Below are 53,509 nucleotides of genomic sequence, written 5' to 3'. Positions count from 1 at the left end.
ATGGCCTTGTTGGTATAGATGCCCTGGGGCGGCCAGGGGACGGCGAAGAGCAGGCGCAGCTGCTGTTCGGCGAGCTCTTCGGCGATGACATCGCGAGAGGCCTCCCACAGGGTCTCGGCATCCTCGTAGCTGGAGGCCAGGTAGGGCACCGAGTCAACCTCGAAGATCGCGTTCTCGTTGGCCAGGCGCGACATGATCAGCTCGCCGATGGGCACGATGCCGCGACGCACCGAGTTCTTGATCTCGGCATGGCCGATCAGCGAGCCGTTGGAGTGCACGGTGATGTCCAGTTCACCATCGGTGGCCTCGCGCACGTCGTCGGCGAACTCCCGGATGTTGACGGTATGGAAGGTCATGTCGCCGTAGGGCGTGGGCATGTCCCACTCGGTGGCGGCCTGGGCGGAGCTGCCCAGGGTGGCTAGGCTGAGACCAATGGCGGCGGCCGAGGTCAGATGAAAGAGGGGGAAACGGGCAGTCATGTGCGGTTCCTCGAATCGGGTTCTTGTTGTCGCTGCAGATCGTCGGACAGCGGGCTGTCAGGTTGGAGTCTAGCGAGTGTTCGCGAGGAAGGTTAGGCGGGCGACCGACGCCTGGTCAACGATGTGTAGACTAAAGGACGATGTCTTATCGATAAAACGTTGATAAATTCTTTGCAATGCCTAACCCGGAGGAGGTGAACGATGAAGACCCTGCTGCTCAATGCCGATATGGGCGAGAGCTTCGGTCCCTGGGTCATGGGGCTGGACCACGAGGTGATGCCCCACGTGGACCTGGCCAACGTGGCCTGCGGTTTCCACGCCTCCGACCCGGACGTGATCCGCATGACCGTGCGTCTGGCCAAGCGCCATGGGGTTACCGTGGGGGCGCATCCCGCCTATCCGGACATGGTCGGCTTCGGGCGCCGCTCGATGGCCTGTTCGGCCGAGGAGGTCGAGAACCTGGTGCTCTACCAGGTCGGTGCCCTGGCCGGGGTCTGCCGGGCCGAGGGCCTGGAGGTCGGTTACGTCAAGCCCCACGGGGCGCTCTACAATGACATGATGCGTGACCCGGAGATCCTCGATGCCGTGATGCGGGCGCTGGTGGCCTATGACGTCCAGCTGCCGCTGATGGTGATGGCCACCCGGGATACCCGCCCGCCCCGGGAGCTGGCCGAACGGCATGGCGTGACGCTGTGGTTCGAGGCCTTCGCCGATCGCGCCTACGATGCCGAGGGACGGCTGGTCTCCCGGCGAGAGCTGGGGGCCGTGCACCATGATCCCGAGGTGATCGTCGACCAGGCGCAGCGCATCGCCCGTGGCGAGCCGCTCACGGCCAGCGACGGCAGCGAGCTGGTGCTGGCCGCCGACACCCTCTGCGTGCATGGCGACAATCCCGAGTCGATTGCCGCCATCAAGGCGATCCGCGAGGCGCTCGACGGCCTGGCGAGCGCCTCATGAGCGATAGGTTTCCGCCAGGACTGCCGCGCCTCGAGTCCGCCGGGCTGGACGGCTGGATGGTGCGGCTGTTCGATGCCATCGACGAGGCCAACATGCCCTGGCTCACCGCCCTGGTGAGCGAGTGCGAGACGGCCTTCGGCGATCACCTGGTCGACCTGGTGCCGTCCTATACCACCTTGCTGGTGGTCTTCGACCCGCTGCGATGCTCGCCCGACGAGGCCAGACGACGCCTGGTCGAGATCCTGGAGCGGCTGCAGCCCGACGAGGAGGTGGCGGACGCACCGGTGAAGGAGCTGCCGGTCTGGTATGACGCCTCCGTGGGGCCCGAGCTGCCGCGCCTGGCCGAGCAGGCCGGCATGAGCCTCGAGGAGGTGGTGGCCTGCCACAGCGAGCGCAGCTACCGGGTCTTCGCCCTGGGCTTCGCGCCCGGTTTCGCCTTCATGGGTAGCCTCGATGCCAGGCTCGAGGCGCCACGGCTTCAGACGCCGCGGCGGCGTGTGCCGGCGGGCAGCGTGGCGGTGGCCGGGCGCCAGACCGCGGCCTATCCCGCGGTCACGCCGGGCGGCTGGAACCTCATCGGCCGGACCCCGGCAGTGCTCTTCGACCGTGACCGGGAGGGCTTCAGCCTGCTCCAGGTGGGCGACCGGGTGCGCTTCGTGCCCATCGACCGTGCCGAGTTCGAGCGCCTGGGGGGTGATACCCGACCGATGGAGGAGGGGAGATGACGCAGGCGATTGCCGGACTGAGCGTGACCCGTGCCGGCCCCCTGGCACTGCTCCAGGATGCCGGGCGTTTCGGCGTGCGGCGGCTGGGGGTGACCCAGGGCGGGCCGGTGGACCTGCATGGCTGGGCCTGGGCCAACCATCTGGTGGGCAACGCCTGGGGAACCCCGGCCCTGGAGGTGACATTCGGTGGCCTCGAACTCGTGGCCGAACGGGACCTGGTGGTGGCCGTGGCGGGGGCGGACCTGTCCGCGACCCTGGATGGCGAGCCGCTCGCCGGCTGGCGCTCGTTCCCTGTGACGGCGGGCCAGCGGCTCGCCTTCGCGGCCCCGGCCAATGGCCTGAGGGCCTACCTGGCGGTGGCCGGTGGCTTCGCGGCGGTGCCGGTACTGGGCAGCGTGGCCTGCGTGGTGCGTGAGGGGCTGGGTGGCCATGATGGCCAGGGGCACCGGCTGGCCGAGGGCGACACCCTGCAGGTCACGCCGCGGCGCGCCGCTGCCGGTCGCGAGGCCCCCCGGGAGGTGCAAGGCGACTACCGTCGGCCGGCGGAGCTCTCGCTGCTGCCGGGCGCCCAGGTAGGCGAGTTCAGCGGGGAGAGCCTCTTCCAGGCGTTCAATGCCCCCTGGCGGGTGGACGATCGGGCCGATCGCATGGGCGTTCGCCTGACGGGCCCGCGTCTCGATTGCCGGATGGCGAGCATGATCTCCGAGGGGATCGGCCTGGGCGCGGTGCAGGTGCCACCGGATGGCCAGCCCATTGCCCTGCTCAATGACCGCCAGACCATCGGTGGCTACCCCCGCCTCGGGGCGCTCACGCCGCTGGCCTGCTCACGGCTGGCCCAGTGCCTGCCGGGGCAGGAGGTGCGACTGAAGGCGGTCACGACCGAGCAGGCCCTGGCGGCCTACCGAGGCTTCCGCGCCGGTTTTGCCTGAGGCGCCGCGTCAGGCAACGCTATTCGGTGATCTGGTCAGGCACCCAGGCCGCTCTCGCGCAGCAGCTGGTCGATGCTGCGCTCGACGCGGGGCGCCGCGCCCTCGATGAGCAGCTGGGTCTCCAGGTCGGCCAGGCCGTCCTGCACCAGGCGCTCGATCAGTTCGGCCTTGGTGATGCCGGTGTGCTGGCTGGCACGCTCCAGGCGGGCTTCCAGGTCGCGGGGGAATCTCAGCAGGTGAGGCATGTCGTCGTCTCCAAATGGCCCGTTCCCGGGCGGCCTGATCGTTCTGATACCATAAGGTGCCGATTCGGCTCTGTCACGCCCTCGAGTCTGTCGCGCCAGGGTGACAGCGGCATGACATTGCCTTGACCCTCGTGTGGCAGCTCGCTGTGCCGCGCGCTCGTTTCTCGCCACCGGGACGGCCCGGTGCGTGTCTCGCCATGCGGGGACGGCCCCACCGGATCAGGAATCTCCCTCCATGAACATGGCCTGGATCATGCTGGTCGTTGCCGGCCTGCTGGAAGTTGCCTGGGCGCTGGGCCTCAAGGCCTCACAGGGGTTCAGCCGGCCGTTGCCGAGCGTGCTCACGGTGCTTGCCATGCTGGCGAGCTTCTACCTGCTGGCCCAGGCCATGAAGGTCCTGCCGGTGGGCACGGCCTATGCGATCTGGGTCGGGATCGGGGCCGTGGGCACGGTGCTGCTTGGCATCCTGATCTACGGCGACAGCGCAACGCCGCTGAGGCTGGCCAGCCTGGTGCTGGTGCTCGCGGGGCTGGTGGGGCTGAAGCTCGCCGGATGAGTGAGAGTGGCCGTCAGGCCAGCCCCCGCCGGCGCATGACTTCGGTGATGATGGGAACCGGCGTCATCAGGTGCTCGCGCATCATCTCGGCGGCGCGCGGGGCGTCGCGGGAGAGGATGACCTCCACCAGGGCGGCATGCTCGCGCCGCTTGCGCTCCAGGGCCTCGGCGGAGAAGACCGTCTCGCGCAGCCAGAGATGGCGATAGCGCTCCACCTGGTCGAACAGGCTCTCGCGGACCTTGAGCAGGTGGGGGGAGTTGCAGCCGGCGGCGATGGCGGTATGGAAGGCCTTGTGGCGAGTGTCCCAGACGTCGAGCAGTTCCTCGGAGCTGTTGACCTCCGTCACCTTGGCCAGCGTATGGGCCTTGGCCAGGATGTCGGCCTCCCAGTCGTCGCCCCCGCGCTGGATGGCAAGCTCCAGGACGAGCCCCTCGAGCTGGGCCCGGGCGTCATAGAGGTCGGCGAGTTCCGACAGCGACATGGGCGCCACCCGATAGCCACGCTGGCTGATGGCCACCACCAGGCTCTCGGCCACCAGCTGCGAGAGCGCCTCGCGCAGGGGGCCGATGCCGAGCCCATAGCGCTCCTTGAGGCCGCTCATCAGCAGCTTCTCGCCGGGCGTGAAGACGCCGCGGATGATGTCGCGTTTCAGCCAGTGGTAGGCACTGACGCCCAGGTTCTGTTTCGAGGTGGTGTCCATGGCGCGCTGTCGTTCCGGATGTGGTGCCATCATACCCAATCATCGCCACTGCGGTGAATCGTGTCGTGGCCCATCAAAAAATGGAAACAGTCAGGGATGATGGATATTCTGCGATCACATGCCTGTCTTCCCGAGGTGAGCCTTGTACGACTTCATCATCATCGGCGGCGGTATCCTCGGCATGTCCACCGCCATGCAACTGAGCGAGACCTTTCCCGACCGCCGCATCCTGATGCTCGAGAAGGAGTCGGGCGTGGCCCGTCACCAGAGCGGCCGCAACAGCGGCGTCATCCATGCCGGGATCTACTACGCCCCCGGCAGCCTGAAGGCGCGTTTCTGCCGCGAGGGCAACCGAGCCACCAAGGCGTTCTGTGAGGCCCACGGCATCGAGACCCGCACCTGCGGCAAGTTGCTGGTGGCCACCAGCGACCTCGAGCTTCAGCGCATGCGGGGGCTCTGGGAGCGCACCGGCGCCAATGGTCTCGAGCGCGAGTGGCTGTCCGCCGAGGCGCTTGGCGAGCGGGAGCCGTCGATCACCGGCGTCGGTGCGCTCTTCGTGCCCTCCAGCGGCATCGTCGACTATGCCCGGGTGACCCGGGCCATGGCCGTGGAGTTCGAGCAGCGTGGCGGGCAGGTCCGGTTCGATCAGGAGGTGACCGGCATCGACGAGCGTCCCGGCGAGGTGGTGGTCAGGACCCGTGGTGACGAGTTCTCCACCCGCTACCTGATCTCCTGCGCGGGACTGATGGCCGATCGCGTCGTGAGGATGCTGGGGCGCAATCCCGGCTTCATCATCTGCCCCTTTCGCGGCGAGTACTTTCGCCTGCCCGAGGCGCGTGACGGCATCGTCAACCACCTGGTCTACCCCATCCCGGATCCGGCCATGCCTTTCCTCGGCGTGCACCTGACGCCGCTGATCGACGGCGGCGTCACCCTGGGGCCCAATGCCGTGCTGGCGCTGGCCCGCGAGGGGTATCGCAAGTCGGACGTCTCCCTGCCGGACCTGGCAAGGCTCGTTGCCCATCCCGGGGTGTGGCGGATGCTGGCCGGCAACATCCGCCCGGGGCTCGAAGAGCTGCGCAACTCCTTCTCCCGTCGCCGCTATCTGTCCCTGGTGCGCCGCTACTGTCACGAGCTCACCCTCGATGACCTTAAGCCCTGGCCTGCCGGGGTGCGCGCCCAGGCGGTCTCCCGCGACGGCCGGCTGATCGATGATTTCCTGTTCGTCAACTCGCGGCGTACCGTCAACGTCTGCAATGCGCCGTCGCCGGCGGCCACCTCGGCACTGCCCATCGGGCGCTACATCGTCGACAAGGTGAGGGAGCAGGTGGCGGTCGGTTGACGGCGCGGCCATCAGCCCGACCCGGAGGGGCGTTTGAGCTCGACCCAGGCCGCGTAGGTGCTGAGGAAGACCCGTCCGGTGAGGTCGTCGAGGAAGTCGCTGTGCTTGAGGCGGTCCATCACCGGTCCCTTGACCTCGGCCAGGTGCAGGGTGACCCCGGAGTCCTCGAGCCGGGCGTTGATGGCATCGAGGCTCTCCAGCGCCGAGGCGTCGATCAGGTTGACCGCCGAGCAGATCAGCACCACGTGCTCGAGTTCCGGGCGGCTGGCCACCAGCGCATAGACGGTGTCCTCGAGGTAGCGGGCGTTGGCGAAGTAGAGGCTCTCGTCGACGCGCAGCATGGCCAGGTGGCTGACGGTCTCGGTCTCGTGGCGCTGGACGCTGCGGAAGTGCTCGGTGCCCTCGATGCGACCCACCAGGGCGCTGTGGGGACGGCTGGTGCGGTAGAGGAAGAGGGCGATGGAGAGCAGCACGCCCGAGATGATGCCCGCCTCGACCCCCTCGACCAGGGTCAACGCGATGGTCACTGCCATGGCCGAGAAGTCGCTGCGCGAGTAGCGCCAGGTCTGGCGCACCAGGGGGATATCCACCAGGGTCAGGATGGAGACGGTGATGGTGGCCGCCAGGGTGGCGATGGGCAGGTGCTGCAGCAGCGGGGTCAGCGCCAGGGTCGCCGCGCCGATCCCCAGCGCGGCGAAGAGACCGGCCATGGGCGTGCGGGCCCCGGACTCGAAGTTGATCACCGTGCGCGACAGCCCCCCGGTAACCGGCATCCCGCCGGAGAAGGCCGCGGCCAGGTTGGCGCCCCCCAGGCCCACCAGCTCCTGGTTGGGCGAGATCCGCTCGCGACGCTTGGCGGCCAGCATCTGGGCCATGGAGATCGACTCGACGAAGCCCACCACGCTGATCAGCAGGGCGGGAATCAGCAGGGCGCGCCACAGCGGCAGGTCCAGCGGAGGCAGGCTCAGGGGCGGCAGCCCCCCGGGAATGGCGCCGACCACGGCGACGCCGCGCTCCGCGAGCCCCAGCGACCAGCTGAGCAGTGTCGTGACGACCACCGCGATCACCGGGCCGGTACGGGCCAGCAGGACGGCGAGCCCCTTTGGCAGCCTCAGGGCCCGCAGCAGCCGCTCCCCGTAGTGTCGCATCCCGACCAGGAAGGCCAGGCAGCCGAGGCCGAGCAGCAGGGTCGGCCAGTGGGTCTGCCCCAGCTCGGCGCCGAGGCTCATCAGCAGGTCCAGCGCCGTGAAGCCGCTTGCCTGGATGCCCAGCAGATGGGCCGCCTGGCTGGCGGCGATCAGCACCGCCGAGGCGGAGAGGAACCCGGCGATCACCGGATGGCTCAGGAAGTTGGCGAAGAAGCCCAGGCGCAGCAGGCCCATGGCTGTGAGCATCAGCCCGGAGAGCAGCGAGAGCACCAGCGCCGCCTGCAGATAGGCCGGGCTGCCGGGAGCGGCTACCCCGGAGAGGGCCGCGCCGCTCATCAGCGCGATGATCGCCACCGGGCCGATGGCCAGGGTGCGGCTGGTGCCGAGCAGGGCGTAGGCGATGGCCGGCAGGATGCTGGCATAGAGGCCGACCACGGCTGGCAGGCCGGCGAGCAGGGCATAGGCCAGCGACTGGGGAATCACCATCACGGTGACGATCACCCCGGCCAGCAGGTCGGCGCCGGCCAGTCGGCGGGTGTAGTGGGGCAGCCAGGTGAGGATCGGCAGGTAGCGCTTGAGCATCCTTACTCGCCATATCGGTGGCAGGGGCGACGGGCGCGGCCCCGGGGCATGGCTACCAGACTAAACGATATTGGTCGCCGGTTTCAGGGTTGGTTAGCATCGGGTAAAACAGTGGATACCCCACGACTACGCAGAAGGATGCACCATGAAGCCCGAGACTCTTGCCCTGCACCACGGCTATGCCCCCGATGACCAGCACGCCGTGGCGGTGCCCATCCACCAGACCACCTCGTTCTCGTTCGACAGCGCCCAGCATGCGGCGGACCTCTTCGACCTCAAGGTCGAAGGCAATATCTACTCACGGATCATGAACCCCACCTGCGCGGTGCTCGAGCAGCGCGTGGCGGCCCTTGAGGGAGGTATCGCCGGGCTGGCCGTGGCGTCAGGCATGGCGGCCATCACCTACGCCATCCAGACCATCGCCGAGGCCGGGGACAACATCGTCTCCATCAGCGAGCTCTACGGCGGCACCTACAACCTCTTCGCCCATACCCTGCCGCGCCAGGGGATCGAGGTGCGCTTCGCCGACAAGGACGACATCGCCGGTCTCGAGTCGCTGATCGATGCCCGCACCAAGGCGGTGTTCTGCGAGAGCGTCGGCAACCCCTCCGGCAGCGTGGTGGACATGGTGGCCCTGGCCGAGGCCGCCCATCGCCACGGGGTGCCGGTGATCGTCGACAATACCGTGCCGACCCCCTTCCTGTGGCGGCCCATCGAGCACGGCGCCGACATCGTGATCCACTCGGCCACCAAGTATATCGGCGGCCACGGCACCACGGTGGGCGGGGTGATCGTCGATTCCGGCCGCTTCCCCTGGGCCGAGCACCCCGACCGTTTCCCGCTGCTCAACGAGCCGGACGTCTCCTACCACGGCGTCTGCTATACCCGCGACCTGGGCGAGGCCGCCTTCATCGGCCGTGCCCGGGTGGTGCCGCTGCGCAACATGGGGGCGGCGCTCTCCGCCCAGGCGGCATGGAACCTGCTGCAGGGGCTCGAGACCCTATCGCTGCGCATCGAGCGCGTCTGCGACAACGCCCTGAAGGTGGCCGAGTACCTCGAAGGGCACCCCGCGGTGACCTGGGTGCAGTATGCCGGCCTGCCGAGCCACAAGGATCACGGCCTGGCGCAGCGCTACATGGGCGGGCGTGCCTCGGGCATCCTCAGCTTCGGCATCCAGGGCGGTCGCGAGGCCGGGGCCCGCTTCTACGACGCGCTGGGCATGATCCTGCGGCTGGTCAACATCGGCGACGCCAAGACCTGTTCGTCGATCCCGGCCGCCACTACCCACCGCCAGCTCAACGACGAGGAGCTCAAGGCAGCCGGCGTGAGGCCGGACATGGTGCGCCTCTCCATCGGCATCGAGCATGTCGACGACATCCTCGCCGACCTGGACCAGGCTCTGGCCGCCAGTCAGGCCTGATTCGGCCTCTGACCGTCGCCTCTCCCTCGTCCCGCGCTGCCGGATCCGTCCATGGCCGTCGGGGTGAGGGGGATGTGGTTGGTTGACACGGGCTCAACCGTCCAGCACGTCCTTCACGGGGGTGTCGGGACCGTGGCGATCGATCAGCTCGTCCACTTCATTGGTCAGCCATTTCCTGTCCTGCTGGTACATGATCTCGCCGCCAGCGGAGACCATGAGGCCATCCCCCATCAGCAGCTCTCGTACCTTGGCCAGGGTCGCGCGCTCGGGATCCATGAAGTCACGTATCAGCGCCGCAAGCTCCGGACTCGCCTCTGATTGATCTCCCTCTGGCTGTTCGCTCATCAGGCTGCCTCCTGGTAATGGTGGGTGCGCTGTCCAGGCGTGTTACCCCGCCGGGTCACGTCACGGAGGGTGGCTCTCCCCGGCGTCTCTATACGATAGTTCAGGTCCTGCCAGTAGCGGTAGATGTCACCCAGAGCGTGGCCAGCACCACCAGCAGGATGGCCGGCAACATGGCCAGGTTGAGGAGCTCCCAGCCGAGGTGGTGCAGCAGTGCCCCCGACATCAGCGATCCCAGGGCCACCAGCGAGAAGATGATCAGGTCGTTGATGCCCTGCACCTTGCCGCGCTCGGCCTCGGAGTGGACGGAAGAGAGCAGGGCACTGCCGCCCACGAACAGGAAGTTCCAGCCGATGCCCAGCAGCACCAGGGCCGTCAAGAAGTGCGCCAGGCTGTCGCCCAGGTTGGTTACCAGTACCGTGCCGGTGAGCAGCAGCGTGCCGGTCAGCAGGATGGGTGGCACGCCGAAGCGGGCGATGAGGCTGCCGGTCACGAAGGAGGGCGCGAACATGCCCAGCACGTGCCACTGCATGATGACGGCGACCTGGCCCATCTCGAAGCCCTGAGCGCGCATGGCCAGTGGCGTGGCGGTCATCACCAGCGCCATGATGGCATAACCCACCGCCCCGGCCAGCACCGCCACCCGGAAGCTTGGCCGTGCCGCGATGTCCGCCATGGGGCGCGCACTGTCTCCGGGCTGCGCCTCGCCGCTGGCGGGGACTCGCAGCCGGCTCAGCAGGCCGATGGCCACCAGGGCGAGCAGCGCGATCACCAGGTAGGGCCCGCCGGAGGGCACGCCGATGATCAGGTCCGTGGCGGCACTGGCGTTCCAGGGGCCGAGGAAGGCCGCTACCACGCCACCCGCCAGGACGAAGGAGATCGCCCGGGTGCGAAAGGCGGGACTCGCCACATCCGCGGCGGCGAAGCGGTAGTACATGGCGAAGCCCTGGTAGAGCCCCAGCAGCAGGTTGCCGGCGCAGAACACCCCGAAGGAGCCCGTGGCGATGCCCACGAAACTGACCACCCCGCCCGCCATGCCGCCCAGGGCGGCCCCGGTGATGAAGCCGCGCCGTCTTCCCACCCGCTTCATGTAGAGCGAGGCCGGCAGGGTGGAGACCACCGTGCCGACCATCATCAGGGCGATGGGTAGCGTGGCGAGGCCCGGGTCGGGGCTCAGCTGCTGACCCACCACGCCGCTCAGCGTCATGACGGTGATCGAGGCCACCATGAACAGCACCTGGCTGGTGACCAGGATGGCCACGTTGCGTTTTTCCCGGGGTACCGGCGCCATGCAATCCTCTCTCCTGTGGTGCGTGAAACCTTGCGGCCTGGTTCAGGTTACCCGTGCCCCCTCGTCCTGCTCGCTGCCGGGGCCATGCCCCACCCTCAGGGCCGGAATTGACGAAGGAAGCGGCGATCCAGGCGCCGCTTCCAGGCCAGGGCCAGGCGTCCGCCCCACCAGCGTCGGCCGCGGATGGCGAGCCCCTGGCCGGCCCCCAGGTCGAGGATCGCCAGGGCCAGCCGCTGGGGAACATAGGGCGTCAGGGGGCCACCGGCGAGGCGCGCTGCCAGGTTGTCGAGCAGTACCGGGGCCTGGCGGATGCCGTGGATGCGCAGGCGCGGCAGCTCGTGGTGCAGCATCGCCGCACAGTCCCCGGCGGCGAAGATGTCGGGATGGCCGGGGCTCTGCAGGGTGGCCTCCACGGCCAGGCCGCGGCCGGGAATCAGTGGCAGCCCCAGGCGTTCGACTACCTCGGGCGGTGCCAGCCCAGTGGCATGCACGACATGGTCGGCCGGCAGCCATTGCAGGCTGTCCTCGCCCCAGGCGTTGGCCTCGGTGGCGAAGGTCACGCCGCCGGTGGCATGGCCGTTGACGTCGAGGCCGAAGCGGACCCGGATCTCGCGACGCTCGAGCTGGCGCATCAGCCAGCGCACGGCCCCCGCGGGGGCGCCTTCCAGCAGCCGCTCGCCACGGCTCACCAGCAGGATCTCGGGGTGGGCGCCATGGTGACGCGCCAGTTGGCGCAGCTGGCAGGCCACCTCCACGCCGCTCGGCCCCCCCCCGACGACGACCAGCCGGGGGCTGAGGCCACGGGAGAACTCCTTTTCGAGGCAGTGGCGCAGGGCGAGCAGGCGCGGGATCGGCTTGACCGCCCAGACCTGCGGGCCCGGCGAGCGCCGTGGAGGAGTGGGCGTACGCGACCCCAGGTTCAGCGAGAGCAGCGAGAAGTCGAACTCGCGACCGTCCTCCAGCCGGGCGATCCGTGCCTCCGGGTCGAGGTGTGCCAGGCGGCCCCTCAGGGCTCGCGCGCCGAAGTGGCTCGCCAGGCGGGTCGGATCCAGGCGGTCCTCGGCGGCCGTGAGGCCGGCCCCGAGCATGCCGGTGGCCCGCCCGGAATACCAGAAGCTGCCGGGGTCGACGAGGGTGACCTCGGCGCCCGGAAGGCGGTGGCGATGTCGGATCAGGTACAGGTGGGCATGCCCGGCGCCGACCAGCAGCAGGTGGGGTCGTCCGGCGCGAGGAGGTGTGGGTGTCATCCCGCGATGGTAGCGGAAAGGCGCGGGTCAGGCGACACGGGTGCCCGGCTTGACAGGCCGCGGCGCCCGGGTTGGATCAACGCGACGAGACCGCGGCCTTCGACTCCCGGGGACGTGACTGCCAGGCCGACCAGGAGTAGAGGGCCAGGCCGGTCCAGATCAGCACGAAGGTGGTCAGCTGCACCGGTGCCAGGGGTTCATGGAACACCAGCAGGGCGATGAGGAACTGGATGGTCGGGTTGAGGTACATCAGGAAGCCCAGCGTCGCCAGGCGCAGTCGGCGCGCGGCGCCGGCGAAGGCCAGCAGGGGCAGGGCGGTGATCACACCGCTGGCCACCAGCAGGGCGGTGGTGCGGCCATCGTCGAGGAAGTGGGAGAGCTCGGCCTGGGTGAGCCAGCCCAGCGCCATCAGGGCCAGGGGCAGCAGCAGCAGGGTCTCGACGAAGAGGCCCGAGAGGCCGTCCAGTGGCACCTGCTTGCGCAGCAGGCCGTAGGTGCCGAAGGAGAAGGCCAGGGCCAGGCTGATCCAGGGCAGCTCGCCCAGCATCACCAGCTGGATCGCGATGGCCAGTGCCGCAAGCCCCACCGCCACGCCCTGCAGGCGCGCCATGCGCTCGCGCAGCACCAGCATGCCCAGCCCAACGTTGACCAGCGGGGTCATGAAGTAGCCCAGGCTCGCCTGGAGCACGTGGCGGGTCTCCACCGAGTAGATATAGAGCCCCCAGTTCAGGGCGATGAGCAGGGCGCAACCCAGTACCCGGCCGAGGCGCCTGGGCTCGGCAAGGGCGCGGCGGATGGGCGCCCAGCGGCCGAGCAGGGTGACCAGCCCGACCAGGAAGAGGCAGGACCAGATCACCCGGTGCAGCAGGATCTCGAAGGCGGGCACGCCCTGGAAGAGGGCGAAGAACAGCGGGAAGCAACCCCAGGCCACATAGGCGGCCAGGCCGAAGGCGACGCCCTTGCCGGTTTCGTGCTGGGGGGCAGAGGTGGGATGGCTGGACATGGCGGCCTCTAATCGAAATGCGCTAGACATTAGCAGGCTATTGGCGTGCCCGCCATGGGTCCTGTGCGACGGCTGACGATGACGGGGCTCGTGGGGTAGGCTGTGACGGGCCCATTACCTCGACGGGAGTCCCCCTATGAGCGAACTCAGAACCACCCTGGTGCAGTGCGACCTGCGCTGGGAAGACCCCGATGCCAACTGCCGGATGCTCGAGGAGACCCTGGGCGGGCTCGGCGCCGATGACACCGACCTGATCGTGCTGCCGGAGATGTTCGCCACCGGCTTTACCATGAACTCCCGGGAGATGGCCGAGCCCATGGCCGAGAGCCGGACCGTGGCCTGGCTCAAGGACCAGGCGGCCCGCCGCGGCTGCGTGGTCACCGGCAGTGTCGCCGTGGTGGAGGACGGCGACTACTTCAACCGCCTGGTCTGGGCGCGCCCGGACGGCAGCCTGGTCACCTACGACAAGCGCCACCTGTTCCGCATGGCCGGGGAGCACGAGCGGTATGCCATGGGCCATGAGCGGGTGATCGTCGAGCTCAAGGGCTTCCGGATCCTGCTCAGCGTCTGCTACGACCTGCGCTTCCCCGTCTGGCTGCGCCAGCAGCCGGGGCCCGACGAGCACTTCGAGTATGACGCCCTGCTCTGCGTGGCCAACTGGCCGGCGCCGCGTCGCCACCCCTGGCGTGTGCTGCTGCAGGCCCGGGCCATCGAGAACCTCTGCCCGGTGATCGGCGTCAACCGGGTCGGCGAGGATGCCAAGGGACTCGCCTATGCCGGCGATTCCATGCTGGTCGATGCCAAGGGCGAGACGCTGATCGACGAGCCCCGTGATACCCCCTTCCTGAAGACCGGCCGCCTGTCGCTGGATGAGCTCCAGGCCTTCCGAGAGAAGTTTCCCGCCTGGCGCGATGCCGACCACTTCGGCCTCGCCGACGGGGTGGGCTACTGATGCGCCTGGACCGCTTCCTCTGCGAGACCACCGACCTGACGCGCAGCCTGGCCAAGAAGGCCCTGCACCGCGAGGAGGTCCAGGTGGACGGCGAGGTGATCAAGAACCCCGCCACCCAGGTCGACGAGCAGAGCCAGGTCACCTGGAACGGCGAGCGCCTGGCCCTGGTCGGGCTGCGCTACGTGATGCTGCACAAGCCCGAGGGGGTCGAATGCAGCGCCCGTCGCGGCCTCTACCCGCTGGTCCGCGAGCTGGTCGACCTCCCCCATGTGGAGCGGCTGCAGACGGTGGGCCGTCTGGACGTCGATACCACCGGCCTGGTGCTGCTTACCGATGACGGCCAGTGGTCCCATCGGGTCACCTCGCCGAAGCGCCGCTGTGGCAAGGTCTACGCGGTCACGCTCGCCGAGCCGCTGGAGGGTGCGGCGCGGGATGACGCCGTGGCCCGGTTCGCCGAGGGGGTGCTGCTCGACGGGGAGGAGAAGCCGACGCGTCCCGCGGAACTCACCATGCGCTCACCCCGCGTGGCCGAGCTGACCCTCTACGAAGGCAAGTACCATCAGGTCAAGCGGATGTTTGCCGCCATCGGTCACCATGTGGTGGCCCTGCACCGCGAATCGATCGGGCCGCTCTCCCTCGGCCAGCTGGGCCCCGGCGAGTGGCGGGAGCTCACCGAGGAGGAGGTGGCGCGCTTCTGAGGCCGGAAGGGCTCCTCGGGGCATCGCACGCTGCCGGCCAGGTGCTGCGGGGGCCTCAGGCGTAGGTCTCGATCCTCGCCCGCCCGCGGTGCTTGGCCGAGTAGAGCGCCTTGTCGGCGAGCCCGATCAGCGTCAGCGGGTCGCCGGCATGCTCGGGGTAGGTGGCGATACCACAGGAGATCGACAGCGGCCCGAGTACCCGGTCGCGGTGACGGAAACGCGTCCGGCTCAGCACCTCCAGCAGCTCGGCGAGGCGCGCCTCGGCGATGGCCGCGGTGGCCCCTGGCATGATGATGACGAACTCCTCGCCGCCCATCCGGCAGACCACGTCGGCGTCACGGAAGTGATGGGTCAGTACCCGTCCCACGCCGACCAGTACCGTATCGCCCGCCTCGTGCCCCTCGCGGTCGTTGAACTGCTTGAAGTGGTCGATATCGATCATGGCCAGGGTCAGCGGTGTGCCCTGGCGGCGTGAGACCGCCGCCTCGTGCTCGAGCAGCTCGTCGAAGTAGCGGCGGTTGTGCAACCCGGTCAGGGCGTCCTGGTAGGAGTAGGCCTGGAGCTTCTCGACCATCTGCTCCAGCGCTCGCGTGCGCTCGGCGACCTGTTTCTCGAGGGAGAGGTTGAGGCGGTGCAGCTCGCGCTGGGTATGCCGGTAGTGCCAGAGCGAGATCATCACGATGGCCAGCGCGAAGCCCAGTGCGGCGCCACTGACCGGTACACGGCGCCAGGGCAGCAGGCCGTGGGCCACGGCCATGTCGACCAGCAGCAGCAGGGCGAAGAGCCCATAGCTGGTGATGATCAGCTTCTGCTCGGCGTTGAGGGCGCCCAGGTGCACCACGATGGTCGTGAACATCATCAGCAGGGTGACCAGCAGCAGGGCATCGAAGGGCGGGAAGGTGCTGGAGAGGTCGATGACGCCGGCCAGGGCCAGCCCCGGTGCCATCACCAGATAGCCCAGGTGGAGCTGCCAGATGCGCCGCAGCAGTGTCGGGCGTTGCGCGGCGAACCAGTGCTCCAGCATCAGCCCCATGGCCACCGGCAGGGTGTAGTAGCCGATGGCGGCCAGGTAGTCCCACAGCAGCGGGATCTCCAGCAGCAGCTGGCTGGCCTGGGTCTCGGCCAGCAGCATGATGCCGGCGGCCAGGGCGAACAGCCCGATGCCGAGGAAGCTGCGTCGGTCGGCCTGCACGAGGGCGAAGATGAAGGCCAGCAGGGCCAGCAGCAGCAGGAAGGCGCTGACCACCAGATCCCAGGCGGAACGCTCGAGGATGAAGTGCAGCAGGTCGAGGCGGTCCATCAGCTTGACCTCGCCCCACAGGCCGATGTCGGTGTAGTCGGAGAAGACGCGGAAGTAGAGGGTCCTTCCCGCGAAGGTCTCGGGCAGGCTGATCATGTGCCAGGGCCACCCCGCGAAGCGGCCCTCCCCGCGGGCATCGAAGTGCCCGTACTGGTAGATGAGCTCGTTTTCCAGCCACGCCTGGGTGATCAGGTCGACGCTGTAGATGTAGAGCACCGGGTCGCGCCACTCGCCCTCCGGCAGGGTGATGCGGAACCAGGCGTGCTTGTTGCCGCCGCGACCGGGCGGGTTGGAGGGAAAGGCGATCGGCTTCCATTCGCCCGGCGAGGCCGGTTCGGCGACCCAGGCCGGGGTGCCGTCGGACCTGAAGGGCGAGTCCCCCCAGCGATATTCCCAGCCCTCGTCGAGGGCCAGCGGGGCGGGACCGGCCCAGGACGGGGCGGCCAGCAGCAATGCCAGGACCAGGGTCCCGAGCAGGGAGGGGAAGAGTGTGCGCATGGTGTCCCGTGCCTTGGATCAGATCGACAGTGTAACTCAACGTAACCCGTAGTGGATGCCTCCCTTGTCAACGCCCGCGGGCGGATCCCATGGCATTCCCGGAGGCACCCATATTTATACCGTTATCTATTTCCTGCCACACTTGGTAACTGCTCGGCCTCACGGAACTGGGCGCGTCCGGTAGGTCCGCTACACCATCGGAAGAGTTCTCTCTCAACGCCGGGTCGGTGATCGGCTCACTCGCGAGGGGCCAGCCCGGCGGCCGCCACCAGGGCCCGGGTGTAGTCGCTGGCGGGATTCTCGAGGACCTGCAGGCAGTCGCCCTGTTCCATGACCTCGCCGTCCTTGAGCACCAGCACCCGGTGCGCCATGGCCCGCACCACCGCCAGGTCATGGCTGATGAACAGGTAGCTGAGTCGGCGCCGTGACTGGAGGTCGCGCAGCAGCTCGACCAGCTGCTTCTGGACGCTGCGATCCAGCGCCGAGGTGGGCTCGTCGAGGACCACCAGCCGCGGTTCGAGGATGATTGCCCGGGCCACGGCGATGCGCTGGCGCTGGCCGCCGGAGAACTCATGGGGGTAGCGGGAGGCGCACTCCTCGGGCAGGCCCACCTCGCGCAGGGTGGCCCGCACGCGGCGGTCGACCTCGGCGGTGGTGAGTTCCGGTTGATGGAAGCGCAGTCCCTCGCTGACGATGTCGAAGACCGGCAGGCGCGGCGAGAGCGAGCCATAGGGGTCCTGGAATACCACCTGCAGGCTGCGTCGCTGGCGTCGCAGCGCATTGCCGGTCAGCTGGTCGAGGCGGGTGCCGTCGAAGTCGACCTCGCCGCTGCCCTGGCCCAGTCGCAGCAGCGCGAGGGCGAGAGTGGTCTTGCCCGAGCCGGATTCCCCGACGATGCCCAGGGTCTCGCCGGGCGCCACATGGAGGTCCAGCGGCTTGACCGCCTCGAAGGGGGGCGGGCGCCGCGCAAACAGCCGTTTCGGGCGCGGGAAGCTTACCCCGACCCCCCGGGCGCTCAGCAGCGGGGCGACACGTGCCACCGGCGCCGGGCGTCCCGCGGGTTCGGCCGCCAGCAACTGCCGGGTATAGTCGCTGCGAGGATGGCTGAAGACCTCCGCTACCGGCCCGGTCTCCTGCTCGCGGCCGACATGCAGCACGCAGATGCGGTCGGCATGGCGGCGCACCAGGTTGAGGTCGTGGGTGATGAAGAGCATGCCCATCCCGTGGGCATCGCGCAGCTCGGCGAGCAGGGCGAGGATCTCCTGCTGCACGGTGACGTCCAGCGCGGTAGTGGGCTCGTCGGCGATCAGCAGCTCGGGGCCGTTGGCAATCGCCATGGCGATCATCACCCGCTGGCGCTGGCCGCCGGAGATCTGGTGCGGCCAGGCATCCAGCAGTTCGTCGGCGCGGGGCAGCTTGACCTGTTCCAGCAGTTCGCGGGTGCGGGCCCGGGCGGCCTTGCCGGTGAGCCCCTGGTGCAGGCGCAGGGTCTCGCCGATCTGCTTGCCGATGGGGTGCAGCGGGTTCAGCGAGGTCATGGGTTCCTGGAATATGAAGCCCACCCGGCTTCCACGCAGCCCCCGCCAGCCCCGGTCGGGCAGGGTGGCGAGATCCGTATTCCCCAGCCGGCGCTCGCCCTCGATTCGCGCATTGGGGGGCAGCAGGTTCATGGCGCCGAGCGCCGAGACCGACTTGCCGGAGCCGGACTCGCCGACCAGGGCCAGGGTCTCGCCACGCTTGACGGTGAGCGACAGCCGGTCGACCACGCGGATCCCGTCGAAGGCGATGGTCAGGTCGTGCAGCTGAAAGAGGGGGGCAGGGGGCGCTTCACGCATCGTGGCCACTCCTCGGGGACTCACTCACTGCCGGGGACGGGCTCGCGGCATGCTGGATATGCCGGGGGTCGAAGGCATCGCGAAGCCCCTCGCCGATGAACACCAGCAGCGAGAGCATCACCGAGAGGGTGACGAAGGCGGTGATGCCGAGCCAGGGGGCCTGCAGGTTGTTCTTGCCCTGGGCGACGAGCTCGCCCAGGGACGGCGAGCCCGGGGGCAGGCCGAAACCGAGGAAGTCCAGGGCCGTGAGGGTGGTGATGGCGCCGGTGAACAGGAAGGGGATGAAGGTCAGGGTCGCCACCATGGCATTGGGCAGGACATGGCGCCACATGATCAGCCGCGACGGCAGGCCCATGGCGCGAGCGGCGCGCACGTACTCGAGGTTCCGGGCGCGCAGGAACTCGGCGCGCACCACGTCGACCAGGCCCAGCCAGGAGAACAGCAGCATGATGCCCAGCAGCCACCAGAGGTTGGGTTCTACCAGGCTCGCGAGGATGATCAGCAGGAAGAGCATCGGCAGCCCCGACCAGATCTCGGTGAAGCGCTGGCCGATCAGGTCTACCTTGCCGCCGAAGTAGCCCTGGATGCCTCCGGCCAGCACCCCCAGCACCAGCGAGCCCGCGGTGAGCACCAGGGCGAAGATCACCGAGAGGCGGAAGCCATAGATCACCCTGGCCAGGACATCGCGGCCCTGGTCGTCGGTGCCCAGCCAGTGCCGCGTGGTGGGCGGTGACGGGGCAGGGTGATTCAGTTTCATGTCCAGGGTCTCGTAGGAGAAGGGGATCGGCGGCCAGAGCATCCAGCCGTTGGCCATGATCTCGTCGTGCACGAAGGGATCGCGGTAGTCGGCGGGGCTGGGCAGGAAGCCGCCGAACTCGGTATCCGGATAGTCCACCAGCACCGGCACGTACCACGCGCCCTGGTACTGCATGACGATCGGCCGGTCGTTGGCGATCACCTCGGCCACCAGGCTGATCACGAAGAGGATCGCGAAGATCCACAGCGAGACCCGCGCCCGGCGGTTGTCGCGGAAGACCGCCAGGCGTCGCCGGGTGATGGGGGAGAGCTCGCGCGAGAGCAGTGCCATCGGATCAGGACTCCCGTGTCTCGAAGTCGATGCGCGGGTCCACCCACACATAGGTCAGGTCGGAGATCAGCTTCAGCACCAGCCCGATCAGCGTGTAGAGGTAGAGGGTGCCGAAGATCACCGGATAGTCGCGTTGCATCACCGCTTCGAAGCCCAAGAGGCCCAGGCCGTTGAGCGAGAAGATCACCTCGATGAGCAGCGAGCCGGTGAAGAAGATGCCGACCAGTGCCGCCGGCAGCCCGGCGATGATGATCAGCATGGCGTTGCGGAAGACGTGGCCGTAGAGCACCCGTCGGTCGCTGGCGCCCTTGGCACGCGCGGTGAGCACGTACTGCTTGTGCACCTCGTCGAGGAAGCTGTTCTTGGTCAGCATGGTCAGGGTCGCGAAGCTGCCGATCGCCGAGGCGATCACCGGCAGGGTGATGTGCCACAGGTAGTCCTTGACCTTGCCCCAGGCGGAGAGCTCGTCGAAGTCCGGCGAGGTGAGGCCGCGCAGCGGGAAGAGGTCCCAGTAGCTGCCGCCGGCGAACAGCACGATCAGCAGGATGGCGAACAGGAAGCCGGGGATGGCGTAGCCCACGATCACCAGCCCCGAACTCCAGACGTCGAAGCGTGAGCCGTGTCGCAGCGCCTTGCGGATGCCCAGCGGGATCGACACCAGATAGACCACCAGCGTGGTCCAGAGTCCCAGCGAGATCGACACTGGAAGTCGCTCGAGCATCAGGCGGGTGACCGGCTCGTCGCGGAAGAAGCTCTCGCCGAAATCGAAGGTGGCGTAGTCGACGATCATGCCGAGAAAGCGCTCATGCGCGGGCTGGTCGAACCCGAATTGGGCCTCGAGTTTCTCGATGAAGGCGGGGGGGATGCCCCGGGCGCCTCGCGACTCGCCACCCGACGCAACATCCCCGCCGCCACCCTCCATACGGGTGCTGGCCTGGCTCGAGAGCCCCTGGAAGCGCGCCAGTACCTGATCGATGGGGCCGCCCGGGGCGGCCTGGACGATGATGAAATTGAGCAACATGATCCCCAGCAGGGTGGGGATCATCAGCAGCAGGCGGCGCAGTACATAGCGGGCCACGGCGTATCCTTACTCCACGGATGATGGCGGCCGGTGAGGCGGCCGCCGGTCATGCACCTTCAGCGGTTGCGCTGGCGGGCCTCGATCTCGGCGCCGCGCTCGGGGTCCACCCACCAGGCGGCCAGGTCCAGGGTGTACTCGGGGAAGGGCTCCCGCCAGCCGAACTTGTCCCACAGGGCGATGCGCGTCTTCCCGAGGTGCCACTGGGGAATGACGTAGAAGCCCCAGCGCAGCACCCGGTCCAGGGCTCGGGCGGCGGTATCCAGTGCCTCCCGGGAGTCGGCAGTGATCAGGTCGTCGACCAGCTCGTCGACCACCGGGTTGCTGAGCCCGATCAGGTTGCGGCTCTGGGGAACCTCGGCATATTCGCTGGTCCAGAAGTCGCGCTGCTCGTTGCCGGGGTTGGCCGACTGGGGGAAGCTGCCGACGATGATGTCGAAGTCGAAGCCGCGCAGCCGGTTGAGGTACTGGTTGACGTCGACGATGCGGATATTGCCCTCGATGCCGATCTTGGCCAGGTTCTGCAGCAGCGGCTGCACGACCCGCTCGAACTGGGTGTCGAAGAGCAGGACTTCCACGGTGAGCGGCGCGCCGGAATCGAGGTGGGTCATGACGCCATCGCGAACCACATAGCCGGCCTCGTTGAGCAGCTCCAGGGCCCTGGCGAGCCGTGGACGCATCTCGTCGGGGTGCTCGACGGGCAGGGGTTTTTCGAAGACCCGCTCGGGCAATGCCTCGCGGTGCGGCTCGAGCAGGGCCAGTTCGGCCTCGCTCGGCAGGCCCTCGGCGGCCATCTCGGAATTGGCGAAGTAGCTCTCGGTGCGCTCGTAGGCCCCGTAGAAGAGGTTGCGATTGAGCCATTCGAAATCGAAGGCCAGGTTGAGGGCCTCGCGGACGCGCACGTCCTGGAACTTGTCGCGTCGCAGGTTCATCACGTAGGCCTGCATGCCGGCGGGCTGGCCGTCCGGCACCTCGAGCCGCTCGACGAATCCCTCTTCCAGGGCCGGGAAGTCGTAGGCGGTGGCCCAGTTGCGGGCGCTGGTCTCGATGCGCATGTCGAGGTTGCCGGCCTTGAAGGCCTCGAGGGCCACCGTCTGGTCGCGGTAGTAGTCGAAGACCAGCCGCTCCATGTTGTGGCGGCCCCGGTTCACCGGGAGCTCTCTTCCCCAGTAGTCGTCGGCGCGCTCAAAGACGATGCGCCGCCCCGGCGCCACTTCGCCGATGCGGTAGGGACCGGAACCCAGCAGGGCATCGCGGGTGGTGGCCTCGAAGTCACGGTCCTGCCAGAAGTGGGCCGGCAGGATCGGCAACTGCCCGATGATCAGCGGCAGCTCACGGGATTCGCTGTCGGCGAGGTCGAAGTGGACGGTATCCTCGTCCACGGCCCGGATGCCCACGACGTCGGCATAGTAGGCGCCATAGAAGGGCTGGCCCTTCTCCGTCAGGGTCTCGAAGCTGAACACCACGTCCTCGGCGGTCACCGGCTCGCCGTCATGGAAGCGCGCCTCGGGGTGCAGGTCGAACTCGATCCACTGCCGCTCGGGATCCAGCCGCACCCCTTTTGCGAGCAGGCCATACATCGAGAAGGGCTCGTCGGGGTTCTGGGTCAGCAGGGTGTCGTAGATCTCGGTCAGGCCGGTGGCCGGTGTGCCGCGGATGATGAAGGGGTTGGTGGAGTCGAAGCTGCCGATGGCCGAGCGCACCAGGCTGCCCCCCGTCGGGGCGTCGGGGTTCGCGTGGGGGAAGTGCGTGAAGTCCGCCGGCAACGCGGGATCGCCATAGAGGGCCAGGCCGTGGACGGTCGGCACCTCGGTCGGTTCGGCCGCCAGGGCCGGTCCACCGAGCAGCGTGCCCAGCAGCAGGCCCAGGCCAGGGGCAGCGTGTCGCATCGATCAGGTTCCTTGTAGCAGGTGGGGCCGTGGCCCCTGACATCAACTACCGGAAAGTGTCAGCTGTTGCCCCGGTTGTAAAGCGTCGGGCCGCTCGATGCCGTTCCAGCGGGCCAGATCGGCCAGCGCCACGGCATGGCGGGAGGCGATGGCCGAGAGGCTGTCCCCGCGGCGGACCACGTAGACGTCGTCGCCGTCGCCGGCGGCTGCGCGTCGCGTGGCGTTGCCGCTGAGCCTGGCCACCAGCCGCTCGGCGCTGTCGGCGGGGACCAGCAGCCGCTTGACGTGGCGGGGATCGGCCCGGTTACCGAGCAGTCCGGGATTGAGGTCGGCCAGGGCCGCGTGAGAGACCCCCGCCAGGCGAGCCGCCTCGCCGAGGTCCACCGGCCGGGTCACCGGCACCTCGGCGACGGCCGGCGCGGCCTCGATGCGGGGCAACTCGACGTCGTAGCGTTCCGGCTCGGCAATGATCGCCGAGATGGCGATCAGCTTGGGCACGTAGGCCATGGTCTCTCGCGGCAGCTTGAGGTCCCAGTAGCTGCCGCCCTTGCCGCGGGAGAGCGCGGCGCTGCGGGCACGGTTCACGGTGCCGGCACCGGCATTGTAGGCCGCCAGGGAGAGCTCGATGTCCCCCTCGTACCACTGCTCGGCCTGCATCTCGATGTAGTCCAGGGCCGCATGGGTCGAGCGCGCCACGTCCAGGCGGCCATCGTAGCCGCCGCCGCGGCGCAGCCCCAGGGCATGGCCGGTGCCTGGCATGAACTGCCAGAGGCCCGCCGCGCCGCGATGGCTGCGCGCGGTGGGATCGAAGGAGCTCTCGATGAAGGGGATCAGGGCGACCTCGCCGGGCAGGCCCCGCTCCTCCACCCGCGCGGTGATCCAGGCGAGCCAGGGTCTGGCGCGCTCGGTGATCTCGACGATGTTGTGGGGGCTCTGGCGGTAGTGGTCGATCCAGTGCTGCACGCGGGCCTGGTCGACGTCCTCCTGCCACTGGAAGCCCTCGGCGAGGCGCGACCAGGCATCCCTGGGCTCGAGGGCCAGGGCGTCCCAGAACGTCTGGTTGGCGGGGAGCGGGGCAGGCTGGGCCTTGTGGCTGGCCGAATCGTCCTTGAAGGCGCGCTGGGGCGTCGGTGAGGCCTGGCTGTTGCCGGTGTTGGCCATCAGTGAACCCATCAGCGCGAGACAGCTGGTGAAGCCCAGGATCCGTCGACATGTCGTGTGGTAGGTCATCGAAAGGTGATCTCCTGGTCATGCGAAAGCCTGCCGCCACGGGCAGGCCGGTTGTCATCCATCAACGGCGTATTCAGAAGCCATCCTTCCAGGCGCGCAGCGTGGTGAAGGTCGCCAGGTCGCTGTCGGCGTCGCCATGCGCCGATGCGGCCTGGCGCACGCCGGCCGAGGCGCAGCGCAGGAAGGGGTTGATCCGGCGTTCGCGGCCAAGCGTGGTGGGCAGGGTGGGGCGATCGAGTTCGCGGGCCCGCTGGCACTCCGCCTCGGCGGCCTCGACATCGGCATTGTCCGGGTCGGCGGCGCGGGCGAACGCCAGGTTGGCCAGCGTGTACTCGTGGGCGGCGAACACCAGGGTGTCCTCCGGCAGGGACTCGAGGCGCGACAGCGACTCATGCATCTGTGCCGGGGTGCCCTCGAAGAGCCGGCCGCAGCCGGCACTGAACAGCACGTCGCCACTGAACAGCAGTGGCGGGATGCCCGGCGTGAAGAAGCCGATATGATCCAGGGTGTGGCCGGGCAGGGCGAGCACCTCGAACAGCCGGCCCATCACCCGCACCTCGTCGCCGTCGCCGACCCGCTCGTCGATGCCTTCGATCTCGGGATTGGCGGGGCCGATCACCCGCGGCGAGTAGCGCTTGATCAGTTCCGCCAGGCCACCGGTGTGATCATGATGGTGGTGGGTGATCAGCACGGTACCCAGCTCCAGTCCCTCGCGCTCCAGCCACTCGATCACCGGCGTTGCATCGCCGGGGTCCACCACGCAGACTGCCTGGCTCGTGTCCTGGCGCAGCAGCCAGATATAGTTGTCGCTAAAGGCGGGTATCGGTGTCACGCTCAACATGGGCTCGGGGTCCTTGACGGAGGCGTTGCCAGACGCTGCCGCGATTCGTTGCGATATGGTTTACAAAACCCGTCACTGTGGAGGGAAAACGGCACTATGTCAAACTCGCGGGATCCCCATGCCCTGGCGCGGCTGGTCCGGGAGGGGCGGCGTTACTGGGCGTCACCGGCGGGCCAGGCGCTGTGGCGGGCCGAGCGTGCCTGCCTGGGACCGGTCTGCGAACGCCTGGTCGGGCGCCACAGCCTGGAGCTGGGCATGGCCCCGGTGCTCAGCGACATCTGCCCGATCCGCCATGCCCTGGGCTGGTCGCCGAGCCGCGAGATGGCCGACCACGACTCGACCCTGGTGTGCCCGCCGGAGGCCTTGCCGCTTCCCGATGACAGCCTGAGCCTGGTGGTGGTCCACCACCTGCTGGAGGTGGTGGACGAACCCCACCACATGCTGCAGGAGGCGGCCCGCGTCACTGCCGACACTGGGCGACTGATCATCTTCGGCTGGTCCCCGCTGAGCGCCGGCGGGCTCTCGCGGGCCTGGCCGGGCAGGCGACGTCGCATGCCCTGGCGAGGCCACTGGCGCTCTCCCGGGCGGCTTGGCGACTGGCTGGCGTTTGTCGACTTCGAGATCGAGCGGGTAGACTATTGCGGCTTCCATCTGCCCGGCAGCCAGCCGCGCAATGCCATGCTGGAGACCCTCGGGCGGCGCCACAACCTGCCGCTCGGCGACAGCTACATGATCCATGCCCGCCGCCGGGCGCAGCTCGCCCAGTCGCAGCGCTCGCGCTTCGAGCTGGCCCGCCCCCTGGTCGGGCCGGCGCTGGGCAGCGCCACGCGCGTCGGGCCACAACCGGAAAGGAACCGCCAGGGTGACTGACAGACACCACGCCGAGCCCCCCCAGACAGTGACGATCTATACCGACGGGGCCTGCCGCGGCAACCCTGGCCCCGGAGGGTGGGGGGCCCTGCTGGTCAGCGGTCACCACGAGAAGGCGCTCAAGGGCTACGAGGCGGTGACCACCAACAACCGCATGGAACTGATGGCGGCGATCATGGCGCTGCGCGAGCTCAAGCGTCCCTGCCGGGTGGCGCTGTGGACCGACTCCGAGTACCTGCGCAAGGGCATCACCGAGTGGATCCACAACTGGATCAAGCGTGGCTGGAAGACCGCGTCCCGCCAGCCGGTCAAGAACGCCGAGCTGTGGCGCGAACTCCACGAGGAGACCCATCGCCATCGGATCGAGTGGCACTGGGTCAAGGGGCACAGTGGCCATCCCGGCAACGAGCGGGCCGACGAGCTGGCCAACGCGGCCATCGACGAGCACCGGGCCCGCGCCTGACGCTCCGCCTTCCCTGAGAGCCGACGAGAGATCCCCATGCGTCAGATCATCCTGGATACCGAGACCACCGGCATCGACCCCCGTGATGGCCATCGCCTGATCGAGATCGGGGCGGTGGAGATGGTCAACCGCCGCCTCACCGGCAACCGCTATCACCAGTACATCAATCCCGAGCGGGGCATCGAGGCCGAGGCGGTGAGCGTGCACGGCATCACCGACGAACGGGTGGCCGGGGAGCCGGTCTTCGCCGAGATCGCCGATGCCTTCTGGGCCTTCATCGAGGGGGCCGAGCTGGTGATCCACAATGCCCCCTTCGACGTGGGCTTCATCGACCACGAGCTCGGCATGCTCAACGCGCGGCGCGGCGAGCCGCGGCTCGGGCCGGTGGCCGACCACTGTCGGATCCTCGACACCCTGACCCTGGCGCGCGACAAGCACCCCGGCCAGCGCAACAGCCTGGATGCCCTGTGCAAGCGCTACGAGATCGACAACGGGCACCGCGTCCTGCACGGGGCCCTGCTCGACGCCGAGATCCTCGCCGACGTCTACCTGGCCATGACCGGGGGGCAGACCCTGCTCTCGCTGGATGCCTCGGCGAGCGCGGAAGGGCGCACCGGCGAGTCCCAGGGGCTGGCCATCCGCCGACTCTCCCTCTCCCCGGGACAGCTGCGGGTGGTGCCGCCCGACGAGGCGGAACTGGCGGCCCATCGGGCCAAGCTGGAACGTATCCGCGATGCGGCCGGCGAGTGTCGCTGGGATGCCCACCCCGGGCTGCCGGGCGGTGAGGCCTCACCCTGATGCTGCGGCGGGAGCTGCCCAGCGAGGAGTCGGTCGGAAGGGTCATTCGCCTGGCCGGGGGGCGCATCGCGCCCGGGGTCGGCGAGGGCCCGCTGCAGGCGTTCCAGCCCTGGGATGAGCGGATGCAGCCGCTGTGCTGGTGGCAGGAGGAGCCGGTGGCGCTCGCGCTGGAGGACCGGCCCGGGGAGGGCTGGCCCGACGCCCGTGCCTGGCTGGCCCGGCTGCCGGAGTCCTGGTTCCCGCTGCTCTCCACGGCCCTGCAGGTGGCGGCCTGGCTCGACAACCACCGCTTCTGCGGCCGCTGCGGTGCGCCGGCGCGGCGGCTCGACGCCGAGTTCGCGATGCATTGCGCGCAGTGCGGCCATCGCAACTACCCGCGCATCTCGCCCTGCATCATCACCCTGGTCACCCATGGGGAGTCGCTGCTGCTGGCTCGCAGCCCGCGTTTCCCGCCCGGGCGTTACTCGACCCTGGCCGGCTTCATCGAGCCGGGCGAGGCGGCGGAGGAGGCCGTGCGTCGCGAGATCTTCGAGGAGGTGGGCCTCAGCGTGGGCCGCGTCAGCTACTTCAGGAGCCAGGCCTGGCCCTTCCCTCACTCGCTGATGCTGGGGTTCTTCGCCGAGGCGGCCAGCCGGCGAATCCGCATCGACGGCGTCGAGATCGCCGATGCGGCCTGGTTCAGCCCGCGGCGACTGCCCCAGCTGCCTCCGCTCTACTCCATCTCCCGGGCGCTGATCGAGACCCACCTCCGGGAGGTCGGACCCCGGGGCTAGCCGGTGGGCTCGGCCCGAGACGGGCCGGCCAGCAGTCGCTCAGTGGCCGGGAAACAGCCGGGTCAGCTGCGTGGCCAGCATGACATTGCCGGTGGCCTTGAGCTTACCGGTCATGAAGGCGCTCACGCCGTTGATCTCGCCGCTCATCACGCCCTTCAGGGTCTCGCTGCTCATGCTCAGGCTGACCGAGGGATCGTCGTGTTCGCCCTCGTGGACCTCCAGGGTACCGTCGTCCACGACCAGGTAATGGTCGCCGGCATCGGAGAAGTGGAACTGGAAGACTTCATGCATGCCGCTGGCGGCCTCGGGGTCGAAGCGGCGCTGCAGCTTGTCGATGGTGGCGTCTGACATGGGGATCCTTGGTCGCAGGGAGGTGTCCGGTGTCAGAGCGTATTTGAAACGATTGTTTGAATCAAGCGCCCTTGTGCCGCCAGTAAGGCCACGGGCAGGATGTCGGGACAGCGAGTGTAAAGGAGATGGCAGTGAACGAGTGGCTGACGGAATTCGGCATGTTCGTGGCGCAGCTGTTGACCCTGGTAGTGGTCGGCGGCCTGGCCGTTGCAGTGGTCCTGCGGGTCAGGGGCGAGACCGGGGAGCGCAGTCGGCTGCGGCTCGAGGAACTCAATGGCACGCGCCGCTCCCGCCGCAGGCGAATGCAGCTGGCCGCCAGCCAGCCGGGGGCTCGCAAGCGGCTGGTCAAGGCCTTCCGGCGCGATGACAAGGCACAGGACCGCCGCGGTCGCAAGGGGGAAGGGGAGGCCTCGCCGACGGTCTGGGTGCTCGACTTCCATGGCGACATCCGGGCCAGCGGCACCGGGCAGCTCGCCGAGGAGGTCTCGGCGGTGCTGGCGGTGGCCGGCGAGGGAGACGAGGTGGTGATCCGCCTGGAGTCGGCCGGGGGCCTGGTGCATGGCTACGGCCTGGCGGCGGCCGAGCTCGATCGCCTGCGCGAGGCGGGTCTGACCACCACGGTGTGCGTCGACAAGGTGGCCGCCAGCGGCGGGTACCTGATGGCCTGTGCGGCCGACCGGCTGCGTGCCGCCCCTTTCGCGGTGATCGGTTCCATCGGGGTGGTCGCCCAGCTTCCCAACCTGCACCGCCTGCTCAAGCGCCATGACATCGACGTGGAACTGCTCACGGCAGGGCGCTACAAGCGGACCCTCACGGTCTTCGGCGAGAATACCGAGGAGGGGCGCGAGAAGTTCCTCGAGGACCTCGAGACCACCCACGAGCTCTTCAAGCGCCATGTGGCCGAGCGGCGTCCGGGGCTCGACATCGAGGCGGTGGCCACCGGCGAGATCTGGTATGGCAGCGATGCCCTGACGAGGGGCCTGGTGGATGCCCTGGGCACCAGCGAGGCCTACCTGGTCGAGCGCATGCAGCAGGCGCGGGTGATCAGCCTGAAGCTGGAGCAGAAGCACAAGCTTGGCGACCGCCTGGGCATGGCGGTCTCGCGGGGCGTGGAGCAGAGCATCGAGCGCGGGCTCGAGATGCTCGATGCCGGGCGCTGGCAGAAGCGCTGATCAGCCACTAGGGCCTGCCGCCGAGTTCCAGGCTGCCGAGGGCCTCGATCAGGGTTCTCGCGCGCTTGCCATGCAGGGAGTAGTAGATGGTCTGGGATTCCCGGCGGGTGCTGACCAGGTTCTCTCGACGCAGGATCGCCAGGTGCTGGGAGAGCGCCGACTGGCTGAGCGAGAGACGCTGGTTGAGCTCGGTCACCGAGAGTTCGGTGCCATCGAGCAGGCAGAGTATCCGCAGACGATTGTCGTTGGCCATCGCCTTGAGCAGGGCGCTGGCCTCGTCGATGACCGCTGAGCCGCCTTCCAGGAGGCGTGCTGCAGCGCCGCTGGTATTGCCCATGATCTGTCCCCTGCCGGGCAGGTCCGGCATCCCGATGGCCGGTCGCCTGCGCTGTTGAATGCCTTCCCGTGATCCCGCCTGGCACGGGTGGTGTCCGTTGCTCTGGCACATCCTGATTCAGCGTATCCTCAATAATAGTCCAGCTTGGCGCCTGTCGCCGAGTCAACGCTGGGTCAATGCCGAAACCGCGGTCTCGCGCGCCTTGTTGTCGACAATGGTGCCCGGGATGCCTTGCACTTTTGTCGAAGGTTAGCCGATGGTATGAGGTTATGGCCGTGAAGTTGCTCTAGAGTGTCAACAATCAACGCCCCTTCGATTGCTGACAGGATGCAGATGAGCATGTACCAAGACGAGTTCCGCCGCTCCATTGATCACCCCGAGGCCTTCTGGGCCGAGCAGGCCAGGCGCATTCCCTGGTTCACCCCGCCCACCACCATTCTCGAATACGACGAGGCGGGCCATGCCCGCTGGTTCGTGGATGGCGAGCTCAACATCTGCCATGCCACCCTCGATCACCATGTCGAGCAGGGGCGCGGCGACCAGCCGGCCATCTTCTGGGACTCCCCGGTCACCGACAGCAAGCGGACCCTCACCTTCGCCGAGATGCGCGACCAGGTGGCGAGCTTTGCCGGGGCCCTGAAGGGGCTGGGTGTGGAGAAGGGCGACCGGGTGGTGATCTACATGCCCATGGTGCCCGAGGCGCTGGTCGCCATGTACGCCTGCGCGCGCCTGGGCGCCGTGCACTCGGTGGTGTTCGGTGGCTTCGCCCCCCACGAGCTGTCGGTGCGCATCGAGGATGCCGCTCCGAAGGTCGTGGTTGCCGCCTCCTGCGGGATCGAGGGCAGCAAGGTACTGCCCTACAAGCCGATCATCGACGAGGCCATTGCGCAGAGTGCCCACAAGCCCGATGCCTGCGTGGTGTTCCAGCGTGACCAGCATCACGCCGAGCTGGGGGGGATCGACCACGACTGGGCGGCCCTGGTCGCGAAGGCCGAGCCTGCCGACTGCGTACCGGTCAAGGGCAGCGATCCGCTGTATGTCCTCTATACCTCCGGGACCACCGGCAAGCCCAAGGGGGTCGTGCGGGATACCGGCGGCTATGCCGTGGCACTGAGCTACTCCATGGACACCATCTACGACGTCGACCCCGGGGACGTCTTCTTCTCGGCCTCCGACGTGGGCTGGGTGGTCGGCCACTCCTACATCGTCTATGCCCCCCTGCTGCGCGGTTGCTCCACCGTCGTCTACGAAGGCAAGCCGGTTAAGACCCCGGATGCCGGGGCCTTCTGGCGGCTGATCAGCGAGTACCGGGTCAAGAGCTTCTTCACCGCCCCCACGGCCTTCCGCGCCATGAAGAAGGAAGACCCGGACGCCAAGCTGATGGCCCAGTACGACCTCTCCTGTCTCAAGGCGCTGTTCCTGGCCGGCGAGCGGCTGGACCCGCCGACCTTCCACTGGCTGGATGACCTGATGGACGTGCCGGTGATCGACCACTGGTGGCAGACCGAGACCGGCTGGCCGATCGCCGCCAACCTCCAGGGCCTGGAGCCGATGCCCACCAAGGCCGGGAGCGCGACGGTGCCTGTGCCCGGTTTCAACGTCCAGATCCTGGACCGCGAGGGGGAGCCGGCCGGCCCGATGGAGCAGGGCAGCGTAGTGATCAAGCAGCCGATGCCGCCTGGCTGCCTGACCGGCATCTGGGGTGACCCGCAGCGCTTCCACAGCGCCTACATGGCGGCCGTCCCCGGCTACTACCTGACCGGTGACGGTGGCTACTTCGACGAGGATGGCTACCTGTTCATCATGGGGCGCACCGATGATGTCATCAATATTGCCGGCCATCGCCTCTCTACCGGCGAGATGGAGGAGGTCGTCGGCGCCCATCCCGCCGTGGCCGAATGCGCGGTGATCGGCATCCATGATGCCCTCAAGGGCCAGCTGCCGGTGGGGCTGGTGATTCCCAAGGACGGCTTCGAGGGCCGCGAGGCCGACCTCGAGGAGGAGCTGATCGCCCTGGTGCGCGAGAAGATCGGCCCCATCGCCTGCTTCAAGCAGGTACTGGTGGTCGACCGCCTGCCCAAGACCCGTTCCGGCAAGATCCTGCGCAAGCTGCTGCGCAACATCGCCGACGGCAAGGAGTTCGGCGTGCCCTCGACCATCGACGATCCAGCGAGCCTGCAGGACGTGCACGAGGCCATGAAGGAGCGCGCGGTGGGTACTGCCCACGAGGCCCGTCAGGTCTGACACGCCTTGTGATGCCTCCTCTCGACGCCGCCCATCATGGGCGGCGTCGTCATGTGGGCCGGGTGGGTCCATGGCCAGTGCGCCGCGCAGGTCGTATAATGCGCGGCCTGTCCGCTCCAGGGCGGCTCCCGTGCCATGAGGGTTCCCTCACCCCTCCCCAAAAAAGGATGCCGTGATGTTCGTGCTTTCCGATGCCCAGACCCGGCGCTGCCTGGCGCTGCTGGTCGCCTTCCATATCCTGGTCATCGCCGCCAGCAACTACCTGGTCCAGCTGCCCTTCACCCTGTTCGGGTTCCATACCACCTGGGGCGCCTTCAGCTTCCCCTTCATCTTCCTGGCCACCGACCTCACCGTGCGCCTGTTCGGCAAGGAACCGGCGCGGGCCATCGTGCTGAGGGTCATGCTGCCGGCGCTGGTGATCTCCTATGTCGTCTCGGTGGTCTTTCCGCGCGGCGGCTTTGCCGGTCTCGAGGGGCTGGGCGAGTGGAACCTCTTCGTGGCCCGGATCGCGCTGGCGAGCTTCATGGCCTACGTGCTGGGCCAGCTGCTGGACGTGCAGGTCTTCGATCGCCTGCGCGCCCTGAAGGCCTGGTGGGTGGCACCGGCCGTCTCCACGGTGCTCGGCAACCTGGCCGATACCTTCGCCTTCTTCTCCATCGCCTTCCACGCGAGCCCCGACCCCTTCATGGCCGCCAACTGGCCGGAGATCGCCTGGGTCGACTACGTGATCAAGCTCGGCATCAGCCTGGCGTTCTTCCTGCCCCTCTACGGCGTGCTGCTGGCCTGGCTCAGCCGCCGCCTGGTCGCCGTGACGGGCAGCGCCGACCTGATGCCCGGCCAGGCACGCGCCCGCATCTGACCCTACCCCCAGCCGAGGAGACTGAGATGCCCATCGAACTCCACTATATCGACACCGGGGGCGACACCACCCCGCTGGTGGTCGTCCACGGCCTGCTCGGCAGCGCCGACAACTGGCGCTCCCACCTCAAGCAGTGGCAGCGCCGGCATCGGGTGATTGCCGTCGACCTGCGCAACCATGGCCGATCGCCGCATGCGACGGGGATGGGCTACGACGCCATGGCCGAGGACCTGCTCGCCCTGCTGGACCGGCTCGGCGTGGCAAGTGCCCACCTGCTGGGACACTCCATGGGCGGGAAGGTGGTGATCAGCCTTGCCCGGCTGGCGCCGACCCGCGTGGCATCGCTGGTCGTCGCCGACATCGCGCCGATCGCCTACGGCCATGACCACGACAGCGTGTTCGCCGCCCTGCGCCGCGTCGAGGCGGGCCGGCCCACCAATCGCCGCGAGGCCGACGCGCTGCTCGCCGAACACGTCGAGGAGTCCGCCGTGCGCCTCTTCCTGGCCACCAACCTGGAGCGCGACGACGAGGGCATCCTGCGCCTGCGCATCGGCCTCGACGAGATCCAGGAAGACTACGAGACGATCATGGGGGAGCCGGCGGGAGAGGGCGCCTTCGCGGGGCCGACCCTGGTGTTGCGCGGTGCCCGCTCGCGCTACGTGACCGACGAGATGTTGCCGGCGCTGCGCGAGGTGCTGCCGCGAGCCGAGGTCGAGACCCTGGAGGCGGGCCACTGGCTGCATGCCGAGCAGCCCAAGGCCTTCCAGACGGCGGTCAATGCCTTCCTCGAGCGCGTGGCGGGCTAGCGAGGCGCTGCCCCGGGGTCGATGGCCAGTCGCGAGACCGGATGGCGCTCCTGGATCAGGCCGGCCTCGAAGAGGTATTCCTCGAAGCGTCGGTAGCGGCCCTGGTCCAGGGCCGCGGGGCTGAGGCTAAGGCGCGAGCGGACCATCTCCCAGGCCTCACGGTTGGCCGCGGTGTCGAGGCCCGGCTCCGCGTTCGCCATCAGCGACCAGGCCTCCTCCGGATGGTTGGCGATCCAGGCCGTGGCTTCCTCGAGCGCCGCCACCAGGCGTCGGATGGCATCCCGCTGCGGCGCCAGGTGGTCGCGGTTGGCGAGCAGCACCAGGCCATCATGTAGCGGGATGCCCAACTCCTCGATGCGCAGTACCCGGGTGGCCAGTCCCTCGTCGGCGAGCTGCCGGGGCAGCAGGTGGCGCATGGCGCCGATCACGCCATCCACGCGGCCCTCGCGCAGGGCATCACCGAGCCGGAAATGCAGCGCCTCGGTCTCCACCTCGTCGTCGCGGATCGCCGCGCCGCGCTTGAGGGCCGCCAGCAGGACGTCACGGCTGTCGATATCGGCATGGCCGATGCGCGAGCCGGCCAGCTGGGCCGGCGTCTCGATGCTCCCGTCCTCGCGCACCACCAGGGCGCTCAAGGGCATGGCGACCAGCGTGGCGACACGGACCAACGGCAGCCCGCGGTCCACCTGGAGGTGCAGCAACGGCTGGCGGGCTACTGCCAGGTCGATCCGGGACGCTGCCAGCAGCTTGCTGGGCACGTCCGGGTCGGCCGGGGTGGCGAGGGTCACTGCCAGTCCGTGACTGGCAAACAGGCGCCTCTCCCGGGCGACGAGCAGGGCGGCATGGCGAGGGCTCGGGTAGCCGTCCAGCATGATCCTGAGCGGGGTGACAGGCGGTGGTTCGATCGGTTCCGCCGGGCGCAGGGCGATGGCGGGGACGCTAGGGCGCGAGGGCGTGTCGACGCTGGGCCCGGTTGGCGCCTCCCGGTAGCGACGCCGGGTCTCTGCCCAGGCCGCGGCCTCGGCGGCAGCCCTGGCCGCCTGGTCGGCCAGGGACTCGAGGTCCGGCACCATCACCTCGGTGCCCAGCGGCGGGTAACCCTGCTGCGCTTCGACGGCGTCGGCCGGCGGGTCGGCCGCGGCGGACAGCGTCGACAGCAGGGCGGCAGCCGACAGCAGCAGTCGTCCGCGGCGAGGTCGCCGAAAAACGGATCTGGTCATCGAATCGGGACTCCTGCCATGCGCGCTATCCGGGCCTGCGTGGGTGCCGCGCAAGCTTAACCGCTGCCCACGGGCCGCGACCAGCCATGACCACAAACGGAAATCGCTGTGCCGGGCGGGGCATGCGATAATCCGCTCTCTTGCAGCCGAGGCAGGATGCCATGGATTCGATCAACAGCCTCTTCCTGCTCAGCGGCTTCCTGCTGGCCCTGAGCATTCTCGCCAGCCGCCTCTCCTCGATGGCCGGGGTCCCCCTGTTGCTGATCTTTCTGGGCCTTGGCATGCTGGCCGGGGAGGAGGGCCTGCTCGGCATCCAGTTCGACGACTATTCGCTGGCGTTCCTGATCGGCCACCTGGCGCTCGCCATGATCCTGCTCGATGGCGGGCTGCGCACGCGCCTCAAGACCTTCCGCGTCGGCTTCCGGCCGGCGCTCTCCCTGGCCACGCTGGGGGTCTTCATCACCGGTTCGCTGGTGGGCGTGTTCGCCATGTGGGTGTTCGACCTGAGTCTGGTTCAGGGCCTGCTGGTGGGGGCCATCGTGGGGTCCACCGACGCCGCCGCGGTGTTCTCCATGCTCAGCGGCCGGGGCGTCAACCTCAACGAGCGAGTCGGGGCGACGCTGGAGATCGAGTCCGGGACCAACGATCCCATGGCGATCTTCCTCACCCTGATGCTGGTGGAAGTGCTGGTCGGCGAGATCGGCGGGGTGGTCGAGACCCTGCTGTTCCTCGTCCAGCAGTTCGGCCTGGGCATCGTCATCGGCCTGGGCATCGGCTGGCTGAGCGCGCGCCTGCTGAGCTGGCTGGACCTGGCCCCGGGCCTCTATTCGCTGCTGGCCCTGGGCCTGGGCTTCTGTATCTTCGGCCTGACCAGCGCCCTGGGCGGTAGTGGCTTTCTGGCCATCTACCTGGCCGGCCTGATGATCGGCAACCGGCCCGGGCGCCACCTCAACTTCATCCTTCCGGTCCACGACGGGCTGGCCTGGCTCTCCCAGATCGGCCTCTTCCTGGTGCTGGGCCTGCTGGTCACTCCCAGCGAGATGCTGGACTACGCGCTGCCGGCACTGCTGGTGGCCCTGGCGCTGATCTTCGTCGCCAGGCCACTGGCGGTGCTGATCGCCGTCAAGCCCTTCTTCAAGTTCCGCTGGCGGGAGATCGGCTTCATCGCCTGGGTGGGCCTGCGCGGGGCGGTGCCCATCGTGCTGGCGATCTTCCCGGTGATCGGCGGGGTGGAGAATGCCTCGCTCTACTTCAACGTGGCCTTCGCAGTGGTGCTGCTGTCGCTGCTGATCCAGGGGGGCACCCTGCCGTGGATGGCGCGCCGCATGAAGGTCGAATTGCCCCCCACCGTCACGCCTAACCGTCGCGGGCCACTGGGCATCCTGCCCGAGAACGACTACGAGATGTTCGTCTACGAGGTCGAGAACGCCGACCTCGAGGACGTGCCGATCCGGCTGCTGCGCTTTCCCTCGGGGGCGCTGATCTCGGCGCTATTCCGCGAGCACGCCATGCTGCACCCCAAGGGCAGCACCCGGCTGCGCCTGGGTGACGTGATCTGCGTGATCGGGCGCACCGATGACCTGCCGGCGCTGAACCGCCTGTTCAACGGCGATGCCAAGCTCAAGCGCGAGCGGGCCTTCTTCGGGACCTTCACCTTCGACGGGGAGGCACAGATGCGCGACATCGCCGATGCCTATGGCCTGACCCTGAGTCCCGGCGAGCGGGACATGACGCTGGCCGAGTTCGTCTCGCTGAGGGTCGGGGGGCACCCGGTAGTGGGCGATGACGTGGACTGGCACGGCATCCACTGGGTGGTCAGCGAGATGGACGGCAACAAGGTCTCCCGCGTGGGGCTGAGGCTCTACTGAGCCGACGCACCGAGGCCTTTCGATGGGTTAACCGGCGCGCATGTCCTTGAGCACCTCGAGTGCCACCTCGACAGCCCCTCGGTCGGGGTGGGTCACCCAGACCCCGCCATCCTCGATCATGCAGCTCAGCGTCATGCTCCTCGCCGCCAGGTCGCCCAGCGCCGCCACGGAAGTCGGGGAGATGTCGACGACCCTGAGGTTGTCGAGGGTGGCGAGCTTGCCGGCGATCTGCTCCCACCAGATCGCGGCGCCCTGGCCGCTGTAGGTGTAGACGACCACCCGGTCGGCTCGCCCGCAGGCACGGCGAATGGCCTTCTCGTCGGGCTGGCCCAGCTGGATCCAGAGCTCGATGTCGCCGGTCAGGTCCTGGAGCCAGAGGTCGGGCTCGTTCTCGGTGCTCACCCCCCGCCCGAAGGCCAGGGTCTCGTCGGCGTTCAGGGCGAAGGCCAGCAGCCTGACCATCATGCGTTCGTCGGTCTCCGAGGGGTGTCTCGCCACGGTCAGGGGATGATCCGCATAGTAGTGCCGATCCATGTCGGCGATCTGCAGCTGGACCTTGTGAATCGTTGCCTTCAGTGCCATTTGGCTTGGTCACTCGCCCATCTGGGAACTAGGGTCCACATCATGACATAGTCGGCTGCGTTCGGGGATGGATGAGGAATTCACGCCATGTTGATCAGGCATCAAGCGAACACCAGGGGCCGCGATTTCTTCGTGGGTGACCTTCACGGTCAGTACCGCCTGCTGCAGGAAGCCTTGCAGGGCGTCGCCTTCAGCGAGTCGGAGGACCGCCTGTTCTGCGTTGGCGACCTAATCGACCGGGGGCCTGGTTCGCTCGACTGCCTGAGGCTTGTCTTCCGGCCGTGGTTTCATGCCGTACGCGGCAATCATGAGGCATTGGCCGATGCCGCGCTGCTGGAAGGGGAGGGCAGTCGGGCCTGGGCGCAGTGGATGATCAATGGCGGGGGATGGAGCCTCAAAAGCGGGGTAGGAGAGACACGAAGGATCCTGCAGGCGGCGCTTAGCTATCTGCCATTTGCGCGCGAGGTCGAGGGCATGGGCAAGCGCGTGGGCATGGTGCACGCCGAGCCACCGGCCGACTGGTCGCTTATCGAGGTGGCCGACCGGGAAGCGCTGGTATGGGGGCGCTCCCGCATCCAACGGGGCGACGAGACGCCGGTGGCGGGAATCGACGTCGTCGTCGTTGGCCACACCATCGTGGAGCGGCCGCTGACCTTGGGTAATGTTCACTATATCGACACCGGGGCCTTCTGCACCGGCCGCCTGACGCTGATCGATGCACGTGAGTTGCTTCAGTGACGAGGTGGCAATGGCAGATACTGCCTGTGAAACAGTGCCGGGGGATTACGCACAAGAAAAAAGCGCCCGTAGGCGCTTGATTCTTAAGTAGTATTGGCGGAGGGACAGGGATTCGAACCCTGGGAAGGCTCTCACCTTCGCCGGTTTTCAAGACCGGTGCATTCAACCGCTCTGCCATCCCTCCGGCTCACGGATGGGTATACTACCAGCTTTCCTCGCCGGGTCAAGAGCGCCTAGGGATCAAGATGTTAGGCTTCGCATGGCGAGCTGAGGCACAATGGGGCATCGGTGACTGCAGGAGAGCATCATGCTTGACCCCACACTGCCCTCCGGTGTGCGTCCGGTCCCCGCCGTCTCGGCCGCCGTGATCAAGGGTGACCGCATCCTCATGGTGCGGCGGCGCAACCCGCCCAGTGCCGGCATGCTGGCCCTGCCCGGCGGCAAGGTGGAAACGGGTGAGAGCCTCCAGCAGGCAGCGGCGAGGGAGCTGCTGGAGGAGACCGGTGTGCTCGCGGCGCCCCGGAGGATCCTGACGGCCATCGACCTCTTCGACCACGACGACGCGGGCCTGCTGAGGATGCATTTCGTCATCGTGGTGGTGCAGCTCGAATGGCAGGGCGGGGTGGAGGGGGCCGCCGACGATGCCACCGAGCTGCGCTGGATGGACCTCGAGGCCCTCGAACAGGATGACGGGGAGGTCTGTGAATCGGCGTCCCGCGTGGCGCGTCGGGTGCTGGCCGAGGCGATGTCCGCAGAAAGCGCGTTGAAGCCAGGCTAGCCAGTCTCTTGCGTCGGGAACCTTCTGGCGGCATGCTAGGTCAAGTGCCTAGATCAACCACACAGGGAGCTTCGGATCCATGGCTTACCAAGACACGCAGATGACACGGCAGCAGACCCAGGCTGTCGGTACCAGCAAGGTCCTGCGCAATACCTATGGCCTGCTGGCGATGACCCTGCTGTTCTCCGCCGCGACGGCCGGTGCCGCCATGGCCATGGGCATCGAGCGGATGAACATCCTGGTGTTCTTCATCGGTGCCTACGGCCTGATGTTCCTGGTGCACAAGACGGCCAACTCGGCGATCGGCCTGCTTTCCACCTTCGCCTTCACGGGCTTCATGGGCTTCACCCTGGGGCCGATCCTCAGCGCCTACCTCACCCTGCCCAACGGGGCTCAGCTGATCATGACCGCACTGGGCATGACCGGGGTGACCTTCGTCGGCCTCTCGGCCGTAGCGCTGATCACGCGCAAGGACTTCAGCTTCCTGGCGAACTTCCTGATGGCAGGTGCCATCGTGCTGATCATCGCCATGGTGGCGGGTATCTTCCTGCAGATTCCCGCGCTGTCACTGATGGTCTCGGCCGGCTTCGTGCTGTTCGCCTCGGCCGCCATCCTCTACCAGACCAGTGAGATCGTCCATCGGGGCGGCGAGACCAACTACATCCTCGCGACCATTACCCTCTACGTCTCGATCTACAACCTGTTCGTCAGCCTGCTCTCCATCCTGGGGATCATGAGCCAGGACTGACGGCTTCGCCACAGCACGGATACCTGGCCCCGCCTACTGGCGGGGCCAGGCTGTTTCAGGAGAGCCCATGCGCTATGCCATCCTGCTGATGGGGGCCCCCTACAGTGATCAGGCGAGCCACTCCGCCTTGCGCTTCGCCCGTGCCCTGGTGGCACGGGGCCACCGGCTCGAGGCAGTGTTCTTCTACCATGATGGGGTGTACAACGCCGCCCGGCTGGCCGCTCCCCCCCAGGACGAGCCACATCTGGTGGATGCCTGGGCGGCGCTGGCCAACGAGCATCGGGTCGCCTTGCAGGTCTGCATCGCCGCGGCCCTGCGCCGTGGCCTGCTCGACGAGCGGGAAGCGGCCCGCCACGGCAAGGACGGCGTCAGCGTGGAGGCTCCCTTCGAGCTGACCGGACTGGGCCAGCTGGTCGACCTCGGCACTCGCTGCGACCGCCTGGTCACCTTCGGCCCCTGAATGCCTGCCACGGAGTCCCGATGCAAGAACACCATGACGACAGTGACCTGCTGGTCATCCTGCGCCACGCGCCCCACGGCAGCAGCTGGCTGAGGGAGGGCCTGGATGCCGCCCTGGTCGCCGCGGCCTTCGGGCGCCGGGTCTCCCTGCTGTTCATGGGAGAGGGGGTGACGGCCCTGATGCCGGGGCAGCAGCTGGGCCCCCTGGGGCAGAAGGGCACGGCCGCGACGCTGGAGATGCTGGAGATGTATGATATCGAGACGCTGCTGGTGGAAGAGCAGGGGCTCTCCCGTCTCGGCCTCTCGAGCGACGACTTGATGCTCGAGGTGGAGTGCCTGCCCCCCGCTGCGCTGGCGCGTGTCCTCTCCGGGCATCGCCTGGTGTTGACCTTCTAGCCAGACGCAAGGAGTGCGCCCATGTTGCTGCATGTCGTGAACCGTTCCCCCGCGACCAGTCGGGTCTACCAGCAGGCCCTGGCCGGCATGTCGCCGGAGGATCGCCTGCTGTTGATCGAGGATGGGGTCCAGGGGGCGCTCCCTCAGCTGGTGCGGTATTACACGGGCCTGGAGGGGCGCCTGTTCGCCCTGAAGGAGGACCTGGAATCGCGCGGGCTGCTCGGTCGCTGCGACGCCAGCGTACAGGTGGTCGACGTGGACGGTTTCGTGGTCCTGACCGAGGAAGCCGAACGAACGGTGAGCTGGTACTGATGGCAACCACAGAAATATACCGTTATCTATCTGTCGATCAACACCAATATGGCCTGGATCCCGAAGGCTACCTCGTCAACATGAATGAGTGGTCGCCGGAGGTCGCCGAGGCCCTGGCCGACGAGGAAGGGATAACCCTGACGGCGGAGCACTGGGAGATCCTCCAGGTGCTCCGTGACTTCTACGCTCGCTACGAGATGGCGCCCGCCATGCGCCCCCTGGTGAAGGCCGTGGCACGCGCGCTGGGGCCGGAGAAGGGGCGCTCCATCCACCTGATGCGCCTCTTTCCGGGCAGCCCGGCCAAGGTGGCCGCCCGTCTCGCTGGCTTGCCGAAGCCCACCCATTGCCTGTGATTTGCCGATAATGAATTTTCTGGCGCATGGTTGGCTCGCCCGGGGCGGCAGCGATGACTTCCTCTACGGCAACCTGATCGCCGACGGGGTCAAGGGTGCCGACCTTTCGTCCTGGAGCGCCGAGCAGGCCAGCGGCATTCGTCACCATCGGCGCGTGGATGCCTTCGTCGATGGCCATCCGGTGGTCTCGGCCGTGCTCGAACGATCGCCGCGCAGGCAGCGCCGCTATGCCGGCATCGCCCTGGACCTGGTCTGGGACCACTTCGCGGCGCGGTCACTGGCAAGCGACGAGCGGCACTGGCTGGTCGCTCGCTGCTATCGGGTGCTGGCGAAGCAACCAGCTCCGGCCCGGCTGGCGGCGATGATGCCGGTCCTGGTGGAGCAGGACTGGCTCAATCGCTACGCCGACTTCGCCTTCACCTGCCGGGCCATCGAGGGTATCGGCCGGCGGCTTTCGGGTCCCAACCGCCTGGCCGAGCTCGTGCCCTGGCTGGAGGAGGACTATGAGCGGCTCGCCCGCGACTTCGAAAGGCTCTGGCCCGCGGTCAATGACGCCCTGGGGATTGCCTCACCGCAGGGAGGGGTCACTCGACCCTGAGCCACAGGCAGTCGACCGGATCACCCGGCTCGATCCGGCTCTGGGCCGGGACCACCGCCAGTGCATCGGCGCTGATGCAGGATGACAGCACGCCGGAGTTCTGGTCCCGGAAGGCCCGAGCCAGGACCCCGTCCTCCCCGAACTCGAGCATCACGCGCATGTAATGGCGTCGCGGGCCGGTTTGCGTGGAGAAATCCGCCCGGGCCCGCAGGCAGGGCAGCTGCGCGAGTCCTTGGCACCCCTGCAGGGCACCGAGCAGCGGACGCAGGAACAGCCAGGCGCCGACGAAGCAGGAGACGGGATTGCCGGGCAGGCCGACGAAGCGTACCTCCCGTCCCTCGCGCCCCGGCAGGCGCCCCAGGGCGAGGGGCTTGCCGGGACGGATCGCCAGTCGCCACAGGTCCAGCTGGCCCAGTGAGGCCAGAGCGGCCTTGACGTGATCCTCCTCGCCGACACTGACGCCGCCGGTGCTGATCACCAGGTCTGCCTCCTGGGCGGCGGCGCTCAGCGTCTCTCGGGTTCCCGCCGGATCATCGGGAATCGAGGTGACCAGCGTCAGCTCCGCGCCGAAGCGTTCGAGCAACCGCCTGAGCATCGGCCGGTTGGAGTTGTAGATCTGGCCCGCGGCAAGGGGTTGGCCCGGGTCGACGATCTCGTCGCCGGTGGAGAGTAGCGCCACCCGGGGGCGGCGACGCACCACCACCTCGGTGATGCCCTGACCGGCCAGGTGGCCCAGCGCGGCGGCCTCCAGCCGCTCGCCGGCCGGCAGCAGGGGCGCGCCTGCCGTGACGTCACGACCGCGGCGGCGAACGTTGTCGCCGGCCGGGATGTCGGGCGGTATCGCGGCCAGGTCGGCCGCTACCTCGACGCGCTCCTGCATCACCACGCAGTCGGCACCCGGGGGGAGCTCGCCCCCGGTAAAGATGCGCGCACAGGTGCCGGGCGCCAGCGGCGCGGCCGGCGAGCCCGCGGCGATGCGCTGGGCGACCGGCAGCCGCTTGCCGGCATCCCGGTGGTGGAGGGCATAGCCGTCCATGGCGCTGTTGTCGAAGGCGGGCACGTCGAGCCGGGCCTCGATCGCCTCGGCGAGCACACGGCCCGCCGCCTTGTCACAGGTCAGGCGTTCCGGGGGTGTCGGCGCCACGTCACGCAGCAGCGCCACCAGTGCTGCCTCGACCGATTGCATCTCAGCCATGCTGGCCTCGCTCGGGGATCACGGACTTGGCCTGAACGTATGGAGAGTTGCACGGCGAGTGCCGGCTGCAAATGGTCTCAGCCATGCTGACCTCGCTCGGGAATGACGAGATTGGCGAAGTTACAGGGCTTGTGGCGGCTGTCGAGCTGCTCGGCCAGGATCCCGTCCCAGGCGGTGCGGCAGGCCCCGGTGGAGCCGGGCAGGCAGAACACCACGGTGGCGTTGGCCAGTCCGCCCAGGCAGCGGCTCTGCACCGTTGAGCTGCCGATCTCCTGCCAGGAAAGGTGGCGGAAGAGTTCACCGAACCCTTCGATCTGCTTGTCGAGCAGGACCGAGACCGCCTCGGGCGTGGAGTCGCGGCCGGTGAAGCCGGTCCCGCCGGTGGTCAGGATCACCTGGGCGTCGGGTTCGGCGATCCAGCCGGCCACCACGGCACGGATGCGGTAGACGTCATCGGGCACGATACGTTTCTCGTGCAGGGTGTGCCCGGCAGACGTGAGGCGCTCGACCAGCGCCTGGCCACTGCGGTCGGTCTCCTCGTTGCGCGTATCGGAGATGGTCAGCACCGCGATGGAGAGGGGAATCATCGGCTCGCTCATCCGTCCTTCTGCTCCTGCTTGCCGGCCTGGCGCGCCTCGAAGGCGGCCATCTGCTCGGGAGTGGCTTCCTGCTGATACTTCTCCTTCCACTCCGAATAGGGCATGCCGTAGACGTAGGCCCGGGCGGCATCGTAGTCCAGCTCGGCGCCGCGCTCGTCGGCGGCGGCCACCAGCCACTTGGAGAGGCAGTTGCGGCAGAAGTCGGCGAGGATCATGAGGTCGATGTTCTGTACCTCCTTGTGCTCATCCAGGTGGCGGAGCAGGCGGCGAAAGGCGGCCGCTTCGAGTTCGGTGCGGGTGGCGTCGTCGAGATGCTGCATGGTGGCTCCTCGGGATGGCGATTGCGTCTGTCGCATCAGCTTAACAAAAGACACCGCCCGTAGGCGGTGTCGATGGGCGCTTTCCTGCCAACGCTCAGCCGGAGCGGGGGGCCGGTTCATCGCCCTGCGCAGAGGATCGGTCGGCCGCCAGTTGCTCCTCGGGAACGGCCTGGTCCTTGACCTTCTCGTACCAGAGGTTGTGATGCTCCTTGGCCCAGGTCTCGTCCACGTAGCCGGTGGCCATGCCTTCGAAGGAGCCCTCGGTGCCCAGCGTGCCGATGTAGATGTGGCCCAGGGCGACCGCCGTCAGGCCGAAGGCACCCACGGCATGGATGATGTTGGCCCACTGCATGGTGTCGCGCCCCTGGCCATAGTTGGGGAAGTCCAGCACCAGGCCGCTGACGATTACCGCGATGCCGGCGGTGGCGAGCAGCCAGTACCACACCTTCTCACCGCCGTTGGCGAACCCCGCATCGGGATGCCCCTTGCCCACCAGGCCGCCGCCCTTGGCGAACCACTCCAGGTCATGCTTGCGAGGAATGTTGTGGGCCAGCAGGCGCAGCAGCAGGATCACCAGCAGGATGCCGAACAAGGGTCCCAGGTAGTTGTGGATCAGCTTGGTACCGGACATCATCGCCGCCCAGAAGCCGTCGCCGAAGATCGGACGGAAGACGGCCTTGCCATAGGCCAGGTTGAGCCCGGTGAGGGCCAGCAGGATGAACAGGGTCGCCACCGTCCAGTGCAGGGACCTGACCACCAGGGACCAGCGCAGCAGCTTGCGCCCCGTTCGCGGCTCGTCGAGCTTCTTGCGGCCGACCACCAGGTAGAAGAGGGCGATGACCACGATCATGCCCACCACGGCGATCACCCCGAAGGGAGAGACCCAGCGCTCGCGCAGCTGTCGCCAGGTCTCGCCACTGGCGTTGATCAGGTTGTAGTTGGAATCGAAGCGGCTGTCCCGGTAGTTGGGGCCGGTCTCGCCGCTCTTGATCTGCCGCCAGGCATCGGCGTCCAGGGCCGGGACCGCCGTGGCGGCCTCGCGATCGGGGTCGGCCTGGGCCAGGGCGAACTGGGCGACCCCCAGGCTGGCCACCAGGGCCAGCACCAGAAGGGGCAGTCGCCACAGCGCCCGCCAGGGTGTGGACTTGCTCATGACATGACCTCCTTACCCCTGCTGGGTGGCGTCGTAGGCCAGGGAGTCGGCGTCGGCCCGGGGGTTTCCCGACCAGCCGCCATCCTTGTGACCCCGCTGCACGACCCGCTGGCGGAAGATATCGGCGACCTCCTGGGCATCACCGGCGAGCAGGGCCTTGGTCGAGCACATCTCGGCACACAGTGGCAGCTTGCCCTCGGCGATGCGGTTGGCCCCGTACTTCTGGTACTCCTCCTCCTTGGTCTCCGCCGGCCCGCCGGCGCAGAAGGTGCACTTGTCCATCTTGCCCCGCTCGCCGAAGGCGTTCTGCTTCGGGAACTGCGGGGCGCCGAAGGGGCAGGCGTAGAGGCAGTAGCCGCAGCCGATGCACAGGTCCTTGTCGTGCAGCACGATGCCGTCATCGCGCTGGAACAGGGTCTCGGTGGGGCAGACGGCAATGCAGGGTGCATCGTCGCAGTGCATGCAGGCCACCGAGATGGAGACCTCACTGGGCTCGCCGTCGTTGAGGGTCACCACGCGACGGCGCTGGACGCCCCATTCCACCTCGTTGGCGTTCTTGCAGGCGGTGACGCAGCCGTTGCACTCGATGCAGCGCTCCGCGTCGCACATGAACTTCATAGTGGCCATGGTGTTCTCCTCAGCTTGCCTTCTCGATGCGACACAGCGTGCACTTGGTTTCCTGCATCTGGGTCACCGAGTCATAGCCGTAGGTGGTGGCGGTGTTGGCCGCCTCGCCGAGCACGTAGGGGGCCGAGCCTTCCGGATAGCGGTCGTGCAGGCTCTCGCCCTGGAACATGCCGCCGAAGTGGAAGGGCATGAAGACCACCTCGCGGGCGACCCGCGGGGTGACCAGCGCCTTGACCTTCACGCGGCCACCCTCGGCGCCCTCGACCCACACCATGTCGCCCTCGGCGATGGCCAGGTCGTTGGCGAGGGCCGGATTGATCTCGACGAACATCTCCTGCTGCAGCTCGGCGAGCCAGGACATGGAACGGGTCTCCTCGCCGCCGCCCTCGTACTCCACCAGGCGCCCGGAGGTGAGGATGATCGGGTACTCCCCGGTGACGTCCTTCTCCTGGATGGTCTTGTAGAGGGTCGGCAGGCGGTAGTGGGAGGCCACGTCGTCCCAGGTCGGGTAGTCGGCCACCAGGTCGCGGCGACTGGTATAGAGCGGCTCGCGGTGCTTGGGGATGGGGTCCGGGAAGGTCCAGACGTTGCAGCGCGCCTTGGCATTGCCGAACGGGGCGCACTCGTGGGCGATCGCCACCCGCTGGATGCCGCCGGAGAGGTCGGTCTTCCAGTTCTTGCCTTCCGCCTCGGCCTTCTCCTCCTCGGTCAGGTCGTCCCACCAGCCCAGGTCCTTGAGCATGGCGTCGGTGAACTCGGGGTAGCCGTCCTCGAGCTCGGAGCCTTCGCTGAACGAGCCGTCGGCGAGGATGTTCTCGCCATCGCGCTCGATGCCGAAGCGGGCGCGGAAGGTCAGGCCGCCCTCGGAGACCCGCTTGCTGGTGTCGTAGAGGATCGGCGTGCCGGGGTGGCCCATCTCGGCGTTGCCCCAGCAGGGCCAGGGCAGGCCATAGTAGTCGCCGTCGGCGGGCCCGCCCTCGGCCTTGAGGTCACGGAAGCTGAAGGTGTGCCAGTTCTGCTGGTGGGCCTTGAGGCGCTCGGGACTCTGGCCGGTGTAGCCCACCGTCCACATGCCGGCGTTGAACTCGCGGGTGATGTCCTCGATCAGCGGTTCGTCGCCATTCATCTGGTAGTTCTTGACCAGCTCGTCGCCGAAGCCCAGCTTCCTGGCCAGCAGGTACATGATCTCGTGGTCGGGCTTGGACTCGAACAGTGGCTCGATCACCTGGTCACGCCACTGGATGGAGCGGTTGGTGGCGGTGACGCTGCCGGTGGTCTCGAACTGGGTGGCCGCCGGCAGCAGGTAGACGCCGTCCTGGCGGTCGTGCATGACCCCCGCCACGGTGGGGTAGGGGTCGACGATGACCATCATCTCGAGCTGCTGCATGGCCTTCTGCATCTCGGGACCGCGGGTCTGGGAGTTGACCGCGTGCCCCCAGTAGAACATCGCCTTGAGCCGCGTGCGCTGGGAGATGTCCTCCTCCTGCTCGAGCACGCCGTCGATCCAGCGCGAGACGGTGATGCCGCTGGAGTACATCGGCTGGCCGTCGGCGTACTCGGCCTGGTCGAAGCGCCCCTTCAGCCACTCGTAGTCCAGGTCCCAGACGCGGGCCCAGTGCCTCCAGGCACCCTCGGAGAGACCGTAGTAGCCGGGCAGCGAGTGGGACATCAGGCCCAGGTCGGTGGCGCCCTGGACGTTGTCGTGGCCGCGGAAGATGTTCGCCCCGCCGCCGGACTTGCCGATGTTGCCCAGGGCCAGCTCGAGGATGCAGTAGGCCCGGGTATTGTTGTTGCCGGTGGTGTGCTGGGTGCCGCCCATGCACCACACCACGCACCCCGGGCGGTTCTCGGCCAGGCGCCGCGCGGTGTCGCGCATCGCCTCCTCGGAGACGCCGGTGATGTTCTCGACAACCTCGGGCGAGAACTGGGCCACCTCGTTGCGCACCTCGTCCATGGCGTAGACGCGCTGGTTGATGTACTCCCGATCCTCCCAGCCGTTCTCGAAGATGTGCCACAGCAGGCCCCAGATGAAGGCCACGTCGGAGCCGGGGCGAATCCGCACGTAGCTGTCGGCCTTGGCCGCGGTGCGGGTGAAGCGCGGGTCGACGACGATGATGTGTGCCTGGCTGCGCTCCTTGGCCAGCAGGATGTGCTGCATGGCCACCGGGTGGGCCTCGGAGGGGTTGGAGCCGATGAACATGATCGACTTGCTGTTCTGGATGTCGTTGAGCGAGTTGGTCATCGCCCCGTAGCCCCAGGTGTTGGCCACCCCGGCCACGGTGGTGGAGTGGCAGATGCGCGCCTGGTGGTCGGTGTTGTTGGTCCCGGCCAGGGCCGCGAACTTGCGCATCAGGTAGGCCTGTTCGTTGTTGAACTTGGCCGAGCCCAGCCAGTAGATGCTGTCCGGGCCGTGTGCCTCGGTCAGTTCCAGCACCTTGCTGCCGATCTCCTCGATGGCATCCTCCCAGCTCAGCCGCTGCCACTCGCCACCCACCAGCTTCATGGGGTACTTGAGGCGGCGACTCGAGTGGCCGTGCTGCCGCAGCGAGGCGCCCTTGGCGCAGTGGGCACCGCGGTTGATGGGGTGGTCGAAGGCGGGTTCCTGCTTGGTCCAGACGCCCTCCTGGACCTCGGCGTAGACGCCGCAGCCCACCGAGCAGTGGGAGCAGACGGTCCGCTTGGTCTCCACCGGGGCGTCGGAGACGGCGGTCTTCTCGGCGGCCTCGGCGCGCTGCATCATGGGAGCCCCCATGAAGCCGGCGGCGGCGAGGCCGCCGGTGGTGGCCCCGCTGCGCTTGAGGAACTGGCGGCGGGAAATGCCCAGTCCACCGGCCCTCGGAGTATCGGATCTAGGTGTCAGACGCATGGCATCACTCTCCTGGCTCGGGGCCGTCAGTCACGCAGCGTGGCGTAGAAGGCACGGATGTGGGGGGTTTCCCGGTACTCGCGGGAGGGTTCGGCCTCCTTCGCCGTCGGCTTGGGGTCGGCCTGGGCCAGGGTCACGTGACCGACGGCCGCTGCCGCGCCAGCGGCGGCGGTACCGATGCCGAGCGTCTTGAGAAAGCGCCGGCGCTCCGGGTTGCGTGTGTTGGGCATGGGGATGTCTCCTCTACTCATGCTGTCTGCGGCCCGTGCCGGGGCCTTGTTGTGATTGTCTTTGTGTTTGTGGCTCACGGTCCGATGTGGGGCGTCAGGGTTCGACGATCCTGACGGGATCCTGGCGCGACTCGGCCTCGAGTCGCCGGGACTCCTCCTCTATGAAGGCCTGGCCGAGCAGGCCCAGGTGCGCGTAGAAGGGGGCGTCGACCCGGCCAAGATCCGCCAGGCAGTCCGAGGCCCAGGGCGCGAGGTGCGTCATGAAGAAGCGCGCCTCGTCCGGAGCGCGGGCCTCGATCAGCATGGCCATCACCTCGCAGAGGGCGGCCAGATGATCCTCCGGGTCCCGGCTGTGCTCGGCACGCTCGAAGCCCAGCGCCTTGAGATCACGGCGCAGGGCGACCAGTGCTGCGTCCATCAGCTCGCCGTTGCGATACCAGGAGGCGTAGGGCGTGATGTCGCCCTGCACCACCCCGACCAGGTGGCGAAAGTGGGCCCGCTCGAGGGCAGCGGCCGTGGTCGCGCCCGCGGCAACGACCAGTGATGCCCAGCGCGCGGCGAGCAGGGTGCCGTCCTGATCGACCTCCAGCCCGGCCAGCCACTCGAGCAGCGAGGCATCGGGTGCCTCGCGCAGCAGCCGGGCCAGTAGCCGATAGACATCGGCCCGCAGGGCGTCGCGCTCGTTCAACTCGTTCATGGCGTCATACCTTCAGCTGCGATTCGGGGTCGCGGGCCATGGCCTGCCAGACATCCTTGACCCGGCAGTCCTCGCACATCTCCAGGCGCGCCAGGGCATCGCCGGCGAAGTAGGGATGATCGGCAAGCTTGGCCTTGAGGGTCGCGACGGTACTCGCGGTGGCGAAGGGCTTGCCGCAGCGAATGCACGGGAAGGCGGCCTCCTCGTGCTGGACCCGGCGTTCGCCTCGCGCGGCGTCGGCCAGGAAGCCGGGCACCAGGGTGATGGCATCCTCGGGACAGGCCTCGGCGCAGAGCCCGCACTGCACGCAGTCCGCCTCGCGAAAGCTCAGCAGCGGACGGTCGTCGCCGGCGGCCAGTGCCGGGGTGGGACAGTTGGAGACGCAGGAGAGACACAGGGTGCAGGCCTCGCCGTCGACCGCCAGACCGCCATAGGCGGCGCCGGTGGGCATCGCATGGCGTTGGCCATCGGGCGTGCCGCAACTCGCCAGATGGTCCAGCACCTGATCGAGGCGTTCGCGCTTGTCGCTGCCGGTGAGCACCAGGGGGGCGCCTTCCAGCGGGGCCTCGCCCGGCAGGGCGTCACGGGCCGCCGCGTCCCCGGCCGTCAGGCGGCTTACCCGCGACGGCGAGTGGCCGAGGGCGTGGAGCAGGGCATGTGCCTGGGCGAGCTGGTCGTCGATGAAGGCCGTGAGGCGGTCGGGCATGCCGGGGCGGCACTGGATGCGCACCTCGGCGGCGCCGCCGGCCAGGGCGGTCAACCACTGGTCATGGCCGGCGGCCCCCAGCTCCTCGAGGGGAATGTCGAGAACATGGCCCGCGGCGTCGCTCTCCGTGGCCAGGTCGCCGGCCTCGGCGAAGCGCACCACCGGTACCGTGCCACCGGCATCCCGATAGGCGGCGAGCCACGCCAGCAGGGTCTCCTGCTGGCGGGCGGTCTCCGGGAGGCGGAACTGGATCGCCCCGGTCGGGCAGGCGCTGCTGCAGCTGCCGACGCCGTGGCAGCGGAAGGGGTCGATCTCGATCCACGCGTCGATTCGGCCCTGATGGCTCTTGACGGCATCGGCGGGGCAGACCTCCAGGCAGCGGGTGCAGCCCGTGTAGCCGCTGGCCGAGTGGGCGCAGAGGCCATTGTCGATCTGGAAGTAGCGCGGCTTGTCGAACTCGCCGACCAGGCCGGCGAGCGCCTCCAGCTGCTCGTCGCGCTGCGGGTCAGGCCAGGCGAGGGCGACATAGCCGGGCGGGGGCAGTTCCAGGGCGAGCAGCGGGGTCTCACCCAGATCGAGCACCAGGTCGAAATGCTCGCGGTTGGCCAGGGCCCGTGCCAGGTCGAGGGTGTCGTCCTCGCCGGCCAGGCGGACCGAGAAGTGCCCCAGGTAGCCCTCGATCTCGAGCGAACGGGCCTGCGACCTTGAGAGCCGCTGGCTGGTCATGACGGCAGTGTCGCCGAGCAGCGCCTCGTCCTCCTGGTGCGTCTCGCCGTCGGCCATGGGCTCGGTGAAGAGCAGGGCCGGAGGAGGGAGGCCCCGGTCGTGCAAAGCGCGGGCGGCACGCCGGACGTCGCGTTCGTTGCCAAGCACCAGGGCGTGCCCCTCGCTGCGGTAGCCGACACTGGCCGGGGTGAGGTTGACCGGCCAGGAGACTCGCTGGCGTGCCGCCTCCCGCGCCTGCCGGTTGCGGTCGTCATCCACCGGCATGATATCGATTCGCTGGTTCATGCAGTCTCACGGTCGGGTTGCGTAGGTTGAACTTGTTCTTGTTGTGAAATGCTAATTAATTAGTGTTGGTCCAATCGGCGCCGCGCGCAAACGCTCCCTTGGTCTAATGCATAGGACTGATGCATGGCACCGATAGGCCGGCTCAATGGACAGGCCCCGGGCCTTGGCCGGCTACGTCGCCCCGGCGTCATCCCGGGCGGTCATGGGAGCGTGGTGCCTCCTGTGCCTCATCGGTGTCGGTATGCGACACCTGTTCGGGGGTATCCGGGGGACTCTCATGGGGGCCTTCGCCGCCGTTGGCCACGGCGTCTGACGTAACCTCGTCCGGGCTCTCGTCGTCCTCCAGCTGCCGCCGTGTCCAGTTGCGCAGCCGCTCGGCCACCTCGCCGGCCAGCGGCTGAAGCTTCTGCCGGTAGTCATCGTCGTAGTCGTCGAGGCCGTCACGGATGCCATAATGCTTCCCGGCAAAGAGGCGCCGCAGGGCGCGCTTGCGCAGGCCACTGCTGACCCCGGAGGCCAGGAAGGCCTTGATGTCGCTGCCGGGCGGAAGGGTATCCGGGTCGGGCAGAGTGTGGTCCAGGCTGCCGGGGGCCGGCGAACCTGAGGAAGTGGCATCGCGCTCCGGGGCATCGGGTTCCCGCGGCCCAGGGTCCGGCTCTTCGCCCGCCCGCGGCTCGCTGGCCCGAGGCGCCAACCGCGCCAACGGCGCCTCCGGCGATGCCGGGTGCTCGCCGCGCTTGAGGCGGGACCATCGCTCGAACCGGCTCATGCTCCGATCTCCCGGGCGCGCCCGGCCCCCTTGCGCTTCTTCTTGCGCCCCTCCGCCGGGGCCTCGCCATGATGGGCGAGGTAGGCCTCGATCCAGGCCTGTATCGCCAGCGGCATGTCCACTTCCAGTACCCGATGCTCGCCATCAAGCCAGCCCGCAGCCACGTCCTGGCTGGCGGTGATGGCGGCGGGAACTGGCTGGGCGCCGGCCTCACCCGCCCGCACGAACAGGCGAGGGGTGGCACTGGTCAGGTTGAAGCGGTAGGCGGCCCGCTCGGTCATGTAGAGCTGCAGGTCCAGGGTCCAGGGGCCAGCAAGACCGCTGACGAGGTCGACGATCCTCCAGCGCGTCGTGGTGAAGCCCTTGATGGCAAGCGGCTCGCCGGCGACATCGAAGCTGAGCGAGCAAGAGCTGCTGATTGGCGACATGTGAGGTATTGCTCCAGCCTTGTCTCTAGGTAGTAAAGACAGTAGGCGGAGACAATGCCATCATCGTCAATCAACGTTCTGCCGAGGAGCCGTCGATGCATGACATCCGCCTGAGCCGGGCGCGCCTGCCTGCCACCCTGGAGATCGAGGTGCTCGACGAGTTTGGCGAGGCGAGGCGGCAGGCCATCGCCGCGGAACGGGCCCTGACCGTCTACCTCAACAAGCGGGAGATCGTCACGCTCATGACCCTGGGCGCCGACCCCGAGGCGCTGGTGGTCGGTTACCTGCGCAACCAGGGGCTGCTGGCCGAGCAGCGGGACCTCCAGGCGGTGCACGTGGACTGGGAGGTGGAGGCGGCCGCGGTGGTCACCCGCCACCTGCCGGAGGACCTGGAGGAGCGCCTGGGCCAGCGCACGGTGACCACCGGCTGCGGCCAGGGCACGGTCTTCGGCCGGCTGCTCGAGGCGACCTCCCTGCAGCCGTTGCCGGCCACCGTGATGCGCCAGTCGGTGCTCTACCGGCTGCTCGACAACCTCGGTGCCTACAACGAGACCTATCGCAGTGCCGGCGCCGTGCATGGCTGCGCGCTGTGTCGCCAGGAGGCGGTGCTGGACTTCGTCGAGGACGTGGGGCGGCACAATGCCGTGGATACCCTGGCCGGGCGCCAGTGGCTCGAGGAGACGGACTCCGCCGGCGCGGATATCTTCTACACCACCGGGCGGCTGACCTCGGAGATGGTGCTCAAGGTGGCGCAGATGGGCATCGGGGTGCTGGTGTCGCGGTCCGGCGTGACTCAGAAGGGGGTGGAGCTGGCCCAGCGCTTCGGCGTGCTGCTGATCGCCCGGGCCAAGGGGCGCCACTTCCAGGCGATCCATGGCGCGGGCCGGCTCGAGCTCGATGCCGTCCCCGCGCGGCGCCCGGGGGACCGGGCGCGGGCCTGAGCCTCAGGCGCTGCCCTCGCCCCGGGTGCAGACCGACAGCACCACGGCATCGGCGTCGCTGACCGAGACCAGGGCATGTCCCATGGCGCTGTCGAAGTAGATGCTGTCGCCGCTGGCCAGGGCCAGCGGCTCGTAGTACTCGGTGTAGAGCAGGATCTCGCCGTCGAGCACCATCAGGAACTCCTCGCCGTCGTGGCGCACCCATTCGTTGAACTCGTCGAAGGCGCGCGCCCGCACGATGGTCTTGAAGGGGATCATGCGCTTCTGGGCGAGCTCGCAGCTGAGCAGCTCGTGCTCGTAGGTCGGGGTCGGGTGGCGCTGCCCCTCGCCCCGGCGGGTGAGGTCGCGCCGCCCCATGGTGCGGGGCTGGACCTTGGGTGGGGCAAGCAGTTGGGGCAGGTCGATGCCCAGGCCATTGATCAGCTTCTGCACTGCGGTGAAGGTGGGAGAGATCTGATCGTTCTCGATCTTGGAGAGGGTAGAGCGCGCCAGGCCGGTGCGCTGGCTGACGTCCTCCAGGGTCCACTGCTGCGCCAGGCGAATCTCCTTGAGGCGCTCGCCGAGGCGCAGCGGTTCGACGAAGGGCTTGCGGCCAGCGGCAATGCGCAGGGCGGCATCCTGATCGGTGGTGGCGGTCATGCGTTGTTCACTATTGGAAACGAGGTTTCCCCAAGCCTACCACAGTCGCTGCCTGCGGCCCCACGCCCGCGACGCCGTCATGCCAAGGAGCGACGGGAAGGCGGGCGATCCGGCGGTGGCTCGGCTGTTTCCTTGCGCCCGGAAACAGCCTCAATCGCCGAAGGGCAGCCCGAGCAGGGCCTTGAGGTGTGCCTCGGCACAGCGACCCAGGGAATCCAGGTCATAGCCG

The 53,509-nt window shown here is 68.4% G+C and carries 58 protein-coding genes and 1 tRNA gene (2 of these 59 running past the window's edge); 26 read left to right on the top strand and 33 right to left on the bottom strand.

The features are described from left to right. Positions 1–479, bottom strand: partial view of a TRAP transporter substrate-binding protein gene (locus P8934_RS09965; protein WP_278030895.1) — the start only. Its footprint begins 523 nt before the window's first position; 479 of the gene's 1,002 nt are visible here — the first part of the coding sequence; the start codon lies at positions 477–479; its stop codon lies off the left edge, out of view. Between the two features lie 201 nt (positions 480–680). On the opposite strand from P8934_RS09965, the gene P8934_RS09960 reads away from it, so the two are divergent. Genes P8934_RS09960 through P8934_RS09950 form a run of 3 tightly spaced genes read left to right on the top strand, consistent with a single transcriptional unit; the run spans position 681 to position 3,090 of the window. Beyond that, positions 681–1,436, top strand: a complete 756-nt coding sequence (locus tag P8934_RS09960) for a 5-oxoprolinase subunit PxpA (RefSeq protein WP_278030894.1) — start codon at positions 681–683, stop codon at positions 1,434–1,436. Next, positions 1,433–2,161, top strand: a complete 729-nt coding sequence (gene pxpB, locus P8934_RS09955; protein ID WP_278030893.1) for a 5-oxoprolinase subunit PxpB — start codon at positions 1,433–1,435, stop codon at positions 2,159–2,161. Before P8934_RS09960 ends, pxpB begins: the two co-directional genes overlap by 4 nt. Beyond that, the gene (locus P8934_RS09950; protein WP_278030892.1) at positions 2,158–3,090 is read left to right on the top strand and encodes a biotin-dependent carboxyltransferase family protein; all 933 of its coding nucleotides are present in this window, start codon (positions 2,158–2,160) and stop codon (positions 3,088–3,090) included. The genes pxpB and P8934_RS09950 overlap by 4 nt, the downstream gene beginning before the upstream one ends. A gap of 35 nt (positions 3,091–3,125) precedes the next feature. On the opposite strand, the gene P8934_RS09945 is transcribed toward P8934_RS09950, so the two are convergent. Beyond that, positions 3,126–3,335 (bottom strand): hypothetical protein, encoded by a 210-nt coding sequence (locus P8934_RS09945; protein ID WP_278030891.1) that lies wholly within the window; start codon positions 3,333–3,335, stop codon positions 3,126–3,128. Between the two features lie 241 nt (positions 3,336–3,576). Here P8934_RS09945 and sugE point away from each other — a divergent pair, with 241 nt between their 5' ends. Continuing rightward, entirely contained in the window at positions 3,577–3,891 is a 315-nt protein-coding gene (gene sugE, locus P8934_RS09940; RefSeq protein ID WP_278034021.1) for a quaternary ammonium compound efflux SMR transporter SugE, read from the top strand. Between the two features lie 13 nt (positions 3,892–3,904). On the opposite strand, the gene csiR is transcribed toward sugE, so the two are convergent. Continuing rightward, on the bottom strand, positions 3,905–4,591 hold the full coding sequence (gene csiR, locus P8934_RS09935) for a DNA-binding transcriptional regulator CsiR (RefSeq protein WP_278034020.1): 687 nt from the start codon (positions 4,589–4,591) through the stop codon (positions 3,905–3,907). A 142-nt stretch (positions 4,592–4,733) separates the two neighbouring features. Between csiR and lhgO the strand changes: the two genes are divergently transcribed. Then, positions 4,734–5,933 (top strand): L-2-hydroxyglutarate oxidase, encoded by a 1,200-nt coding sequence (gene lhgO / locus P8934_RS09930; RefSeq protein WP_278030890.1) that lies wholly within the window; start codon positions 4,734–4,736, stop codon positions 5,931–5,933. A gap of 11 nt (positions 5,934–5,944) precedes the next feature. Here the strand turns inward: lhgO and sulP are convergent, their stop codons facing one another. Then, positions 5,945–7,663: a sulfate permease gene (gene sulP, locus P8934_RS09925; RefSeq protein WP_278030889.1), complete on the bottom strand. Its 1,719-nt coding sequence runs from the start codon at positions 7,661–7,663 to the stop codon at positions 5,945–5,947. Positions 7,664–7,808: 145 nt separating this feature from the next. Here sulP and P8934_RS09920 point away from each other — a divergent pair, with 145 nt between their 5' ends. Beyond that, positions 7,809–9,083, top strand: a complete 1,275-nt coding sequence (locus P8934_RS09920) for an aminotransferase class I/II-fold pyridoxal phosphate-dependent enzyme (protein WP_133633998.1) — start codon at positions 7,809–7,811, stop codon at positions 9,081–9,083. Between the two features lie 93 nt (positions 9,084–9,176). Here P8934_RS09920 and P8934_RS09915 read toward each other — a convergent pair whose 3' ends face one another. From P8934_RS09915 to rarD, 4 genes are all read right to left on the bottom strand, one after another. Beyond that, on the bottom strand, positions 9,177–9,428 hold the full coding sequence (locus tag P8934_RS09915) for a hypothetical protein (protein WP_278030888.1): 252 nt from the start codon (positions 9,426–9,428) through the stop codon (positions 9,177–9,179). A 100-nt stretch (positions 9,429–9,528) separates the two neighbouring features. Then, positions 9,529–10,716 (bottom strand): MFS transporter, encoded by a 1,188-nt coding sequence (locus P8934_RS09910; RefSeq protein WP_278030887.1) that lies wholly within the window; start codon positions 10,714–10,716, stop codon positions 9,529–9,531. Between the two features lie 95 nt (positions 10,717–10,811). Continuing rightward, positions 10,812–11,963, bottom strand: a complete 1,152-nt coding sequence (locus P8934_RS09905) for an FAD-dependent oxidoreductase (protein WP_278030886.1) — start codon at positions 11,961–11,963, stop codon at positions 10,812–10,814. Between the two features lie 76 nt (positions 11,964–12,039). After that, positions 12,040–12,966 (bottom strand): EamA family transporter RarD, encoded by a 927-nt coding sequence (gene rarD / locus P8934_RS09900; protein ID WP_278030885.1) that lies wholly within the window; start codon positions 12,964–12,966, stop codon positions 12,040–12,042. A gap of 136 nt (positions 12,967–13,102) precedes the next feature. On the opposite strand from rarD, the gene P8934_RS09895 reads away from it, so the two are divergent. Both P8934_RS09895 and P8934_RS09890 read left to right on the top strand, forming a co-directional pair. Continuing rightward, positions 13,103–13,918: an amidohydrolase gene (locus tag P8934_RS09895; RefSeq protein ID WP_278030884.1), complete on the top strand. Its 816-nt coding sequence runs from the start codon at positions 13,103–13,105 to the stop codon at positions 13,916–13,918. Next, the gene (locus P8934_RS09890) at positions 13,918–14,616 is read left to right on the top strand and encodes a pseudouridine synthase (protein ID WP_278030883.1); all 699 of its coding nucleotides are present in this window, start codon (positions 13,918–13,920) and stop codon (positions 14,614–14,616) included. The genes P8934_RS09895 and P8934_RS09890 overlap by 1 nt, the downstream gene beginning before the upstream one ends. A gap of 55 nt (positions 14,617–14,671) precedes the next feature. Here the strand turns inward: P8934_RS09890 and P8934_RS09885 are convergent, their stop codons facing one another. From P8934_RS09885 to gloB, 7 genes are all read right to left on the bottom strand, one after another. Then, positions 14,672–16,414 (bottom strand): GGDEF domain-containing protein, encoded by a 1,743-nt coding sequence (locus P8934_RS09885; protein WP_278030882.1) that lies wholly within the window; start codon positions 16,412–16,414, stop codon positions 14,672–14,674. Positions 16,415–16,650: 236 nt separating this feature from the next. Continuing rightward, entirely contained in the window at positions 16,651–18,249 is a 1,599-nt protein-coding gene (locus tag P8934_RS09880) for a dipeptide ABC transporter ATP-binding protein (protein ID WP_278030881.1), read from the bottom strand. Next, a complete protein-coding gene (locus tag P8934_RS09875; protein WP_278030880.1) occupies positions 18,242–19,336 on the bottom strand; it encodes an ABC transporter permease in 1,095 nt (364 codons plus the stop codon). The genes P8934_RS09880 and P8934_RS09875 overlap by 8 nt, the downstream gene beginning before the upstream one ends. A 4-nt stretch (positions 19,337–19,340) precedes the next feature. Then, positions 19,341–20,414: a microcin C ABC transporter permease YejB gene (locus tag P8934_RS09870; RefSeq protein ID WP_278030879.1), complete on the bottom strand. Its 1,074-nt coding sequence runs from the start codon at positions 20,412–20,414 to the stop codon at positions 19,341–19,343. A 59-nt stretch (positions 20,415–20,473) separates the two neighbouring features. Beyond that, positions 20,474–22,303, bottom strand: a complete 1,830-nt coding sequence (locus P8934_RS09865; RefSeq protein WP_278030878.1) for an extracellular solute-binding protein — start codon at positions 22,301–22,303, stop codon at positions 20,474–20,476. Positions 22,304–22,345: 42 nt separating this feature from the next. Continuing rightward, positions 22,346–23,533: a transglycosylase SLT domain-containing protein gene (locus P8934_RS09860; RefSeq protein WP_278030877.1), complete on the bottom strand. Its 1,188-nt coding sequence runs from the start codon at positions 23,531–23,533 to the stop codon at positions 22,346–22,348. A gap of 73 nt (positions 23,534–23,606) precedes the next feature. Continuing rightward, positions 23,607–24,374 carry a hydroxyacylglutathione hydrolase gene (gene gloB, locus P8934_RS09855; RefSeq protein WP_278030876.1) on the bottom strand — a complete coding sequence of 256 codons (768 nt, stop codon included), beginning with the start codon at positions 24,372–24,374 and terminating at the stop codon, positions 23,607–23,609. A gap of 96 nt (positions 24,375–24,470) precedes the next feature. Here gloB and P8934_RS09850 point away from each other — a divergent pair, with 96 nt between their 5' ends. Genes P8934_RS09850 through nudC form a run of 4 tightly spaced genes read left to right on the top strand, consistent with a single transcriptional unit; the run spans position 24,471 to position 27,278 of the window. Then, positions 24,471–25,244: a methyltransferase domain-containing protein gene (locus P8934_RS09850; RefSeq protein ID WP_278030875.1), complete on the top strand. Its 774-nt coding sequence runs from the start codon at positions 24,471–24,473 to the stop codon at positions 25,242–25,244. Then, complete coding sequence (gene rnhA, locus P8934_RS09845; protein WP_243737170.1) at positions 25,237–25,707, top strand: ribonuclease HI; 471 nt, start codon at positions 25,237–25,239, stop codon at positions 25,705–25,707. The genes P8934_RS09850 and rnhA overlap by 8 nt, the downstream gene beginning before the upstream one ends. Before the next feature lie 36 nt (positions 25,708–25,743). Next, entirely contained in the window at positions 25,744–26,505 is a 762-nt protein-coding gene (gene dnaQ, locus P8934_RS09840; protein ID WP_278030874.1) for a DNA polymerase III subunit epsilon, read from the top strand. After that, positions 26,505–27,278, top strand: coding sequence for an NAD(+) diphosphatase (gene nudC, locus P8934_RS09835; RefSeq protein WP_278030873.1), 774 nt, complete (start codon positions 26,505–26,507; stop codon positions 27,276–27,278). The genes dnaQ and nudC overlap by 1 nt, the downstream gene beginning before the upstream one ends. A gap of 39 nt (positions 27,279–27,317) precedes the next feature. Here nudC and P8934_RS09830 read toward each other — a convergent pair whose 3' ends face one another. Further along, positions 27,318–27,629, bottom strand: coding sequence for an SCP2 sterol-binding domain-containing protein (locus P8934_RS09830; protein ID WP_278030872.1), 312 nt, complete (start codon positions 27,627–27,629; stop codon positions 27,318–27,320). A 131-nt stretch (positions 27,630–27,760) separates the two neighbouring features. Here P8934_RS09830 and sohB point away from each other — a divergent pair, with 131 nt between their 5' ends. Further along, entirely contained in the window at positions 27,761–28,801 is a 1,041-nt protein-coding gene (gene sohB, locus P8934_RS09825; protein WP_278030871.1) for a protease SohB, read from the top strand. A 7-nt stretch (positions 28,802–28,808) separates the two neighbouring features. Here sohB and P8934_RS09820 read toward each other — a convergent pair whose 3' ends face one another. Then, positions 28,809–29,138 (bottom strand): metalloregulator ArsR/SmtB family transcription factor, encoded by a 330-nt coding sequence (locus P8934_RS09820; RefSeq protein ID WP_106231255.1) that lies wholly within the window; start codon positions 29,136–29,138, stop codon positions 28,809–28,811. A gap of 333 nt (positions 29,139–29,471) precedes the next feature. Between P8934_RS09820 and P8934_RS09815 the strand changes: the two genes are divergently transcribed. The 3 genes from P8934_RS09815 (at position 29,472) to P8934_RS09805 (ending at position 33,047) form a co-directional block, all read left to right on the top strand. Then, positions 29,472–31,382, top strand: coding sequence for a propionyl-CoA synthetase (locus tag P8934_RS09815; protein ID WP_278030870.1), 1,911 nt, complete (start codon positions 29,472–29,474; stop codon positions 31,380–31,382). A 175-nt stretch (positions 31,383–31,557) separates the two neighbouring features. Further along, complete coding sequence (locus P8934_RS09810) at positions 31,558–32,241, top strand: 7-cyano-7-deazaguanine/7-aminomethyl-7-deazaguanine transporter (RefSeq protein ID WP_278030869.1); 684 nt, start codon at positions 31,558–31,560, stop codon at positions 32,239–32,241. Positions 32,242–32,267: 26 nt separating this feature from the next. Further along, positions 32,268–33,047 (top strand): alpha/beta fold hydrolase, encoded by a 780-nt coding sequence (locus P8934_RS09805; RefSeq protein WP_278030868.1) that lies wholly within the window; start codon positions 32,268–32,270, stop codon positions 33,045–33,047. On the opposite strand, the gene P8934_RS09800 is transcribed toward P8934_RS09805, so the two are convergent. Beyond that, on the bottom strand, positions 33,044–34,267 hold the full coding sequence (locus P8934_RS09800; protein ID WP_278030867.1) for an ABC transporter substrate-binding protein: 1,224 nt from the start codon (positions 34,265–34,267) through the stop codon (positions 33,044–33,046). The two genes, P8934_RS09805 and P8934_RS09800, sit on opposite strands and share 4 nt — an antisense overlap. A gap of 161 nt (positions 34,268–34,428) precedes the next feature. Here P8934_RS09800 and P8934_RS09795 point away from each other — a divergent pair, with 161 nt between their 5' ends. Next, positions 34,429–36,135: a potassium/proton antiporter gene (locus P8934_RS09795; protein WP_278030866.1), complete on the top strand. Its 1,707-nt coding sequence runs from the start codon at positions 34,429–34,431 to the stop codon at positions 36,133–36,135. 27 nt (positions 36,136–36,162) lie between these two features. Here the strand turns inward: P8934_RS09795 and P8934_RS09790 are convergent, their stop codons facing one another. Continuing rightward, a complete protein-coding gene (locus P8934_RS09790; RefSeq protein WP_278030865.1) occupies positions 36,163–36,717 on the bottom strand; it encodes a YaeQ family protein in 555 nt (184 codons plus the stop codon). 87 nt (positions 36,718–36,804) lie between these two features. Here P8934_RS09790 and P8934_RS09785 point away from each other — a divergent pair, with 87 nt between their 5' ends. Continuing rightward, positions 36,805–37,455 carry a metallophosphoesterase gene (locus P8934_RS09785; protein ID WP_278030864.1) on the top strand — a complete coding sequence of 217 codons (651 nt, stop codon included), beginning with the start codon at positions 36,805–36,807 and terminating at the stop codon, positions 37,453–37,455. Positions 37,456–37,549: 94 nt separating this feature from the next. Here the strand turns inward: P8934_RS09785 and P8934_RS09780 are convergent. Beyond that, a tRNA-Ser gene (locus P8934_RS09780) sits at positions 37,550–37,639 on the bottom strand. A gap of 123 nt (positions 37,640–37,762) precedes the next feature. Here P8934_RS09780 and P8934_RS09775 point away from each other — a divergent pair. The 7 genes from P8934_RS09775 (at position 37,763) to P8934_RS09745 (ending at position 41,099) form a co-directional block, all read left to right on the top strand. Next, on the top strand, positions 37,763–38,233 hold the full coding sequence (locus tag P8934_RS09775) for an NUDIX hydrolase (protein WP_278030863.1): 471 nt from the start codon (positions 37,763–37,765) through the stop codon (positions 38,231–38,233). Positions 38,234–38,312: 79 nt separating this feature from the next. Continuing rightward, positions 38,313–38,981 carry a Bax inhibitor-1/YccA family protein gene (locus tag P8934_RS09770; protein ID WP_133634050.1) on the top strand — a complete coding sequence of 223 codons (669 nt, stop codon included), beginning with the start codon at positions 38,313–38,315 and terminating at the stop codon, positions 38,979–38,981. 67 nt (positions 38,982–39,048) lie between these two features. Beyond that, the gene (gene tusD, locus P8934_RS09765) at positions 39,049–39,441 is read left to right on the top strand and encodes a sulfurtransferase complex subunit TusD (protein ID WP_106231280.1); all 393 of its coding nucleotides are present in this window, start codon (positions 39,049–39,051) and stop codon (positions 39,439–39,441) included. Positions 39,442–39,461: 20 nt separating this feature from the next. Next, positions 39,462–39,836, top strand: coding sequence for a sulfurtransferase complex subunit TusC (tusC, locus tag P8934_RS09760; RefSeq protein ID WP_278030862.1), 375 nt, complete (start codon positions 39,462–39,464; stop codon positions 39,834–39,836). Between the two features lie 21 nt (positions 39,837–39,857). Next, positions 39,858–40,148, top strand: coding sequence for a sulfurtransferase complex subunit TusB (gene tusB, locus P8934_RS09755; protein ID WP_278030861.1), 291 nt, complete (start codon positions 39,858–39,860; stop codon positions 40,146–40,148). Beyond that, positions 40,148–40,501, top strand: a complete 354-nt coding sequence (locus P8934_RS09750) for a TusE/DsrC/DsvC family sulfur relay protein (RefSeq protein ID WP_278030860.1) — start codon at positions 40,148–40,150, stop codon at positions 40,499–40,501. Before tusB ends, P8934_RS09750 begins: the two co-directional genes overlap by 1 nt. A gap of 10 nt (positions 40,502–40,511) precedes the next feature. After that, a complete protein-coding gene (locus P8934_RS09745) occupies positions 40,512–41,099 on the top strand; it encodes an ACP phosphodiesterase (RefSeq protein WP_278030859.1) in 588 nt (195 codons plus the stop codon). Here P8934_RS09745 and glp read toward each other — a convergent pair. From glp to P8934_RS09690, 11 genes are all read right to left on the bottom strand, one after another. Next, complete coding sequence (gene glp / locus P8934_RS09740; RefSeq protein ID WP_278030858.1) at positions 41,086–42,294, bottom strand: gephyrin-like molybdotransferase Glp; 1,209 nt, start codon at positions 42,292–42,294, stop codon at positions 41,086–41,088. The two genes, P8934_RS09745 and glp, sit on opposite strands and share 14 nt — an antisense overlap. A gap of 77 nt (positions 42,295–42,371) precedes the next feature. Next, positions 42,372–42,893: a molybdenum cofactor biosynthesis protein B gene (gene moaB, locus P8934_RS09735; RefSeq protein WP_278030857.1), complete on the bottom strand. Its 522-nt coding sequence runs from the start codon at positions 42,891–42,893 to the stop codon at positions 42,372–42,374. Beyond that, the gene (locus P8934_RS09730) at positions 42,890–43,213 is read right to left on the bottom strand and encodes a DUF1244 domain-containing protein (RefSeq protein ID WP_278030856.1); all 324 of its coding nucleotides are present in this window, start codon (positions 43,211–43,213) and stop codon (positions 42,890–42,892) included. Before P8934_RS09730 ends, moaB begins: the two co-directional genes overlap by 4 nt. A gap of 94 nt (positions 43,214–43,307) precedes the next feature. Beyond that, entirely contained in the window at positions 43,308–44,366 is a 1,059-nt protein-coding gene (locus P8934_RS09725) for a formate dehydrogenase subunit gamma (RefSeq protein ID WP_278030855.1), read from the bottom strand. A gap of 12 nt (positions 44,367–44,378) precedes the next feature. Continuing rightward, positions 44,379–44,993 (bottom strand): formate dehydrogenase FDH3 subunit beta, encoded by a 615-nt coding sequence (gene fdh3B / locus P8934_RS09720; protein ID WP_106231288.1) that lies wholly within the window; start codon positions 44,991–44,993, stop codon positions 44,379–44,381. A gap of 10 nt (positions 44,994–45,003) precedes the next feature. Beyond that, positions 45,004–47,859, bottom strand: a complete 2,856-nt coding sequence (locus tag P8934_RS09715) for a molybdopterin-dependent oxidoreductase (RefSeq protein ID WP_278030854.1) — start codon at positions 47,857–47,859, stop codon at positions 45,004–45,006. A gap of 26 nt (positions 47,860–47,885) precedes the next feature. After that, positions 47,886–48,089, bottom strand: coding sequence for a twin-arginine translocation signal domain-containing protein (locus P8934_RS09710; protein ID WP_133634073.1), 204 nt, complete (start codon positions 48,087–48,089; stop codon positions 47,886–47,888). Between the two features lie 94 nt (positions 48,090–48,183). Beyond that, complete coding sequence (locus P8934_RS09705; RefSeq protein WP_278030853.1) at positions 48,184–48,786, bottom strand: molecular chaperone TorD family protein; 603 nt, start codon at positions 48,784–48,786, stop codon at positions 48,184–48,186. Positions 48,787–48,790: 4 nt separating this feature from the next. Further along, entirely contained in the window at positions 48,791–50,503 is a 1,713-nt protein-coding gene (locus tag P8934_RS09700) for a 4Fe-4S binding protein (RefSeq protein WP_278030852.1), read from the bottom strand. A gap of 187 nt (positions 50,504–50,690) precedes the next feature. Beyond that, complete coding sequence (locus tag P8934_RS09695) at positions 50,691–51,272, bottom strand: DUF3306 domain-containing protein (RefSeq protein WP_278030851.1); 582 nt, start codon at positions 51,270–51,272, stop codon at positions 50,691–50,693. Further along, positions 51,269–51,700 (bottom strand): DUF3305 domain-containing protein, encoded by a 432-nt coding sequence (locus P8934_RS09690; RefSeq protein ID WP_278030850.1) that lies wholly within the window; start codon positions 51,698–51,700, stop codon positions 51,269–51,271. Before P8934_RS09690 ends, P8934_RS09695 begins: the two co-directional genes overlap by 4 nt. A gap of 95 nt (positions 51,701–51,795) precedes the next feature. Between P8934_RS09690 and P8934_RS09685 the strand changes: the two genes are divergently transcribed. After that, complete coding sequence (locus P8934_RS09685; RefSeq protein ID WP_278030849.1) at positions 51,796–52,641, top strand: formate dehydrogenase accessory sulfurtransferase FdhD; 846 nt, start codon at positions 51,796–51,798, stop codon at positions 52,639–52,641. A gap of 3 nt (positions 52,642–52,644) precedes the next feature. On the opposite strand, the gene P8934_RS09680 is transcribed toward P8934_RS09685, so the two are convergent. Together P8934_RS09680 and P8934_RS09675 are read right to left on the bottom strand one after the other, a co-directional pair. Then, positions 52,645–53,280 carry an XRE family transcriptional regulator gene (locus P8934_RS09680; protein ID WP_278030848.1) on the bottom strand — a complete coding sequence of 212 codons (636 nt, stop codon included), beginning with the start codon at positions 53,278–53,280 and terminating at the stop codon, positions 52,645–52,647. A gap of 150 nt (positions 53,281–53,430) precedes the next feature. Then, positions 53,431–53,509, bottom strand: the end of a protein-coding gene (locus P8934_RS09675) for a histone deacetylase family protein (protein WP_278030847.1). The gene runs 857 nt beyond the window's last position; 79 of the gene's 936 nt are visible here — the last part of the coding sequence; its start codon lies beyond the right edge, outside the window; its stop codon occupies positions 53,431–53,433.

It is taken from the genome of Halomonas sp. CKK8 (assembly GCF_029625235.1).
GTDB classification, from domain to species: Bacteria; Pseudomonadota; Gammaproteobacteria; order Pseudomonadales; family Halomonadaceae; genus Halomonas; species Halomonas ventosae.
Note: the sequence above shows the minus strand (reverse complement) of the source record. Positions and strands in the feature narration are given on the sequence as shown.

What these genes read in the sequence shown, in the direction of transcription:
- pxpB (WP_278030893.1), top strand. Translation starts at nt 1,433, where the DNA reads ATGAGCGATAGGTTTCCGCCAGGACTGCCGCGCCTCGAGTCCGCCGGG.
- dnaQ (WP_278030874.1), top strand. Translation starts at nt 25,744, where the DNA reads ATGCGTCAGATCATCCTGGATACCGAGACCACCGGCATCGACCCCCGT.
- P8934_RS09890 (WP_278030883.1), top strand. Translation starts at nt 13,918, where the DNA reads ATGCGCCTGGACCGCTTCCTCTGCGAGACCACCGACCTGACGCGCAGC.
- moaB (WP_278030857.1), bottom strand. Translation starts at nt 42,893, where the DNA reads ATGAGCGAGCCGATGATTCCCCTCTCCATCGCGGTGCTGACCATCTCC.
- P8934_RS09750 (WP_278030860.1), top strand. Translation starts at nt 40,148, where the DNA reads ATGGCAACCACAGAAATATACCGTTATCTATCTGTCGATCAACACCAA.
- P8934_RS09805 (WP_278030868.1), top strand. Translation starts at nt 32,268, where the DNA reads ATGCCCATCGAACTCCACTATATCGACACCGGGGGCGACACCACCCCG.
- P8934_RS09865 (WP_278030878.1), bottom strand. Translation starts at nt 22,303, where the DNA reads ATGCGACACGCTGCCCCTGGCCTGGGCCTGCTGCTGGGCACGCTGCTC.
- sugE (WP_278034021.1), top strand. Translation starts at nt 3,577, where the DNA reads ATGGCCTGGATCATGCTGGTCGTTGCCGGCCTGCTGGAAGTTGCCTGG.
- P8934_RS09860 (WP_278030877.1), bottom strand. Translation starts at nt 23,533, where the DNA reads ATGACCTACCACACGACATGTCGACGGATCCTGGGCTTCACCAGCTGT.
- P8934_RS09945 (WP_278030891.1), bottom strand. Translation starts at nt 3,335, where the DNA reads ATGCCTCACCTGCTGAGATTCCCCCGCGACCTGGAAGCCCGCCTGGAG.
- P8934_RS09850 (WP_278030875.1), top strand. Translation starts at nt 24,471, where the DNA reads ATGTCAAACTCGCGGGATCCCCATGCCCTGGCGCGGCTGGTCCGGGAG.
- P8934_RS09960 (WP_278030894.1), top strand. Translation starts at nt 681, where the DNA reads ATGAAGACCCTGCTGCTCAATGCCGATATGGGCGAGAGCTTCGGTCCC.
- P8934_RS09725 (WP_278030855.1), bottom strand. Translation starts at nt 44,366, where the DNA reads ATGAGCAAGTCCACACCCTGGCGGGCGCTGTGGCGACTGCCCCTTCTG.
- P8934_RS09680 (WP_278030848.1), bottom strand. Translation starts at nt 53,280, where the DNA reads ATGACCGCCACCACCGATCAGGATGCCGCCCTGCGCATTGCCGCTGGC.
- P8934_RS09770 (WP_133634050.1), top strand. Translation starts at nt 38,313, where the DNA reads ATGGCTTACCAAGACACGCAGATGACACGGCAGCAGACCCAGGCTGTC.
- P8934_RS09775 (WP_278030863.1), top strand. Translation starts at nt 37,763, where the DNA reads ATGCTTGACCCCACACTGCCCTCCGGTGTGCGTCCGGTCCCCGCCGTC.
- P8934_RS09695 (WP_278030851.1), bottom strand. Translation starts at nt 51,272, where the DNA reads ATGAGCCGGTTCGAGCGATGGTCCCGCCTCAAGCGCGGCGAGCACCCG.
- gloB (WP_278030876.1), bottom strand. Translation starts at nt 24,374, where the DNA reads ATGTTGAGCGTGACACCGATACCCGCCTTTAGCGACAACTATATCTGG.
- P8934_RS09815 (WP_278030870.1), top strand. Translation starts at nt 29,472, where the DNA reads ATGAGCATGTACCAAGACGAGTTCCGCCGCTCCATTGATCACCCCGAG.
- P8934_RS09810 (WP_278030869.1), top strand. Translation starts at nt 31,558, where the DNA reads ATGTTCGTGCTTTCCGATGCCCAGACCCGGCGCTGCCTGGCGCTGCTG.
- P8934_RS09710 (WP_133634073.1), bottom strand. Translation starts at nt 48,089, where the DNA reads ATGCCCAACACACGCAACCCGGAGCGCCGGCGCTTTCTCAAGACGCTC.
- tusC (WP_278030862.1), top strand. Translation starts at nt 39,462, where the DNA reads ATGCAAGAACACCATGACGACAGTGACCTGCTGGTCATCCTGCGCCAC.
- P8934_RS09715 (WP_278030854.1), bottom strand. Translation starts at nt 47,859, where the DNA reads ATGCGTCTGACACCTAGATCCGATACTCCGAGGGCCGGTGGACTGGGC.
- P8934_RS09785 (WP_278030864.1), top strand. Translation starts at nt 36,805, where the DNA reads ATGTTGATCAGGCATCAAGCGAACACCAGGGGCCGCGATTTCTTCGTG.
- tusB (WP_278030861.1), top strand. Translation starts at nt 39,858, where the DNA reads ATGTTGCTGCATGTCGTGAACCGTTCCCCCGCGACCAGTCGGGTCTAC.
- P8934_RS09690 (WP_278030850.1), bottom strand. Translation starts at nt 51,700, where the DNA reads ATGTCGCCAATCAGCAGCTCTTGCTCGCTCAGCTTCGATGTCGCCGGC.
- P8934_RS09915 (WP_278030888.1), bottom strand. Translation starts at nt 9,428, where the DNA reads ATGAGCGAACAGCCAGAGGGAGATCAATCAGAGGCGAGTCCGGAGCTT.
- P8934_RS09885 (WP_278030882.1), bottom strand. Translation starts at nt 16,414, where the DNA reads ATGCGCACACTCTTCCCCTCCCTGCTCGGGACCCTGGTCCTGGCATTG.
- P8934_RS09700 (WP_278030852.1), bottom strand. Translation starts at nt 50,503, where the DNA reads ATGAACCAGCGAATCGATATCATGCCGGTGGATGACGACCGCAACCGG.
- P8934_RS09705 (WP_278030853.1), bottom strand. Translation starts at nt 48,786, where the DNA reads ATGAACGAGTTGAACGAGCGCGACGCCCTGCGGGCCGATGTCTATCGG.
- nudC (WP_278030873.1), top strand. Translation starts at nt 26,505, where the DNA reads ATGCTGCGGCGGGAGCTGCCCAGCGAGGAGTCGGTCGGAAGGGTCATT.
- glp (WP_278030858.1), bottom strand. Translation starts at nt 42,294, where the DNA reads ATGGCTGAGATGCAATCGGTCGAGGCAGCACTGGTGGCGCTGCTGCGT.
- P8934_RS09790 (WP_278030865.1), bottom strand. Translation starts at nt 36,717, where the DNA reads ATGGCACTGAAGGCAACGATTCACAAGGTCCAGCTGCAGATCGCCGAC.
- P8934_RS09875 (WP_278030880.1), bottom strand. Translation starts at nt 19,336, where the DNA reads ATGGCACTGCTCTCGCGCGAGCTCTCCCCCATCACCCGGCGACGCCTG.
- tusD (WP_106231280.1), top strand. Translation starts at nt 39,049, where the DNA reads ATGCGCTATGCCATCCTGCTGATGGGGGCCCCCTACAGTGATCAGGCG.
- P8934_RS09730 (WP_278030856.1), bottom strand. Translation starts at nt 43,213, where the DNA reads ATGCAGCATCTCGACGACGCCACCCGCACCGAACTCGAAGCGGCCGCC.
- P8934_RS09745 (WP_278030859.1), top strand. Translation starts at nt 40,512, where the DNA reads ATGAATTTTCTGGCGCATGGTTGGCTCGCCCGGGGCGGCAGCGATGAC.
- P8934_RS09950 (WP_278030892.1), top strand. Translation starts at nt 2,158, where the DNA reads ATGACGCAGGCGATTGCCGGACTGAGCGTGACCCGTGCCGGCCCCCTG.
- csiR (WP_278034020.1), bottom strand. Translation starts at nt 4,591, where the DNA reads ATGGACACCACCTCGAAACAGAACCTGGGCGTCAGTGCCTACCACTGG.
- P8934_RS09820 (WP_106231255.1), bottom strand. Translation starts at nt 29,138, where the DNA reads ATGGGCAATACCAGCGGCGCTGCAGCACGCCTCCTGGAAGGCGGCTCA.
- sulP (WP_278030889.1), bottom strand. Translation starts at nt 7,663, where the DNA reads ATGCTCAAGCGCTACCTGCCGATCCTCACCTGGCTGCCCCACTACACC.
- P8934_RS09910 (WP_278030887.1), bottom strand. Translation starts at nt 10,716, where the DNA reads ATGGCGCCGGTACCCCGGGAAAAACGCAACGTGGCCATCCTGGTCACC.
- P8934_RS09920 (WP_133633998.1), top strand. Translation starts at nt 7,809, where the DNA reads ATGAAGCCCGAGACTCTTGCCCTGCACCACGGCTATGCCCCCGATGAC.
- P8934_RS09800 (WP_278030867.1), bottom strand. Translation starts at nt 34,267, where the DNA reads ATGACCAGATCCGTTTTTCGGCGACCTCGCCGCGGACGACTGCTGCTG.
- P8934_RS09895 (WP_278030884.1), top strand. Translation starts at nt 13,103, where the DNA reads ATGAGCGAACTCAGAACCACCCTGGTGCAGTGCGACCTGCGCTGGGAA.
- P8934_RS09830 (WP_278030872.1), bottom strand. Translation starts at nt 27,629, where the DNA reads ATGTCAGACGCCACCATCGACAAGCTGCAGCGCCGCTTCGACCCCGAG.
- P8934_RS09795 (WP_278030866.1), top strand. Translation starts at nt 34,429, where the DNA reads ATGGATTCGATCAACAGCCTCTTCCTGCTCAGCGGCTTCCTGCTGGCC.
- fdh3B (WP_106231288.1), bottom strand. Translation starts at nt 44,993, where the DNA reads ATGGCCACTATGAAGTTCATGTGCGACGCGGAGCGCTGCATCGAGTGC.
- P8934_RS09685 (WP_278030849.1), top strand. Translation starts at nt 51,796, where the DNA reads ATGCATGACATCCGCCTGAGCCGGGCGCGCCTGCCTGCCACCCTGGAG.
- rarD (WP_278030885.1), bottom strand. Translation starts at nt 12,966, where the DNA reads ATGTCCAGCCATCCCACCTCTGCCCCCCAGCACGAAACCGGCAAGGGC.
- P8934_RS09905 (WP_278030886.1), bottom strand. Translation starts at nt 11,963, where the DNA reads ATGACACCCACACCTCCTCGCGCCGGACGACCCCACCTGCTGCTGGTC.
- P8934_RS09880 (WP_278030881.1), bottom strand. Translation starts at nt 18,249, where the DNA reads ATGCGTGAAGCGCCCCCTGCCCCCCTCTTTCAGCTGCACGACCTGACC.